The sequence below is a fragment of the Mucilaginibacter aureus genome, from assembly GCF_053514885.1.
In genome coordinates, this window is sequence record NZ_CP170601.1 from 3457547 (window position 1) to 3515217 (window position 57671).

The window sequence follows — 57671 nt, forward strand, 5'->3', positions numbered from 1 at the left end:
GCCAAACCTGTTTAACAATTGTAACGAGTCCTGTTTGTGCCCCTTGTAAAGAAGTTCACCTCGAATTCGAACAATGGCTGCGATGGAATAAAAACTTAAAAATTCAATTGATATTCTACGCAGATATTGAAAATCAAAGTCTAAAATTTAAGGTTGTCAGACATCTCGTTGCCATGGCCCGTGATCAATCTGAAAATGTCTATGAGGCTTTAACATCATGGTTTTCGAATACGAACCAATCTGTTGAAGATTGGAAAGAACGATATCCGACGGAATATATAAAAGATGATTTACTGAAAATCGAGGAACAACAAAAATGGTGTAAAACAAACAAAATTTCTGGGACGCCAACTGTTTTTTTGAATCAAGTTCGACTCCCAAGAATTTATCAATTCAAAGATTTAAAATACCTTTTATATAAATAAAATACTTTGTGCACACAAGTAAAGGAGCATGCACTTTGATAATATATGCCGTTGTATGACCTACGAAAATGGCCACCTTAAATCTATAGAAATATGAAAAATTCTAATTTTGAAAGCCTTACTCGCGATCAATTAAGACAAATTGAAGGAGGAACGGGTGATTACGGATGTTTTAACCAATGTTGGAACGGATGCATAGATGAATGTGATCCTGGTGAATTGCCAGACGGCTCACCTGCCTATGATTGCATCGGTGCTTGCGGAGACGCTTGTTCCGAGGCCTGCGGTTTCTAAATAAAACGGGCCCTTCCGGGCCTGTTTTATTTTAAAACGTTAATTTAATATGGATTTTCTATAAATGTTTAAACTATTTTATCAGCACGATTTAAAAGACTGTGGACCGGCATGCCTAAGAATGGTATCCTACTTTTATGGATTAAAACTTTCGAACATCAAAATCCAGGCCCTGTGTGAAACAACAAAGGGAGGAACTACAATGTTAGATTTGAAAAATGCCGCTGAAAAGTTAGATTTCATTGCGGAAGGTTTTAAACTAAAAATTTCTGATTTAGCAGATGTCAATTTACCATGTGTATTATATACAAATTCTAAGCACTATTCAGTATTGTATAAAATAAAAAAAAACAGGTATTACATCGCTGACCCGGCTAAGGGCCGACTCTGCTTAGATTATCACCATATCAACCATTATTGGTCAGCAAATGCAAAAAGCGACGAAGGGTTCGTATTGGAACTTTATCCGTCCGATAATTTCAAAAAATCCCCATCTCGATCGCAGTCGGGATCGTGGTTAAACATTTTCAAATATTTTTCATCGTATAAACAGCTTGTTCTGCAACTAATTTTAGGATTGGTGCTAGGGAATGTTCTGATGCTGGCGGTACCATTCCTGACCAAATCCGTAGTAGACATTGGTATTCATCAACACAATTTAGATTTTGTAGAATTAATTCTGGCTGGACAACTTTTTTTGATTATTAGCAGAGTTGTTATTGGTTTTATCCGATCCTGGGTGCTACTTCAAATCAGTACAAGAGTTAATTTGTCCATTTTGCGCGATTTTTTGATTAAACTGATGGATCTACCAATGAGCTTTTTTGACGCTAAACACATTGGAGACATCATCCAGCGAATGAACGATCAAAAAAAAATCCAAAGCTTTTTGACTGGATCTGCGCTAAATACCTTCTTCGCGATTTTTACCATTCTATTTTACTCTGTTACACTTTACTTCTACAATAAAAAGATTTTTTTGATCATCATGGTGATCAATATTATATACTTTTTGTGGGTGATACTATTTTTAAAACCGCGCCGCAGGCTAAATATTGAAGGATTTTCATTATCGGCCAGAAATCAAAGTGCTGTTATTCAATTATTGAATGGGATTCAGGAAATTAAATTGAACAACTGCGAACAACAACAACGGCATGAATGGGAAAAAATTCAGCTTTCGTTATTTAATGTAGAAACAAAATCGTTAAAACTTAATCAGTGGCAACAAGCTGGTGTTACATTGCTAAGCCAAGGTAAAGATATTTTGATTATTTACTTTAGCGCGTCCGCGGTTATCAGCGGCAATATGACGTTAGGTGCTATGATTGCGATACAATACATGGTGGCACAATTGAGTAATCCTGTCGAACAAATTTTTGGGTTTTTGCAAACGTTTCAAGATGCAAAAATTAGTTTGGAAAGGATGAGCGAAATACGAGCTCTTGAAGATGAAGTTCCATTTAAGAAACTCAGCTTATCTGTACCGGCCCGAAATGACGTGGTTATTAAGAATCTTAGTTTTAAATATGGTGGCGGTCAAAACAGTTTTGTGTTAAAAAATATCAACTTGAAAATCCCACAAGGCAAAACGACTGCCATAGTTGGCATGAGTGGGAGTGGGAAAACCACTTTAATTAAATTACTTTTGAGATATTATAAGGCGAATGATGGAGAAGTTTATGTAGGTGACTATGATATCAACGCAATCAATTTAACATCATGGCGCGCAAAATGTGGCGTTGTCTTACAGGATGGATTTATCTTTTCAACTTCAATCGAAAGAAATATTGCTTTAGGCGAGAATGAAATAGATAATAATAAGATGATTAAAGCATTGTCCATGGCAAACTTAAACGAATTTGTTGATCAGCTCCCGTTGGGCGTTAAAACAATTATCGGTGCTGAAGGATCGGGGATAAGTCAGGGCCAGCGGCAAAGAATTCTCATCGCCAGGGCAGTTTATAAAGATCCGGAGTTTATCTTTTTTGATGAAGCAACAAACGCACTGGATTCAAATAACGAGTCAATAATAATGGAAAATCTAAAAGAGTTTTTTAAGGGACGAACAGTAATAATCGTAGCGCATAGAATGAGTACCGTTCGAGACGCGGATAATATTGTAGTTTTAAAAAATGGAAATGTGATAGAGCAGGGTAGTCACAATGAATTAATTGATTTAGAAAAAAATTACTACGCTCTCGTCAAAAATCAAATTTAGGCTAAGTTTTAAAGTGGAATTGGGAATGAAAAATCCAGGGTCTATAAGCTCATTGTTAAGTAAAAAAACACATTGGGTTGTTCGATGGGGTATAACGATTTATTTCTTTATCTTTATTATTATCGTTTTTGCTTTAAAATTATTTTATTATCCCTCGTATTTAGTAGCTCAGTTTCAAACCTTCACCGTACCCGGTCAATCTGAAACATTGTACGCAGAAATTAGAATACCTAGTGATCTCGCAAATAAAATATCCAGTAACTTGCCGCTAAATCTAAAATATGATACTGCTCGTTACAAAGAGTATGGCATCTTAAGAGGCAAAATTATCCAGATCTTTAAAAATGATAGAAAGGCTGCAACAATAACTTGCGTGGTTTCTTCTGAAAGGCAAAAAGTGAACGCGCCACCTTTTAAAACTTTCAAGATGTCAGGGACAACTGAATTGATCTTAAAACAAAAAACGTATTTTGATAAATTTGCAGAGATGTTTAAATGATGGCTTGCCTTACTGTTCATCTTTGTATCCATGCTATACGGTTACAGCCGGCATGCTTTAGGATACAAACCAGCAACGACTTCGATGAATCTGTTTAAGGGTGTTTCGCCAAAGTATACTGTCCCCAAAAATCTGTAGTCGCATATCTGGTCAGAAAACTACTAGCCAACCTCGTGTTAATTTCATCAATTTTTTCCTGTGGCATAGCAGCACCGTTGGGCGCACGCGCATTGGATATGGCAGGAACCTGTCCGATGTAATGTGATGGACCGCCGTTTAGTAGCACGTGATAAAAAAATGTTGTCGATGTTAATTTAAGGCGATCAAGTGGTATTGATAACTCGTATATAAATTCTTTCTTACTATCAAACAAGCCAACAGTTTTAATTTGATAGTCATTATAGATGGAGGCGAGACTGTCGATCCCATCGATACCAATTACCTTAATCGTTTTAGCAATGGCGGTAAATTTAGAATTGTTAACAACCATAATCGAGTCATTAAATTTTTCAGGGTCAGTAATTGGAGGGATATTCCCCTGACCCTTCAAATTAAAATTCGGTCTTATAGCACCTTCAAATATAGGATAACTGATACTTACAGTTTCTTTTTCGTTTTTATTATCCGTGTTTTGAATCACCAGAGTCAAACCTCCTGCTATTATTTTATACTTGATAATATCAGGGTCGGTGACTTTGGCTGTGAGATATAGATTCTTACTATCGTTACTGATAGTGTAAAATAAGCCTGTTGCATTATTATAAGCCTGAAATTTTCCGTCCCACTCCGACGTTTTACCATCAATTTTAATTGATGATGGTGCCCAAGCTGACATTTCTTGCTTATTTGGCAGTTTTTGAGCTTTTACCTGCAAGCATGTTGATATCAAAGCTAATAAGATTAAACTGAAGTATTTCATTGTAGATTATTATAAGGTTTTATCAAATATAATGATATTCAAGATAAGATATGATTTTGACAATGTTTTACAACCGCACTTTCAATAATTTTTTATTGGGAGCTCGGGCAACCAGGTAAGTTGGCAAGGGTTTGCTTGCCGGCTGACTTTGATGGATTCTTTCTTAAGAATGACTTTTGCTATTTCATAGTTTTTAATATTAAAAAAATAGATAATTGTGCGACGTGAGATAAATGTTTGTGTCTTTTAGTCAAAAAATTCGATGGCACACAATGCAAGAAAGCATAATGCACTTTGATTACATGAACAACAGTTGCGTATCAATTTTAGTGATTTATAAATATATGGGTTCTGTGATAATTTAAATTCTCCTGATCTAAAATATGGGAAGGATGCAACTGGACCAGGCCTGCCTCGGCTCCCAGAACTTCAAAATCCTGACTAATACTCAAGACACCTTTATCAAACATCACATGGTGATTAGGGCATAAGCATAACAAATTATCCGGTGTGTCTTGACCGTTGTGCGGCTTGCCCAAAGGTTTGATATGTGCGGCTTCTGCATAGCCAATTCCTTTGACACTAATACATATGCCGCATATTTGACAAGTATAATTATAAAGCTCTTTGAGTTCCCTGGAAAGTTTAGTATCACGAACAATGCGTAAGACAGTTGTCGCTTGCCGTTTAGATTCGAGATTACCCGATGGTAATACTGAATGAGTGGGGGCAATGTTCGTGTCCCGATTGATTTTTTGTAATCGGAAACGACAAATTAAAAATCCGTCTTTTCCTTTTTCTTCAAAGTGTTCGGTAACCGAATAAAGCCCTGCATAAACAAAACCTATTTTCGGGCTAAATGGAGAACGATGCTTATAACCCCTGGTGACCCGCACAGGTAAGCCGTGCATTTCACTAACAAGCAAGGCCTTGTTACCAGGACTTTCCCAGCTCTGATCTTTAATTTGCCGCCCGGTATTGGGATCATTACCACCATGACCAGTATAAATGATTTCATCACCAAGATCAAAATCATCCAAATAACCACCGTTGAGCACAATAGAAGCGGCTCCCTGCCGAGGGTTACCATCGATGCCTCCCATTAATACCTTATGTATTCCTGCTACAGTTAGTGCTTTTCGATTATTGAACGCATCTCCCTCTGAAAGTGCAGGTAAATCACCGAAAGTATAAGTCGTCATGATAACTGAAGATAAATAATAAAGGGAATATCCGCTGGCGCAAAAATGAAATCCTTTAATTGTTCACGCTTCACCCATTGGATTTCATCATGCACATTTAACTCGATCTGTCCGTTCAGGTAGTAGCAGTGGAAAGCTTGTAATCGGATCGAAATTTCCTTGTAATGATGAACGTTTTCCATGATAAAATGATTGACTTTGACTTCAATACCTAGTTCCTCCCTTAACTCCCTCACCAAACACTGTTCTGGTGTTTCTCCCACTTCGATTTTGCCTCCAGGAAATTCCCACAAGCCTGCCTGGGACTTATGATGAGCTCTCTTCGCAATGAGAATATCGTCCCCGTTATAAATTATACCTGCAACAACTGGTAGCATCATACACCAATATTAATGATTTAAATCTACGAGCCTTAAAAAAAGAAAAAAACAAATATGGCTTGTTGTTATGGTGTGGGAATGTGCGTAAACCTGAAAGGTTTTCCATATTTCCACGCCTCTTTTACCGTGGCGTAAAATTGTTCGGCGATAAAATGTATGATCATCAGTTACGCAGGCTCCGGTCTTAAGTTAGTGATTGCTACTACCGATAACACGCCTCGCGGGGCCGATATCCAATTTTAACGGCTCGTACTTTGGGCATTTTGACAATGGTGTAGATGTAGTTTTTAGGTCTCTGCATTCATGATGATAGGCGTGAGCAGACTTCCTTTTACAGATAAATACGGCGTCGGGTTTGAACTGAGCCATTAGCAAGCTCCCCTTATTGGCATTGTGTAACCAGATGCTGGCGGAGCATGAGTTGCGGGATATCGTGGCGATGGACATGGACGAGCTTTGCCGTTTCAAGGGTATCGGACCGGCCAAAGCTACTATACTGCTGGCAGCTGCGGAATTTACCCGGCGTCTGCGACCGGGCCATGTACTCCGGACTGAACAGGATCGCTACGAATACCTGAGAACGTTGCTGGATAACCAAAGCCAGCTGCAATATATCCTGCTGCTGATTTCTTCCCGTAAAGAACTGCTGGCTTTCAGTGAGGCAGGCAGCGTTCTGCCGGATATCGCCTGGATCACGCAACTGGCGACCGAAGCAGCTGCTGCTCGCGTCCTGCTTGGCCGGGATGGCTGGCTGGCATTCAGTAATGCCGAAGGCAGGTACCTGGTCGAACTACGTGCTGCCTGCGCCGCGCTAAATGTGGTGTGTGATGGTTTAATGGCCGTCGGGCGAGAGCATTTTAAAATGAGTTGAAATGAGTATCCAAGCCTAAATAAGGCCATATGCCAAGTTGATCAGGGGCCGGTCAGGATTTTATTTGTGCTTGTCCTTTCCATGAGACCAGTGAAAATTCCATGTGAATATTTCCCGCATCCAATTATTTTGCGTGTTCAGAGTGTGAACGGCAGGGCGACACCCGGGACCTAAGACGTATGTTAGCCGAGCAGCCACTGACCGGCCGACTGTGTGTCTATGTTTTGTTGTTGAAAAATGCTCATTTTTATGTGGGTATCACCGACAATTTGAAAAAAAGGATCAGCCAGCATTTCGCTGGTACCCGTGCGGTATGGACGAGAAAATACCATCCAATAAAAGTACTAGAAGTCATTCAAAATGCCTCTTTGCTGATCGAAACGAAATTTACCCGTGATTATATGAACCGTTATGGTAAGGACCGGTGCGTGGCGGGAAGTATTGCGGGTTAAAATATCACTAATTAAGATCTATAATATGTATTGTATACACTTAATTAACTGAATCAATTCAGGAGTATCATTAATTAAGCTGTAAGGCGGCGCAGCTCAGTGATTCTTGATTGATTTGGACTTTTATGCCCCGGTCGCTGTGGGGCGCGTCTTGCGTTTGAACGGAATGTGGTGCAAGTTTGCTGAAGTAGAGCACCTCGTCTTTGTAAAGGCCGCCGTCTGCTTTAATATAGCTGACTTTGACTTTTACGATATCAACAAGGTAATCAGAGTTATTAGTAACGGTGACGCGAAGGTCGGTGATGCCGCCAAACAGGCGGTTGACCATGTAGTTACTGCCCTCTACTTTGACTTGACTGTAAATATTATTACGCGCGGCGGTTAATATCTGCTGTTGTTCCCGTTGAGTCTCCTGCTGTTGCTGGTTGCGGAACCAAATAATACCGATAATGACGATGAAGGCCACGAGAACGATAGTGCGCCATCTTTTGGAAAAGCTGCGTTTAGGCTTCGTCAGTTGGTACCGCGTTGGGCGTAAAACGCGTCGCGGCTTGTTGAAAGCGAGTTTTGGTGATCGTCTGCGGCGCTTTTTCATAGTCGTCGATGAGTTCTTCGGGCAGGCGGATCAGGCCGTTGGAGAGTTTGACGGAGTAATCGAATTCATGCGTGTAGACGCTTTTGACATAGCTGCCCAATATGGGCGCGTAAGGTCGCAATCGGTCGAGGATAGCGACGATGGTCTGCATTTTTTCGTCAGGTTGTGACATGGCAATTGGTGATAATCGGTTGAATAGCTAAATTACATATTTTATAATATAATTTTAACCAAATAACCGACAGGAATGACCTGTCGGTCAAACCTGCCTTTTAACAGGGGTCTTGTCTCCAATGCGCCGGATTTTTCCGGTCCTGTAAGTGACGTTGCCTGGCGACATGCACTGGGCGGTAACCTTTATCGCAGGCGTACTTTTTTGCGTCTGCCTGGGTGGAAAAATTACGGCCGACTTCGGCTTCATCGACGATGACTACATAATGGGAGGTCACTGCATGTTCGCTGGAAGCATGAGGCCTGTGTTCTACATAAGCTGCTGACATGATTAAATTGATTTAAATTTAAGTGAATAATTGTTTAGCGCTTTTCACCCGGTTTGTGAATATGCGGTTTCAGGTCAGGGTGTTTGGGCGCGGTTGGTGGGTCGACACGTCTTCTTCTGTCGTCGTCTCCCTCTTTGGTCTTTGGTTTTGGACCCGGTTTGATTGCTTTGATTTGTTCCATATTTATTTTGATAGTTTATTCTATTGGTACAACTTTTAGTTTTTCGAGACGCGACAAGGCTGTCAACAGTACGTCCGAGTATTTATAGATGTCATCCAGGGAGGCAAGCTCGTAACGGACTTCTTTTTTGTGGTCATCAAGAATGCAGAGATGGTCTTTTGAACCACCGAGGTAGAGGCGGCAGACGGTTTTGCGGTTGTTGTCGTCGAGCAGTATGACGAAATAGGACTGAGTATCGCGGTAACCGATCCTTTTAACATCTACGGTTTGGCGCAGCAGGGATTTGATGATGTAAAAAGCTTCGAGTTCGTCTTCGGTGGTAACGATCTTGGTTGCAGGCTCTGCATTAATGTTTTCTTCGATTTTGCCCGCTTCGGCGACTTCAAGCTGTTTTTCTTGTTTAAGAGCGGATTTGAGGCGTTCATTGATCGCGTCGGTAATGAGCAGGTTGAAAGAGCGTTTGATGATCGGTTCGAACTGTTCTTTGACTTTGGCGGTCAGTACACCGGAATAGATTTGCCGGGTAAAGAAGGAGACGAACTGATCCGATGGGTTGGCAAGTTCGCGGGTTAGCAAAGTTTTGAGTTCGTTGAGGTATTTGAGCTCGCTAGCTGTATTGGTGATACTGTCGACGTCAAAATAGGACTTGTGGAATTTTTTGAGCTCGGCGATCTCGGTTTCCTTGATCTCTGTGATGACGAATTCAAAAAAGGGCGTGCTGTCCATTTTATTCTTTTCAACGAGGTCGGTGTAGAACCGGTAACAAAGACCATTGGTCAGCAGGGCGAATTTAGCTTTGGTCGTATGAAAATAGCGGAATAATTGGGAGTTGTGCGGGTCCAGGTTTTCCAGGTGATGTTTGCATTCTACCAAAATGGCCGGTTCACCTTCTTTCATGATGGCATAGTCGACTTTTTCACCTTTTTTGATACCGATATCGGCGATGAACTCCGGGTTAACTTCGAAAGGATTAAACACATCGTAGCCGAGGTCCTGAATAAAGGGCATGATGAGCGCGTTCTTGGTCGCTTCTTCGGTTTTAAGCTGCGGCAGTAGTTTTTCGACGCGCGCGGCGAGTTGAAGTATTTGATCTTTAAAGTCCATTGGCTTAGGCGTTAAGTTTGAAGTTTTTATCCAGTTCTTCCCGCCAGAATTGGTGACTTTTGTGCTTATGCTCGCTGGTCTGCAAGAATTTTTCAATTCCCAAGAAGATTGATTTCTCCTTCCAGTTATGTTCGGCCATGTATCTGTTAATAAAAGGAACTATTTCATAAGTTTCACTTTTGTTCAGTAAGGTACTGTCAGGTTTACCGGTTACATGCGGATCATCGGAGGGATAAGCGGTTTCTTTATAGCCTGTGTATGCCAGGTCGCTTTTAGTAAAATTTGCCATGGTTTTAATATTTGGATTAATCAAATCTAATGCTGCTTGTTTGTGTTTTTTTACGGGATGCCGTAAGCGGTGATTTGATCGCTATGCGTAGCTTTATGCATGCAAACTGAAAACGATGACTACCGCTATCCCACATTGGATCTTTTGGACGATATGGTTGCAACGGTTCCAGTCGATTCTGATCAATTAGATGCAGCAAAAAATGCGATCGTAACAACCTTAGGCTACAACGGTATCCAGGTATTGCAGATCAGTGCCTCTGTTGGTCCTACACTGACGCTGGTCGAAATCACGCCTGCGCCGGGGAACCGGGTGGTGAAGATTAAAAGCCTGGAAGCGGATCTTGCGCTTTCTCTCGCTGCAGAGGCCCGGGTGATCGGGCCTATTCCGGGCAGGGGAACCATTGGTATCGAAGTACCGCATCATAGCCCCGCAAAAGTTAGCCTGCGTTCGCTGTTAAGCACGAATTTGTTTTTTTCGACCAGCATGGACCTGCCTGTGGCTTTGGGTAAGACGATGGACAATCAGGTCTTAATTGCTGACCTGACCAAGCTTCCGCATTTGCTGATCGCAGGGGCGACTGGGCAGGGTAAGTCGATTTGCCTGCATGCTATCTTGCTTTCACTGCTCTATAAAAAGCATCCGGCAGAATTAAAATTGGTCCTGATCGATATTAGCGGCGCGGAGCTGAGCCTTTTCCGAGGCATCGAACGGCATTTTTTGGCAGTACTGCCTGGCGAAGCCGACGCAGTGATCACCGATACAGCGCAGGCCCTGCGCACCATGAACAGTTTGTGTATCGAATTAGATCGGCGTTATGCATTGCTGACGGACGCCGGCGTACGGCATATCAAAGATTATAACCAAAAACTGATCAATCGGGAGTTATCTCCAGTTGACGGTCATCGTTACCTGCCTTTCCTGGTCATCGTCATCAATGAGTTTGCAGAACTTTTAGGTCCCGGCAAGGAAATTGAAGTTCAGATCAACCGGTTGGCGCAGCTTGGCCGGCCAATCGGGTTACATTTGGTGATTGCCACCCAACGACCATCTGTCAAGGTACTGACCGGTACCATCAAAGCCAACTTTACCTCCAGGCTGGCTTTTCGGGTATTCTCGCAGGCTGATTCTCGGACCGTTCTGGATGTTGGGGGCGCGGAACTGCTCAAGGGCCAGGGGGATATGCTGTTTGCTACCGGTACGAACCTGATCCGATTACAGGGTGCTGATGTGAGTACGGCCGAAGTAAGACGGGTTACGGAATTTATCGGTGCGCAAAGGGTGTACGCAGGCGCTTTTTGTCTGCCGGAACAGCTATTGGAAAGTTTGACACATCAATCTCGGACCTTTAATCCAGATGAACGGGATCCTTTTTTCGAAGAAGCCGCCCGCTTGGTTGTTTTGCATCAGCAAGGTTCCACCTCGCTTATCCAGCGGAAGCTCAAGCTAGGTTATAACCGGGCAGGGCATATCATCGATCAATTGGAAGTTGCGGGCGTTGTTGGCCCATTCGAAGGTGCCAAAGCACGGGAAGTGCTATGCGCGGACGAGTATACACTGGAACTGTTGTTAAAAGAGCTTTGCGGCGCGCCTTCAGCAAACGCTGTAGATCAACCGGCACCAATAATAAGCGAACAACGGGGTTTTTGGAGAAGACTGTTTAAATAAGTGGATGCTTATTTGCAGGTACAGTTGGAGCGGTCAACGTAGGTTTTGTTGTTGTTGGAATTATAATAATAGCAGCCTCCGTCGGGCCCTTTGTATAGCTGCTGCCCGCTTTTATAGGTGCCGCAGGTCGAATCGCCGGGTGTGGTTTCGGAGGTTTTGGAGCAGTTGAATTGCATGGTAGCCAGAAACAACAAGCAAATAAGTATCTTTTTCATATTTAAAAGTAAAAACTGCAGATGAAGATTTTTTACGGCTAACCGTATTGGGCCTGGATGACCAATAATACGTTCATTGTGAAATAACAGAGCAATAGGGTGCAGGCACAGGTCTTGTCGAATTTGACAGCTTTGGAAGGGTGCCCGTTTTCAGCGATTTTGAGGGAGATGACGGAGAGCACCAGGGTGGCTAAAATAAATAGAAAGGTCAGGTCGTGGATTTGGTCGATAAAAGAAAAAGAGATCGTCGACGGGATATTGTTGTCCATGACGTATTTGTTGCCTACGGCGGCGAACAGGCCGCCGATGCTGAGGCCGAAGCGCTGGTCGCGCAAGGGCGGTACGAAGAAGACCAGGAACGCGACAAAAAAAGAGATGTATAGGCCGATCAGCAGCTTGAAAAACAACCCCCAGCTTTTGCGGTGGATCTCGATCTGGTAAGTGATCCGGGAAAAGCTGCTTTTGCCTTTCAGGCATGTTTCGCCAAAATCAGAATCATAATGGGCCAGGCTTTCCCGGGTGCGGATCTGGTAGATATCCCAGCCGGGTAATTTCAGGTCCTTGTAGATTTTAAAGCTTTCGGCCGATGGTTTCAGGATCATTTTGGTGGTATCGAGGCCGGCTTCGAGCTGGATCTCCAGGACCTGTTTATCGAAGGGGTAGTTCTTGAGTTTCCAGTCATGCGTGAGCGTGACTTTGCCGCTTTCGCTGGCTAGCAGCAGCTTTGTTTCGGCGCTGGCATAATAAGGATCGGAAAAAATAGTTTGTTTGGCATTGATGATCTCGACATTCTTGAGCGGGTCGAATGCCGTACGGCGGTAATTGAACCATACCCAGAAATCAGCCGTATAGGCGTATTCCTCGGGCCGAAGGTCGTACATGTTTTTCAGGTATAGTCCGGTATAGCAGGTGTCACGAGGGGCCAGGAGAAGCAGGGCAATCAGGAGCGTTTTCATGAGTTTAGTGATAAAAAGTTAGCGGAACGTTAGGCAGGACCAAACGGAAAACCATATCTAAAACTGGGCTCAAGCAAAATACAAGGCCGATGAAAATAAGCCCCCTGATCAGGAAATAACAGGCGTTGTTCAAATCCATTTCTTCGGCTTCACGGCGCATACCGAGTGTCGTGACGGCCATGGCTTTAGCGACAAAAAACCAGAGCAGGAACCACACGACGCTGAGTCCCATATACAGAGAGGCGGTTTTTGCCAGTTCCCAATAAAGATTTACCGGCATTATTTTATAGAGATTGTCAGCGGCTTCGTCCAAAAAAAGGATGGATTTGGCGCTGACCAGAATGGCTGCAACAGCCAGTGAAGCAAACCAAATCCCGTAAGCCGATTTGATCCTGAAATCGTTTTCCGATTGCGATCTGACCTGGCGCAACAATAATTGGATGGTGCTTAACATCAAGGCGGTCGTGGTGATCGCAGCAAGGGTAAGGGTAATCATTTTGATGGGATTCATGGTGCTGATTTTAAGGATATCCGCCAATAGCTGAGATCAGAAATCTCGTTAGGCAGGATACCGGGTTTAAAGAAGGAAGTGGTTTCCCACAAAGTATATTTCTCGTAACGGGCTCCGTCGTAGGGCAGGTTGATGCCGATCAGGGAATGACTGTAATGTTCGCTGCTCAATAGGGCAATGTCATAACCATAATGCGCGAGCATGGTGTATAACAACAGTGTTCGGGTATCGCAATCGCCTTTTAAGGTGGCCAAAAACTCTACAGGGGTGTTGATCCCGTACTTTTCGTTCCCGTCACATTGGGCATTTGGCGACGCCAAATAGGTGCTGATAAATTGGTCTGTGTACAGGTTGGCGTCACAGGCCTGGGGTAATACGACGGCATAAGGGATGTCTTGTACCATGCTGACCATGGTTTCGGCGAATTGTCGAGGCGACAGTTGATTGCTGGCGTGAATGCTGTCCAATAACTGATAAAGGCCGTTGAGTTTATTTTGATCGTGGAATGACAGGTCATAGAGCATTTCGTCATAAGGGACTGTCAAACTGTTTTTATAATTTTTGGCTTGGACAAATGCGCTTTTACGCATCGTATACTGCCCTTCATAACGATGCCCTTCATAATCCATCCAGTTGCGGTAATAGGTGATGAGTGAATCCGAACGGTAAGGCCGCTGTTCGCGTGCCTGTTCTCTGACCACAGGCTGTGTTGTTGGATGATAATGAAATGCTCCAATCAAAGAGAATATAAATAGTCCAAACAAAAAGATGCCCAATGTTCGGAACAACCAGACCCAACGCTGTGCCGAAATCAGCCAAAATAACCCGGCAATCGCCAGAAAGGGGATGATAAAATAAAGTTTGGCAAAAAAATAGATCAGGAAGAAACCCAGATAAACCCACCGCAGGGTAGCGGCCAGCGATGGGAGACAACCGGCGGGCCGGACTGCGGTATTCCGGCGCGGTGGTGGCGGCACATAGTCGGGGATCCAGTTGCTCCAGTAGGTGTTGCAGTCCTGATGGTAGTATTCCCTGCGCCGGTAAGTCCGGCCGTTTTCGGTCTTTTGTTCTTTCCTGCCGGTTTCACCGTAACACTCGGTCACGATGGTTTCCTGTTCATGCGTGGTCAGGTGTTTGACATAGCCATAAAATTCGGCGTGCAGGCTGCTGAAGCTATCCCCGTCGTCCTTGGTGACGTTATCCACGATCAGCTCACCGAGTGTGAGTTCCAGGATATCCAGTTCGTAATGGCTTTCGCCCGAAGCGGAAACGACAGTGGACCTGATTGGCTGCGGAACAGGGGCGCCTTTATTTCCGCCGGCCATGGCATCGAGGTAGCTTTGCGGGACGACCGCCTCGCGGTAAATATCCCCGGCACGGATGACCGCCCTGGCATCGGTGACCCTGAGGTCATATACCACTTCTTTCATGACATCGCCGGTTGCGTCATCGTTTTGCCTTCCCCGGAATTTGATGAAAAGGGTGCCTCGCATATAGAGCTTTTCCTCTTCGGTGACAGTTGTTTTTTGGGTATAGCTGCGTTGATTCCTGGAATTGGCCTTTGGTTCAGCGGCCGGCGCCGATGCCTGATAATGATCATACACAAACCTGGTATAGTTATTCCCCAGAACTTCGTAGGCCTCGTTGACCAACCTGATCTTTTCCCCATATTCGGCGTTATCAGGATGCAAGTCAGGATGATATTTTTTGGCCAAAATCCGGTATGCCTTCTTGATTTGTTCTGCAGTAGCCTCCCTGGAAATGCCCAAAACCCGGTAATAGTCGTTTTTAAAGTCCATTGTTTACGATCTTGTCGGTCAGGTCAGCGGTTTTCCGGTAGGTTGGCGCTTGCTTTTTGATCCAGTTGAACGGCGGGTCTTCGTGATCCTCGGGGAATTCCACTTCCAGCTGATACCGGGTTTGGAAGATCCGGAGATAGCGGTGCTTGAATTCCTGGTATTGGTCGGAGACCAGCTGATGGTCGCGGTTCCTTTTTTCAGTATAATACCTGCTGTTTTCGGAGATGGAATAGATCAGATAAACGGGCAGGCTGAAAATGGCCATGACGAGCAGGCAGATCAGCCAGGACAGCCGGTATTTACCGGCGATCGTGATGCGTTTGAGAAAAAAATCCGAACGGCTGATGTTATCGCGTGCCCCCTGCCGGTCGGCCTGAATCAGGCTGTCAATGACCAGGACCGTTTGGTGTCGCCGCTCCAGCCGCAGCAAATCGGGTTGATAGAGTTGATCTGTCCGGTTGACGAAGTCCTGGTATAAGCTGTCTTTATAGTTTTCGATATCGTGATCCAGTTCATCACGGAGCAAGACGATCCTCAAGGGCTGGGCCATCAGAAAGCTGATCATCAGCACGAAACAGACCCGCGTGATATTGGAGGTCGTAAAAAAGGACGTTTTATAACCGGCCGGCAGGGTTTCCTTGGAAAAGGTTTGGATGAGCAGCAGGTAGATGTTCAAAAAGGTCAGCGATAGGAAAGTCGCCAGTACGAATTCGGCGTACCAAGTATGGAACATCAGGTTAAGGGCATAAAAGACGGAGAAGAAGCTCAGCGCAAAAATGATCAGCACCAATAGACCGGACAGGTAAAATTTGGCTATATTCTGCTCTCCGGATCTTTTGAGCAGGTGATAGTCGATGCCGATAAAACTGATGATGCGGTTTTCCTGGCGGTTCATATTTCCTCTGAGATGTAATGGCCGGGGTGATCTTTGATATCATCCAGTTTTTGGTGTTTCCAGGCTTCCATCGCCTGATCGCTTAATTCGGCCTGAGTTTCCAATACCTTGATCTTTTCTTTGAGCAATTTGATCACTTCGTGGTTGATCACCTTATCCCGTTCGATCCCTTCGCCGTCCGGGTAGAAATTATGATGGACCTCGATACCATGGTTGGCCTTGAGGAGTTCCTTGATATTCTCCTCCATAAAATCGTAGGGGCCTTTGATCAGCATCAGCTTAAAGAAGATCGGCGTGAGCTCGATGGTCATGAAGAGGAGGGTGACGAAAGTGGAGATCACCCAGCCGGCGATCTCGTGGGCGAGCTTGATGCGTTCCAGCAGACCGTCCAGACCTGCGGCTACCTTTTTGCCTTTTTTTAATTCGACTTCACGCTCTGTTTCTTTTTGGTCTCGTTCTTTTTGAAGTCGTAAATAGTCCGGGCTGTTCTCCGCATCCTTGATCGCTGCGGCGGTCGCATCCATTTGTGCTTTGACCGCGAGCGCGCGCGGGCCCACCGTGATGATCCGGGCCTCTTCGATATAGTTCTTTTCCAGCGCCGCATAGCGTTCCTTTTTTTCGTTAATGTCCGTTTCGTATTTTCCGATCTCTTTATCTTTCTTCCGGATCTCGGCATTGAACAAAGAATCGGTGCGCGCTTTGTATAATTGTTCCTGCTCGATCTGCTTTTCATGCAAAGCGACATCGATCTCCGTCTTGAACATCCGGATCTCCACAGGTTTGGAGATCGTCAGCGCGATGATGGCGCCCATGATCAGTCGGGGCAGGGCGCCGACCAGTTCTTTTTTGGTGATGGCTTCCGTGCCGTCGCCCTTGCCCGTGCTGGTGACAATGAACCGGTCGATGTTGAAGATGATCGCTCCCCAAACCAGGCCAAACAAGGCCGCCTTGATCGCGGTGGCGAGGTCAGTATGGTCATAATTGCCGTTATCCGACACCGCTCTGAAGGAATCCAGCGCGCTGCCTTTGGGTTCGAAGATCGTGTAAAAGGCGTATCCGCCGGCGATCGCCGCCATAACGCCTGTGGCTACGATAATGCCGCCCAGGCAAACGTATTTGATCTGGTCGCCGTAAGTACTTTGCTCGAGGATATAACGGTCGGCGCCGGAGGCCTTCCAGAACAGGCGCATCAGCCGGGTGGATTTTTTGGATTGGTAAAATTCGTTTTGCATATCAGGTCTGGTTTAAGTTTTGGACAGAAAAACGGAACAGGGACAGTCTGGCTTGGGGTATGTTTAGCGATAGCTGGTTATTCCGGAGCGTAAAATCATCAAATTGCTTTACAGGCAGGAAATCCATCTGGCCTGTAACGGCCTCCCTGATCAATCTCACCTGGCGCCGATCGGATCCCCAGCAATTCCTGATCACGATCTCCAGTTGCCCGATCGTGTCCGGCACAGCGATGTAAGCGGAGCCTGCCCTTTTTCGGGTCTGGTAACCGAGCGCCTTAATCGTCAGTTTGTGCGTGTCTGCGACTCGCCAGGAAAGCAGGAAAAAAGCCCTGCCATCGATCACGATAACGGTATAACGCAAGGCCAGAAACCGCGGCTTTCTGAAATTTAAAAAAAGCCTTACCAGGTACTTCATGACACCAAAAATATCCGGCGCGGGACAGGTATTTTTACGGGAAGCCGTAACAGCGGAAGTATTTTTAAATCACGTGCTGGTCTTTGCAGTAGGCGACGAGTTGTTCGTTATTGGTGCAGCCTAAGGCATCGCGGACGAGGTTGAGCCTTTTTTCGACGCTACTCAGGCCGGAGGGGCGGACCCCCATCTTTTGCAGTTCGCCGGGGATATTTTTTTGGAGCACGCCGGCGGCAAGCAAACCCAGGACGGCGATATCGAACTCGGTAAAGGAATGGGCATTGTGTTTAATGGCCTGGCGCAGGTAGGCGGGGTAATATTTGCCGCCGCCGGCGATCTTTTGGATCGCTTCTTTGAGATGCTGGGCGTCGTGCCGGGCTTTTCGAACATAACCGTCGATCCCGAGCTTGCTGAACAAGTCGTCGATCACATGGATCCGGTGTTCAGCCGAGAAGACCAGGACTTTCAGGCTCGGCTGTAAGGCGCGGGCGGCGGCTATAAGGGCCTGTCCATCAGCCAGCCGCTGCGGCTGATGGTCCTCTTCGAAGAACAGGTCGGTGATCAACAGATCGTAGGGTAAGGTCGTTCGCGAGGCGATCTGCAGGGCGGCGAAGGCGTCATCGCAATAGTAAACGAAATGGAATTTGGCGATGGCCAGTTCTTCCAGGGTTTTCCGCAGCGAGATGTTCGCGCTCTCATGGTCTTCAGCTATCAGTACATGTTCTAACATAGTTTCAGGAATTGATCGGTACCGAGAGCTCGATCCTGAGCCCCTTGTTCCCGTTGACTGCAAAACTAAGGCTGCCACCGAGTGCCTGGATACGGGTTTCCGTACTGCTGAGTCCGTTCCCTTTCTGCCAGCCGGCAGGAAGGCCGGTGCCATTGTCTGAATAGTCGATCTGTAAGGTGGCTTCCGTTCTTTTGAAGCGGACGAGTACAGAAGCCGCCCGGCTGTGTTTGTCCATATTGATCATGAGCTCCTGCAGGACGGAACACAGTTCCGAAAAGACCGTCTCGGGCACGCCGCTCCAAAATGCAGGCTCGTTACCCGTCAGCAACACCCGCCTGTTCTCTCTGCCGAAAGTACTGAGCAGTTCGGTAACCTCCCGGTCGAAGGACCCGGCCGGAACTTTCCGTTCGTATGACAGGTCGCGCGACTGGTCGTACAGCAGTTCCATTTTATCAAGCAGCTCTTCCTTGCCCAATTGCTCGTGTTCGATCTCCGACATGACCCGGTAAATGCCGTTGGCCACGACGTCATGTACTTTCTTGTAGGTCCGGAGCTTATTCTCCCGGATAGCATTTTGTGCTTCGATCTGTAAGCGTTTTTTTCTTTTCAGGTACCAGATGAAGCCGCCGATCAAGGCTGCAGCCAGGGCCGCCAGTAACAGGCTCTGGATAAAGACCCGGTACCGGAGACGCAGGCCTTCGGCCTTGCTTTTTTCGGCATCATAGCGGATCAGTGCAAACTGGTTCCGGGCTGCGGCGCGGGCGGTCTGTAAGCTGTCGTTCAGGCGGCCGTAAAGGGCAAAATAGGGCTTCACCTCCTGGACGGGAACCAGGGTAATGAGTTTCTCCAGCGCTTCGAGCCGGTCATCCGGACTTTGAATATGTTCAGCCGTCTGGTAGCGTAGGCGCGCGTAATAGAGGGCCGAATCCGGGTGTGAAAGGGTATAATAATCCGCCAGGTGGAGATAACTGGCGTTCATGCCCCAAAAATCCTGCGCTTTTTGGCGGATCGCCAATGCGCGGAGCAGGTCAGGCGCCGCCCGGTAGGCGGAGTTTTGCAGCCATTGGGTTCTGGCCCGGTTGGACAGGGCGCGGGCATATTCCTTACCCGCTGGCGTACTGCCTGTTAAAATGCTGTTATAGATGGTTAAGGCATGGTCGTAATCACCTTTTTTCTGGTAAGCGTTGGCCTGGTTGTTCAGCACAATCCCACGGGTGCGGGCGTCCTGTACAAAGCGGAGGGCCTCGTTGGCGTACGTGATGGCATCCGGGTAACGCTTCAGGGCGAAGCTGTTCAAACCGAGTTCGTTGTAATCTGCCAAAAAGGTTGAGGCATGTGCAGGCTCGTCTTCCTTCAGGTAACGCAGCGAGGTCAGCAGGCTTTCCTGGCTGCCGAAATAATCCCCGGCATCGGACTGTATCTCAGCCATGCCGTTGTAACCCTTGGCGATCTGCAGGCTGTCTTTAGCGGTTGTCGCTGCCTTATTATAATAATAAAATGCAGAGTCTTTTTGCAAATCAAAAAAATGATCCGCCTTTTGCAGCTCCGGCAACAGGACGACTTTAGCCGGTTCATGCCGGCAGGCGGCCAGGCTCCATAGCGTGATCAATAGTAGGGATCTTTTCACCCCTAAAGCTATTAAATAATATCAAAAAAATAAGGCAAGATCACTCTTGCCTTATTCTTAGCGTCCCTTTATTCAGGGATGGATGTGTCCGTCTTCGCCGCCGCTGTCGGAAGTACTGTCGTTAGACATTGTGGTTACACTCTGGTGCGGATGCGCACTGTGTTTTTTGGCAGGACATACCAGGGCCAGAAAAATGGCCAGAAATATAAAATATGGCATTGTTTTAAGTATTAAATGTTTAAAAAATAGTGGCCCGGCCGCAACCTTATGCGGGCGGCGCCATCAGGTCCCAGCAGCGCTTCCGGGACCGTTTGTTTGGGAAGTGCGGGCATTGGTGGCGGCAACTTTCAACCGCTTCCCAAGCCAGTTTTCAGTTGCCGTTCCCTCTGCACGCCGATCGCTTCGAATCGATCGTTGGGTCAAAGATGTGGGGCGTAATGGCCTTAGGAGCAAGGAATTCCGTGAATTCCCATATTTCCGAAAGCGCGATAGAGAAATTACGGGAAAGCGTAAAATGCTGCGGAAAATTCCTGTAGCTTTAAATAAATTTTAGAAAAATGCGTTCGGAGTTTGCTAAGTATCAGGGTGCTATAATTGAAGACTATCATCAAAAAGTAAAACAGAGCCGAATGGCTCAGAATCTGGTGCATTTGAAAACGACGCAAATCCGGCAGGAATGTCTGGATGTGTTTGATCGGCGCTACCAGGAATCAGAAGAAGATGTTTTAAAGGGGTTTTTCGGGCAACAGAAAGGAAAGGAGGAATATCGGACGGCCATTGAAAAGTTTGATGTGGACCGGTTCCGGCAGATCAGGGCCTTGTTAAAGGATGAAGTGGCTAAGACAGATCAAAGAAATGTGGAATTGGTGGCCTGGCTGATCGATTTTCAGCCCAGACCTTTTACCAAATGGCAACAGGGGAAGAGTGGAGAAGGAGATGGGCCCGGCCCCGGCCCGGGATGGCCGGGTAAAACTGCATGGATTACGATTGCCATATCCATCACCTTTGCAGCGATATTGATTATGACTGTGCTGACCAGACCGGTTGAACCCTTGCTGCCCAAACCTGGGAAAATCATTAAGGCTACCGGCCAATGTATGTATTGGAAGGAAGATCATTACGAGGTAACCGCTTGCGGGCAAAGCCATGGGGATACGTTGACCTTGCCTTTGGACAGTACGCAACTGTTGCACCAGCGTAGGATTCATAATCCTAAGGCCAGTATTACGTATGCGTCCATAGGACACGTCTGGTATCACCGGACGCCCGATTCCCTGGAATATTTTACGGCCGGCGGGGCTTATCCCTTAGATACCAACCGGCGGCTTTTGCCTATCACGCGTTTTATGATCGATCACCATATCCTCCCTAAACATGCACAAACTATTGATCCTATTTCTCCTGATCGCCGCAAGTAACTGTGGCGGCCAGGCTGTCAGCGCACAGACCGTCAACAAGACGGACACGGTCCTCATTTGTAAAAGCAAGGCCGCGCATGCCTATCACCGTTACGAATGCGGTGGGCTGAAACATTGTACGTATCAATTGGCCAGGATGACCGTGGAACAAGCGGTCGCCAAAGGGTACCGGCCGTGTAAGATCTGTTATAGAAAATAAGCGCTTTACGGTCTCCCGTAAAAATTGCGCAGCCTCCAGGCTTAAATTCGTAAAAAGCATACTATCATGAGATGGTCTTATCATAAGTCGTTTGGCAAGGGGCCTTTTCGGGTCAACCTGTCCAAAAGCGGGGTCAGTTTTTCTGCAGGGGTGAAGGGCGCACGCATTCATGTCGGCCCGCGGGGCACCCGCGTCAGTCTCCGTTCGCATGGCGTCGGCTATAACCGGAAAGTCCAATTACCGCAAAAAGCGGGACCGGTCAGATATGCCAAATGGTTCGGTACTTATCCGTTGGTTATTTTTATATTGGTGATGCTGTTCACTTCTTTTGGCAGCAAAGCCATTGTACTGCACCCGGCGAGCGATAGCGTGTTCGTCCGGGTGAATGTGGAGGCGAATATCCGCAGAGCGGCTAATGGGCGGTCCGCGGTAATAAAAACGGCGCAAGCCGGTCAGATCTTTCGTTTATTGGATACCAGCTATAGCAGATGGTTGAAGGTTAGTTTCGCTGATTCGGCCGGTTTTATCAACCGACGCTTCGCATTCGTTGAACCGGTCCATCATGATGCGGTGACGGAAGAACGGGTCTTTTTAGCCGATCCTTACGCGGGTTATATTTTAGTGATCGGTATCGCTGCTTTTACGGTGCTGATCCGCTGGTTAGGAAAGAGAGACCGGGCACGTCTTTTGGCAATTAGTTATTAATCATATATTTTTTTATTGTTTATCATAAAAAATAATTATAAATTGTAGCAACCTAAACTTATCATCTATGAGACGCCTGATCACGCTTTGCATTGCTTTAGTATTGTCCGTTCCTTCTTTTGCCAAAGCTCCCGGGCCCGACTCGGTGAGCGTGCGCGTGATCGATGTGGGTAACGGCCTTTGTACGATCATCCGCCTGCCGGGTCATAAGTATGTGATCTATGATGCGGGCGGCCTGAACTCCGCTGATGGCAGGCAGACCTGGGCGGCGATGAAAAAATTCCTGCCGGAGGGATCGGCGGTCGAACTGATGATCCTGAGCCATATGGATGGCGACCACATCGTGGCTGCCTCACAGGCGATCCGCGGCTATCATATCAAGAAAGTGATCTGGGGCGGCTATGACCGGAAGATCGAGGGGTCGAAGCCGACGGAGACGGGCGCCTTCCAGAGATTGAAAGCGGCCCTGCACGAAAAGGCCAGTGAAACGGAAAGCGTGAATCTGCACGAGCGTGATAGCGTGATCTACCCGGGAGGGGATGTGACTATTTCGGGCGTACATTTTAAATTGCTATGTGGCTTTGGCAAACCCTTGCCGGAATGGCACCTGACCTCTGACGCAGCCGAAAGGCTGAACGGGGTGAGTATCGTGATGAAAATGATTTATGGGACCAATTCTGTATTATTTACCGGAGATGCCCTGGGGCGCCGCAAAAATGACCCGGAGTCGACCTGCATCGCCACGGAAAAATTCCTGGTGGAACATGTTGGTGACGACCTCAAATCAACCATCATGTTTTCCCCGCACCACGGCGCCGAAAACGGCAGCTCGAAGCCTTTCCTGGATAAAGTCAAACCCGAATATATCATCATCCCGGCCGGCCATGTGCCCAATTTCCTGCACCCGAGGAAGACGACCTGCGTACGTTACCTCAACTATGTAACCGCAGACCATATCCTGCGCACCGACCGCGGCGACGACCAGGGCCCGCAGGAATGGGACTACCTGCGCATCCCCGGCTGTCAGGACGGGGCAGGCGACGATGACATCCAGATCGACCTGCGGTCGGACAACAAATACCACGTTTATTACCTGAACCCCATCAACGTTTGTGCACCGCATCCTTAAATAAATTAATTACATTGGCGTTAGGAGATCTTGGTGGGTGAATCACAGTTAATTACCGATATAAACGCTAACTTGCCAACTCACCCTAAATTGATTAAAATGAAAAGTTTAAGACTATTGCTATTGGTGGCTGTCAGCCTGTTTGCTTTCGTGATGACTAGCCGTGCCCAAGTTAATCCTTCACAAGTGTGGGTACCCGGTTACACCAGGTCAGACGGAACTTATGTGAACGGATACTACAAAACCACGCCAAACTCAACGAACCGTGATAATTTCACCACGAAACCAAACGTAAACCCCTATACTGGCCAACCTGGTTATATTCAACCCGACAGCAAACCTGCACCAACAGTTACTTACAGTACGCCGACTACAACCACTACGCCAGTTTATACTCCCGCAACAACAGCAACACCTGCGGTTTACACCGGTCCCCGTGGTGGTCAATATTATATCAACAGTAAGGGGCATAAAGTATATATCAAACCGTAAACTTTAGTTGCTCATTTGAAAATGGTCTATCTTTATCCGTAGACATGGATCAACAAACCTTTAAGCACATTAACCAGATCCTGGCGCGGGATAATAAGTCCTCGACCTATAAGTTCGCGCTGTTGCGAGGAACGATCGAACTAATCGCCGATAATTCTCCTTTTATTATCATCAAAGACAATAGGGCCCACTTTCCGCTCGACCTATTGGTAGAGAAATGGCTATTATATTACTATCCGTTAGTAGGGATCCCTCAAATTAATCAGACCACACAGTTGGCCTTTGCCAGCTTGCTCAAAGAAGTGGTTGATCAGTATGAACTGCGGGGTGGCTATTCGGCTTTTTACCGCGACCTGAAAAATGCCCCGACCGCATTTACAGCGCTCAGAAAGAAGGTAGCGACGACGGTTACGCAAATGCCGATGAAGTATATTGGTACTTCCATCTACGGCAAATATTATGGTATCTATCAGTACGACCGTACCACTTTTTCGATACCGCTGGAATACTATGAAGCTTTTCAAGTGCTGGGTAGTTTTATCAATGGCCAGGATGCCATCCTGTTTAAATGGGCCGAATTTTCCGTGAATGCCTCCGGCCGCACACTCAGCACGACGCAGGTATTGAATGAAGTATTAAAAAGCCCCGTTACCGAACGCGATATATTGGAGTCGAAAAATCTGTATAGAAGTATACTGAAGAGTGACGGAAAAGTCCGCTGCGTCTGGAGCGGCGACACCATCACCCGCTATGACGTCGACCACATCATTCCCTTCACCATCTGGAAAAACAACGACCTCTGGAACCTGCTCCCTGCAAGGCCCGACCTGAACAACCAGAAACGCGATAAGATCCCGAGTCCCGCCCTCATCGAGAACCAACGCGAACTGATCACGCATTACTGGGACTTGCTCCACCAGCACAAAAAACAACGTTTTCGAAAAGAATTGCAAGGAGCATTACTTGGCTACAATACGACCAACGAATGGCAGGGACCGGCTATCGCACAGCTGAAGAACAGTTGTGATTATTTGATTACGACGAGGGGATTTGAAGGGTGGAATGGTTGATCATTGCAGTTTATTGAAATAACAATGGGAAGATGGCCTCGAAAACATGATCATATTGTTGATTTTGTGGTGTGGAGCGGGCTTCAAATGCAGAAATCTTCTTTTTGACAGAGGATACCTTCTCCATTTCTTCGAACAAATTATAGACGTGCAGGGCACGTATAAAAAGTCTTGAAAACTCTGGATAATGTTGAAAGGCATTATTGACCACTTGCACCATGTTAGGGAACCGAGAGGACAAAATACGGCCAAAACGAAACGAAAATAGAATCATTAGTTCTTTGTGTATTTTACCAATAATGGAATAATCCGTAGTGTTCGTCAATTTTGTAAAGACAAAACCGAGCAGTACCGCTTCCAATCGATCAGCTCCTAAACTTTCCTGTTCATCAATCTGTTTAAGTAGAAACTGTTCGTCTTCAACGCATTTGCGATATCCTCGCTTGAAAAGTGATTCTAAAAAAGAAATGATATCATCGGTTTCTGCTATGATTTCAATAAACGCGGTGTTACCCCTTTGGTCTTTTGATTGTAGATCGAAGTGTAGCAAAGTGGTATCCAAGATAGTTTTAATGGTCACATATGACTTAGCCTGCCGACTAACGATCTGATTAATAAAAGGCTTTTGATCAGCGCCAAAAAAACCATTTAAGTAGTCGTCAAGCTCCTGATTTAAGTACTGCTCGGCATCTTTGCCCATTTCATTTAAACGCGTCGCGAGTGGCATCATTTTCGTCGGAGCATCGTCGACACAGAGTTTGACTTGAATGATGAAATCGTCCAACAGGTGTTTATCATTTTCATTTAATTGGAACTGTTTTATCGTTTTTTTAGGAACGAACACGGTGTATTCATTGGCTGGAAGATCTGCCATGATATCCCCTAAAACATAACCTTCATTTCGGGCGATCAGATCAAGAAAGCGATTGGTGATCTGCCAGTCGCTGGGGTTGTTATGGCTGAGCTGTCCCAGCGCCTTTTCTCCACCGATTTGTGTCCATAAATCCATAAAAGTGCCATTATCTTTCTTCTCTAAAATCTGTCCCAAATATTCTTCCCACTCTCTTGGGTTACCATCTTTCAATAACGTTATTAGGATTTGCTCGGTTACCAGCAATCTGCGTTTGCCTAAGTTCTTGATAAGCTGCCATCTTCTGGTGTTATAGTGATTGTTTTCCCATGCCATTAAAAAAGCGGAAATAATGTTGTCTTTACTTACTTTTTGTTGGTTAGCAGAGACGATAAAAAAAGTATGCCAGCTGTTAAATGCCGACGGTGTATAAGTGCTGGTCAACACAGACTTAATATCTTCATCGCTTACAAACTCACCTCGGCCGATCCGCCCACGAAGTTCCGGGAGATACCTTGACAAATAGGCAGATGATTGCGCATAGTGATTGATGATCTGTTCTTCTATTTCAGAATAGTTCGTTTGCGCAATGTGTTTCAAGTTATTAAAGACACTAAAAATGGAGACGATATTGGAATCATAAATGATTCTGATAAAATCGTCGATCAGATCATACTCGCCATAGCGCTCTACTTCATGAATGATAAACAAGGCGGACAGGTATTCAATAAAACGGAGGTACTTGAACCTGAAGTTCTTATTATCTTCAGTGTCATTAGTGATGATCTGTTCGGAAACGAGTTGTAAGAGTAGTTTATCGGAAGATAAGACCAATTCCGAGGACACTGAACTAACGATTTTTCGGAAACCGGTTTTAGAGATTAACGTAGTCTTGGTTTTCAATAACTCGAATGCGACCAGTCCCAATATTCTGTAGAAGGTATCTGCGTTGAATCTATCGATGTAATGCTTATTGATCAGGTCTTCTTTTTTATTGAAAAAGCTGTTTAGTATTTTGCCTTCCCAAATTTCATAAATGTTTATATCACCTTCGAAGTGGTTCGCTTCGGAGAATATTTCTAAATTGATGGGTATAGATAAAATAGCGGCCGCTTGTTGATTGAGGTTATTAAGGATTGTATAATCGTATGCGGCAGAATAGCTGCCAAGCGCTTTTTGGAGTTCGGTCTCTGTGAAATTTGAAATCATCTTTTTCAGTTCAACAACATCTTTTCTTCCTTCAAATGCGGCTTCCCAATCCCGCCAATATTCTTCGCGGACTGTAAACATTAACACGACCGGATAAACCGCCAATTTAAACTTAGCAGCTTCAGCGTTGAGTTCCTCTATGCGTTTAAGCAAAGATTTGATTTCGCGCCTTTTTTGAACCTGATCGTTCAGCGGTGTTTCGTCTAAGGAGTCTACAATAAATAGAATAGGTTTGTTGACTGCAAGCAGCTCGTTGATGGCGAAATGGGGGTAGTTGACTTGATTAAAAAAAGGATCCAGCAGTTCATCGATCGTCGTTAGGTTCGCCGTGCTGGCCAGACAATAAGCAAAATCAGTTAAAGTAGCCAGTTGGGTTGACAAGGTTGTTTTTCCGGAACCTGAGTAATCCCTGATAATGATAATTTGCTTTGGGTCTCGGAGCGGGTTTGCTCTCAATCCTGTGGGATTCAGCACAGAGGTAAAATTTCTGATTTGTTTGTCAATATTACGGTCAATGAAAATCTTGTCATGGTACTTATGTTTGAACCTGCGAAGAAAGGGCGCTGAAAATTTCTTGCAGACGCTGGAAAAACGCTCGTCAATAGTTTGCGTATCATAAACCCATTTTTTGGCATCATTCAGAGAACTAACGGTGGAATGGAATTTGATTTTACAATTGAGCACCAGGAAGTCCAAAAAGCTGGGGAAATAAAGGTTGTCCTGGTACAACTCGTCCCAAATTTTACCAGCTATAAGAATGGTTTGTATACCAGTTTTATTCATTAATTCAGCATGCTCAATCGTTTTCGGGCTGACGTCGTACAAGCTGCAGAATAAGCCAATGATGTTTTGACGCTCTCTTTTTCTAAGTTTCAGCTCAAAATCCTCCCATTCTTTTGACCCTGGGGTAATTGCGCTTTTTACAGCTTTGCACTCGATCAAAAAAGTGGTGCCTTTGTAAACGAATACGCCATCAAGTTGCTCACTGGTGGGGCTCATCACAATAGGCGGCCGGTGGTCCCAAGGCATGATCTCTCTGATCAAAGCTTCGAAAAGCCTGCCGCGTTTGATGTCATCTCTTTCATTTTTCAGGGTAATGATCTGTGTGTAGGTTTGATTGGTCAAGTTGCGATGGAATTATGATAAAATAATCAGGCGTCAGGATCTGGTAATCCGATAATGCAGGAGGCAACTCGGCTCCACATGTTGATGATGAGCGGTGCCTCGTTCAATATCTTTTCAAGAACTTCGTTGCTAAGTTCGACCAACCTATCGTTTCGGAGGTCCAGCAGCGATATCACTTTTTTGTCTTTTTTCTTTTGTTTGCGTTTTTTCTCGGCCAATATGGGCGTGAAGATATCCAGCCATTGTTGAGAGAAATGGTAATAGTCAATGTTATATTCTTCATTAACGATCCGGGGCTCAAACATATCTAGTACTTGCCTGATGAGTTTCTTGCGAAACAGGTCTTTTTCGGCAAGTTTAAGTTGTTTGCCAAGAATTACCTTGGCGACCTCGATCGCTCTCTTACGTTTACTGGGAAGTATGTTAATTTCATTATCAAGCAACAATTTGATATATTGATCTAATTCCTTTTGTACGGAATCCGACCACTTCATTTCCCAATGTTCTGTGCCATTGATATGCAGCCGCAATTGCTGGCAAACTTCGCCGAGTTCAACGGATATCTTTTTGTTGACGTCTACAAAGTACCAGCGCGGCGATATGGCTTTGGCGCCTTTCACTGCCAGGAAGATCCATGGCTGTTCGGAACGGCCGATACTTAGTTTTACTTTTACACTGGCGTCGACGTCTTTCCAAGTTTCGTAAGTTTTCAGGTCGATCAGGGTATCTTCTCCTTCATAAAGGTTATGAATACTGGTGAAAGCGTCCTGCACACCAGCCCATAAATACTCCTGGTCTTGATTTTCCTTGATGGCTTGAATCATTTCCTCTGGGCGGATGATCTCCTCCAAATGCTGATCCATGATCTCATCTGGGATAGTAAAGTTAGAGCCGATGAGGCTTTCGGTATCAAAAGAGGTTTTGATGAGGCGCCGGTCGGAGCGCAAGGCAAATTCCGAACTGTCAAATGGCCAGTAAACCTTGATCTTCGTATGTGGGCTATCAAGCCGGTCGATACGGCCTATGCGCTGCTCTGCAATACGTAATACGCTGGGCATATCCAGGAACATCAAAGCGGACGCCTGTTGGAGGTTAACGCCCTCCGACATTGAATCCGAGCAAAGAGCAAGGAAGTTCTTACTCGTCGAACCCAGATCGAATTTTTTAAGAATACTTGCGATGGTAGTTTTTGCAGATGCCCCGGTAACCACATGATGATCAATACCAATATCCGGATGATTGGTGCGGATGAGCTTACCTAGAAAATCGAGGGTCAGGACCGTACTATCAAAAGCTAGTACTAAAGCGTGTTCCTTAAATAACTTGAGCAGTTCGCCGATCTTTTTCAATTCGCGCGAGAGGCTCAAATCAATCGATAGCTTAGCGATTTGTTCATAAATGCCGATTTCTTCGCGGCATGCTTGCTGATAGGTTGTTAGATCGGTCAGCCAGTTGGGGCAAACCGACTTTAGCTGGTTTTTTGGTAGCGCTTCACTGAGTTTATTAATCGTTCCGATCACATTGCCGGATTTATCCTTAGCGGATTTGAACTTGTATTCCTCCAAGGCCGCATCCGTGCCTTTCAGATGTTCCAATAAGGCAGCTTTGGAAGAGCGCATTTTGGCCTGAATATTATATTTGGACAAGGCCTTGGCTGCCCGTAAGCGCAGATCGATATGGTACTGTTCGTCTTTGACCTCCAGGTCATCGGGTTTGATGATCGTTTGTAAATAGATCAGTCCTTTCAGTTCGCCGGCCAGCCGGTTGATCTCTTGTGCGATCCGCTGGTCTTCCTTGGTTTCCCCGGTCTTATAGATCTGCGGCAAATTTTCGGGGTACCGGCATTGTTTGCCTTGCCGGTTAACATACAGTTCGGGTTCGCGGTCGATCAGCTTATTCAATTGCGTTTTTGTCCGCCGGACAATAAATTTTTCGATATAAGTTTTGAGCGCGGCGAACTCCGGCGAGTTGCTTTTGATATGGCGCTGTTTTTTTAGGGCTTTAAAATCCTCCAGTTCCTGGTCGCCCAGGTTATCTACACCCAACAGTTCGATGAGCCGCATCAGGTCCTTGGGCCGTTTGTTGATCGGGGTCGCGGTCGCCAAAATGATATTGTCGGACGTGTGCTCCGCCACGCTCATGCTCCGGTAAGAATGCAGATTCAAAAAGTTATGGGCCTCATCCACCACCAGAATATTGGCGTTGCGGATCTCTTTCAGGTAGGTCCCGTGACTATGCCCTTTGGTGTAGCTCAAAGCCCCCATAGATATTTGGCCGCTCTGAGAGAAAGCAATATCCACGAATTCCTTGTGCCAGCTATCTTTTACTAAAGGCGGACAGATCGTCACTGCGTAGGATTTATTGCGCCGCCCGGTTTCCCATAACCAGTGGTACAAGACCAATTGAAGCGTACTGATCATTTTGGTTTTACCTGAGCCGGTCGGGTCGGCGATCAGCACACACCCTTGCGTTTGCAGGATATACATCGCCTGGCCCAGGCCCAAACGCTGGGAAGGCCATAGCTTCAAACTGTTCAACTTGTTGGCAAGTTCAGGGATGTCATTCAGCCAGGGTTTATCCAATAACTCAGCGATCGCGCGGGCCAATGCCTCCTGCCAGGTCACCAGCTTCAGCAGATTCTTTAATAAGTCAATAATGGTATCATTATAAGGCTTGCCGAGCTGGTAATAATTTTCGGCGATTTGTTTGATCTGCTCATACTGCGCCTGTTCCACCGGTTTCAGCGGATCATTCGCTATCCTGATATTGGCCTCGTGCTGCAAAGTCAGGCCGTTCTTGCTGAAGTTAGCCGAACCCAGGATCGCATGCAGATCACCCACATAGATCTTGGCATGAAGACCATCCGACAAACGAAAGCAAACCCGCTTATCCAGGATCAGTTCGATGACCTTGATCACGACTCCGCCATTGAGCAACGAATAATGCTGGCCCGCCCAATACTCCTTGACATCTTTATCTAACTCCGCGCTCTTCCACAACTTGCGCTCCCGTAACTCCGGCTCAAAACCCAAGACGATCCGTACGTCCTTTAAGCTACCGAAACTCATCTTACCGCCAAATAACTCAATAATATGCGCCAGCGAAGTAAATCCCGTTACTACCAAATAATGCTCCGTCGCGGCTATATCTTCCAGCACTACTTCCAGTACCGTAGCGCGGCCCCGTTCAACAAAACCCCTAAGATTTAAAGGAAAGGCATGATTATCCGGCCAAACGACCAAAGGTGGTGGCGGATTATCGAAATCCATTACCTGCTGGATTACCGGAATATTGGTCTTAGGTCGTGACACACAATCAAATTAGGAATATTGAAGATAGTGATTTATAATTATTTAATACCTTTTTGATATTATTCCGGGTGACATCAAAACACCCATTATTATATTATCTTTGTGTACCATTCCTGAATAGTGGTTGTTTATAATACATTAATCATTATTCACGCCAGTTATGAACCATCACGAATTGAAAATTAATATCTTAAAAGCTTTCAACGGCGATGCAATTCGTCTTAGTTTTAAGGATGTTCAGGATAAAATCTGGAATATTTTAATTGACGGCGGCCCGTCTGCCGCATATAAAAAAAAAGGAAAGAAACATAAGACAGAGTTTGGTGCATTGTTTGATTTGATTAAGAAAATTAAAGACAGTGGTCAACTTATTGATCTGTTAATTTTAACTCACATCGATGACGATCATATTGATGGATTGCTAAAATGGATCGAAAATGAACCACTGGCTTATAAAATGATTGGCCAAATTTGGTTCAATTCGGGAAAACTTATTGCGGAATACCTGGAACAGGGTGAAAACGACGCATTAAAACTTCCCCTTCATATCCGAAGTTCTTTTGAAACCAGTGTCTCTCAAGCTCTCGACTTTGAGGAATATATCGCGACAAACAAAATTTATGAACGAAAGGTTATAATAGCAGGTACCAAATGTACTTTCGGCGATTTAGCCTTCCAATTTCTATCCCCGAAAAAAAAACAATTAGAGGATCTATTGAAGCTTTACAAAGCTGAGGCATCTTCCAATTATTTTAATACTTCAGGTGGACGAGGTGACTACTCAAAAAGTATCAAAGAACATATTAAAGATGATGTATTTGTGTCGGATAACCGGGTTGCTAACGGAAGTTCTATTGCGTTTATCCTTAGCCATAAAGGAAAAGATTACCTGTTTTTAGGAGATAGCCACCCAGGGCCGATTGTGGAACAACTCAGTTTGTTGGATAAACCGCTCACCGTGGAATTCGTCAAGATTTCCCATCATGGCAGCGCGGGTAACACGAGCCCTGAACTATTAAAATTAATTGATACGGAAAAGTATGTCATCAGTACGCATGGTTTGCAGCATGGTCATCCCGACAAAGTGCTGATCGCCCGCATCATCGCTAAAAACCCGAAGGCGACCATTGCTTTTAATTATCCAGAGCTAATTACTTTTATTTTTTCAGATCAGGACCATCAAGATTTCCCTGACTTTAAAACAGGGGACGCAAACAGAATTCTAAATAGCAATGGCTGATCAATTTAGACCTTATACTGTAATCGTAAACAGCGGAAGCGGATGCTTGATACAACCGTTATCCGAAGATTATAGCTATGTATTAACCGCCAGGCACAACATTGCAAATGCTGGCGGAGCACTAAATATCCTTCAACGGGCAATACTTATTGATCCTAATACTTGGCAGATGGCAGACATTCCGTTTGCAGCACTTGTCCTTGGCACGAACTATTTTCCGCATCCACAGTATGATATTGCCCTCATAAAAATTGGACGACTTCCTGGACTCGATAATATTTATCGTACCGATCAAATTGACCAGCAAGTTTATCATTTAACCGGTTATCCGGACACGAGAAGGTTAGCTAATCCAAATCAATCGCAAGAGTGGTATCGCTGTGATTCAAATTTAACCATTTTTGGTAGTAATAATGGGGCGCGGGAAGCCCAAATACCTGGAAATCCGGATCAAACCGAAGTAGAGGGCCAATCCGGTGGACCGATACTTTTTGAACGTGAAGGAAAAATTCTGCTTGTTGGGATAGAAATTCGAATGGCAGCTGCGGTCGGAGAGCAATTAGGACGGATCATATTCTATCCCGTAGCAGCCTTCGATCAGATCATAATTGAGAATTCTGATCAACTAACCGGCATCGCACCTTCATTTATGCGGTGTTTTTCATTCTTAGCAAATGACGTGTTTAAATTAGAGGCCGGATTTTATGCTCAAAATGTCGTAGGCATTAAAAGCTATTTGTTATATAAAGCTCAGCAAGTTACTCGAGATGAATGTACACCCAACGCAATTCGGAGCTTTTTTAAACAACGCTTATTATTGGATAAACAACCAGAGGAAGTATTGTCGTCCAAAGAAATATGGTGTACCTGGTTGGAATTCCTCACTATTATGAATATTTTGAGGACTACGCCGGTCGACATGGGTAATTTAGAAGATGTGTTTAACTCAGTTAGGCTATTATTTTCTGCTTCTTCAGAAGATTGGAGTACAGAGTTAAATAATATGATTTATTCAGATTACAAAGGGCTGAACGATAACGGAGTCGTGGTTATTGGTATGAGTAAGTCGCCAATAAATAATGAATATGTTATTGATGCACAAAAGATCCCAATGATCGGTCAGGCAAGAAATTCAAGAGATCGAAGTAAAATCTTGATAAATGAAGGTATGAGTTTTCCTTTTGACCATTTTAAATTTGTGCACATTGACTACTTCAAAGGTAGGGCCATTGTTTCAAAACACGCCGAATGGGCGGCTCTTGTAACCGACGAAGAATTTTTACAAAAATTAAAATTGGAGTATGAGCAACTATTCACGGCTTAAAGGTCAAGTATTGGGATACCTGCTGGACATGTTTCCAGATGTCGAAATTCAAATTAGCGAAATTACTTATTGCGGGCAAATTAGCGTTGTTTTTATCAAGTCGCTGACGCAGGGTCGTTTAGCTGAAATATGGAGTGATATTTCTAATGCGGTAGCAATATATTATCAGACTAAATTAGATACAGAATTTGAACGTTGGAACTTGTACCTTTTTTACATTTTGGAATCAGAGGCTGAAAAGGGCTTGAAATATAAAATTGAAAACGATCCGGTATCCAGCCGCAAAATTGTCATTGACAATTACTCGGCCGCGTTGGATGACACAGCTATGGCAACAATAATAAGTCAGCATATCACCAATACAAATCTTAATATTACTGCCCAGCAGCCTGCGGCACTAACATTTACCAAACATGTGATCATAGGGCCTGTAATAGACGCTGCATTGGCATCTGCCGCGAAGATCAAGGGTAAAAGTACCTTAGAAATTAATGATTTATTGACTCAAATTGAAACCCGTTTAAAAAATGAAATTTAAAAAGGTAGAAATCCAAGCTTTTAGGGCTTACAATGAGGTTGCCGACGGAACTTTTGATTTCAACATAGGCAATGGCCAGAATGCTGATTTGGTAGGAATATATGCGCCGAATGGGTTTGGGAAAACCTCCTTTTACGATGCGGTCGAGTGGGGAGTTACCAAAAACATACATCGCCTGTTAAAAAAACACAAATTCAATATTGAGCATGCCAAATCTGAAAGAAACATAAACGGAAAAACAAAACAGTACATTTTAAGGAACCGCTTTGCCAAAGACGAAACGCCTGGCTATGTGCGGTTATTTACCACTAATTTAGTTCAACCTCTAAAACGGGATATCGAATCGCCGCGCAACGGTAGCGTAGATTATAAATTTAAGGACAGTGATACCATTAACCGCTACTTCCAAAAAGTCATTCTTTCCCAGGAATGGATAGACGCTTTTTTAAAAGAAGATGACGCCGCCGCACGGTATGATACCTTCATCGAGTATTTCGGAAACGGGCAACTCGATGCCTACCGAAAAAAATTGGTTGAACTGCTTACTGCAAATGATAAACAGATCGATGACTTGAAAGTAAAGCTAAGCGGGGTTCAAAAAGAATTGAATTTTAACGGGGATCAAAATATTCTTAAAAACGTAAATGACAAGATCATCGCTTTACAGAATATCTACCCAAGGCTGAATATTATCGAAACTGAATTTACGGAACCTGATTTTGTTAACTTTAAAAATCAGCTGACGGAACTATTGCAAGGGTTAAATAATCAGGTTATTGCGCAAAGCAGTCTTTTAGCTAAACAAACGAGGTCGTTAAACGGCGATGGGGAGCTTTTGGGTATAGAGCGTTACGAACAAGTGAAAAAGGAGCTTGGAGCGTTGCAGCAACAAGTCAAACAAATTGAAAACTTGTTAAAGGATTTCGAAACCCAGACTACATTAGATAATAAACTTAAGACTAACATCCAAGATCAGGTCAACCTGTCTGTGAAACAGAAAAATTTGATGGAAATAATTGAGCAATTAGTCGTTTACGCTCGTGTAGTACAAGACAGGATCAACAATAATGATCAAGCCAAAATCAAACAGGAAGAATTGCGGACGAAACAGCAATTACTACAGGAAGCACAATCTCGTCTGAAGGAATTGGAGCTACACCAAAAATCTTTGCTAAAATCTCTAACGGATATTGATCAACAATTGAGAACTGCTTCAGAAAAGCAAGGCGGCCAGGCCGCCTATGAAGCCGAATATCTAAAACTAAGCCAACATTCGGTCGATCAATTGTCAATAGTCAAGTCAATTTCGGCACAAATAACCGGGCAGCAAAATATTGTTGACCGTTTGTTAGTTACTATCAAAGATATTAACCTGGAAAAATTCCCCTCTGCGGAACATGAAGCTTACAAGCGCTACGAACAAGTTTTATTAGTGTTAAATACAGGAAAAAGCGAACAAGAGCGCCTACAAAAAGATCTCGCAGTCTTGAATAAATTGATCAAAGAGCGTGAAACGTTTAACCAGGAGATTCAGCGGTTTGTCACATTGGGCGCTGAAATAGTTGATAAAGATCAATTATCGGTCTGCCCCCTATGTAGCCACAATCATGAAGAATATCAAATCTTAGCTCAGCGCATCGCAGGAAATAGTTTGTTATCCGGTGCCCTGCAAGGATTACTTACGCAAAAAACAACACTGGAAAAGGCCGCAGCAGCTAATGAAACGGCATTTAAGAAAAACAGAGTCGATTTGGTCGATTTGCTGACTAATGAACGTAAACTAGCTGAAATACAATTGAGCGAACTACGACCATTGCAACTCGAAGCGGCTCAAGCTCAAAAGGCTGCGGATGATGCAGTTGAAGAACTCAATAAGATACGTTTACAATTTTCAAGTTTAATAGGCGACTTAACCTACGATGAATATCGCGCTACATTAAATTCCCGGCTAAATGACGCCAATAAAGGGTTGGCAACATTAAAAGTTCAAATAGAAGCTTTACAAAAGGTAATACGCGGCTATTTATTGGATATCGAAACGAACAACGTCGCGCTTGAAGGTCTGTCCGCGCAGTTAAAAGCACTGACTTTAGATGGTGTGTATCGAGAGGTGTCGCAATACTTTGAAAAGAATTATCCAGGTATCACACCAAATAAAGAAACGCTGGATCAGGAATTGTCAAAGATCAAAATGCTGATCGATTCGCTAAAATCTCAAGGAGGCGAACTGGAAAAACAGCAAAAGTCATCAAAGGAAAAGCTTAGCGGTTATCAGAAAGATCAGCTCGAGGGAAACCTCAGACAGTTAAAGATCCAGCTGAAAGTTTTAGAGCAGCAAATTAATACCTTTGAATTTTATGTCAAAAATGATGGCAGTGTAGATCTGGTTACGAAAGAGTCCATTGAGGCAGCAATCCTTAAAGTACAACACGCACTTGTTGAGGACGACCGGATTACGCAAGAAGTTACATTGATACAACAACTGATAGAAAACATTTTGCCCTACCTTCGATTTGAAAAAGCTAAGGTTTCTTTTGATGAATTGAAGATTCGAATACTCTTTTTGGAAAATACTTTAAAGAAAGAATTGGAAAAAGAACGTAAAAAAGTTGGCGAACATCTACATAGTGAAATTAAAGCGTTCTTTTATGAAGACTTGATCAATGAGCTTTATGCAAAAATAGACCCCCATCCGGATTACAAAAAGATCAAGTTCATGTGTGATTTTAAAGAAGATAAACCTAAATTAAATGTTTGCGTATGCACGGAAGGTAAAGACGAACTACTTATTCCAAATCTTTATTTCAGCACTGCCCAACTTAATATTTTAAGCTTAAGTATCTTTTTAGCAAAGGCACTCAATGTTCAGGATGATAACATGATGCCGGTAGATTGTATATTTATTGATGATCCTATCCAGTCAATGGACAGTATAAATATACTTTCGACGATCGACTTGATCCGTAGTTTGGTCGTCAATTATGAAAAGCAAATCATTATTTCAACGCACGACGAAAACTTCTATAATTTGTTACAAAAGAAAATACCGGCGGGCTTATTTAAATCTAAGTTTATAGAACTCGAAACGTTTGGAAAGGTCAAGACCCAGCTCAATTAGTGAATAGACGTGCACAATACTATAATCCGGTCAGGATGCAATAAGATTAACGAAAGTAACGTCAAACCTCCACACTGCCTTATGATCGCATCCGCAACATCAACCAGCGCAGTGAAGGCATCCAACTACAGAAAGATAAAGGGAAAGAACCGATATTGAAACTTCCAGCAAACAACAATGCATTTAAAATAATTTTATAGCGACTGCAGCAAAACAACTTATAGATATTACATGAGAACTAAAACCCAGGAAGACGACTTTAAGATCATTGGCTTGCGTGTCGGTGCCAATTGCGCTGAGCACCTGTCTAAAGTGTTGGTAAGAGGGAATCCATACTATTTCTATCCTGCCTACAAATTAAATCCGGCGGATGACTTTGAAGATTTTCCAAAAGAGAAAAATAACCTCTTTGGTCCTGGGATCAATATTTCTGCCATTGTCGGTCAGAATGGTACAGGTAAGAGTACGCTGGTGGAATTGCTTTTTATGGCCATCAACAACGTTGGCCGGAAATTGGAGATCAAAGATGACCTGGTTCAAGTAAAAGGCCTGGAAGTCAGTGTGTTTTTTAAGGATATTGAGCATTATCGGCTTAACGTGAAAGGCTTGTCGATTTCTCTACAGCAATACGATACAAATGGAAAATTAAAATCAGCTGAACTTTTTGAGGAGAAAAAGAAATTCCTAAACCAGTTCTTTTATACAATCGTCATCAATTATTCGCATTACGCTTACAATTCCAGGGACATCAAAGCTGATGGTCAAAAGGATTGGTTGACGCCACTATTTCATAAAAACGACTCTTACCAAACACCAATTGTCATTAATCCTTATCGTAAAGAAGGCGACATCAAGATCAATACCGAAAATGATTTAGTTCGTCAACGCTTACTGGCGAATCTGCTAAGTAAAGACAGCGACCATCAAGTCAACTTCCGACTTTTAACAGATCATTTACATGCTACGCATTTAGGGTTAAAACTCGGATTTAGTGATCCAGATAAGGTGCTGTTTGAAGAAAAGATTATTGATCAAGATGGCAAAGAACAGACAAAAGAATGGCGATTAGCTGTGATCGATCCCGACTACAATGCTATTTTAAAGAAACTTAATGAGACCATCAAAATCGACTATCAGGAAAATGAACTAGAAAGTTCAACGGATGCCATTCGCGAAGCAGCTTTGGGTTATCTGGTGCAGAAACTGATCACCATGTCCTTGAAGTATCAAGATTATTATGGTTATTTTTTGAAAGATACAAGTGAGTTGGATCTGGGTCAGCTTTCCACCTATGTAGGTTTACTCATGGATGATCCCAGTCATATCGCTTATAAATTCAGGCAAACCATCAATTTTTTGAGGTTTAGGCAATACAGCAATAACGATGTCGCGAAAGCGCTATCAATTGAAATACTTGCCGAAAGCTTAGACAAATTAAAAACTGATAAAATTAGGGTGATAGATTTATTACCTCCGCCCATATTTCAGACCGATATCTTGCTTTCCCCTGATGAAAAAGCTGAAAAACCGAATTTTCAATTTAATAAACTAAGCTCGGGCGAAAAGCAATTGATCTATTCTGTCAGTTCCATTCTGTACCATCTCGCCAATTTAAATTCAGTGGTAAGCTGGGATCGTAAACCGAAACAAAAATATCATATCATTAATATTGTGTTTGAAGAGATCGAACTTTACTTCCATCCGGAATTACAACGGCGGTACATCAAATACCTTCTCGACAGGATTGGTAGTATTGCTTTGGATACTATTTCTGGCATCAACCTGATCTTTGTAACGCACTCTCCGTTCATACTTTCAGATATCCCTTCACAAAACATCTTGTTTTTAAAAATGGAAGATGAACAAGCAGTTCAGGTATATCACGATAAAAAAACATTTGGTGCTAACATTCATAATCTTCTAAGTGATGGATTTTTCATGCGTGCCGGATTGTGCGGGGCATTTGCTCAAGACAAAATAAATAAGATTATTATAGGACTGAATTTAAAAAAAGAGCTTAATGAACTTGAAAAAAAGAAAGGCGATACAAAATATAAAATGCCACAAAATGAAAAAGAAAGGCTAAAAGATCTTTTAAAAAAGGTCATAAAGATTGATTTTAGTACGTTCCCGGAAATTATCGACGTGATTGGGGAAGGCATAATTCGGAATAAATTACGACAGATGTATGACGAAGCCTTTGGACTCGATCAATCTGAATGGATCAAAAAAGAGATTAAACGATTAGAAGCCTTACTACCGAAACACGCCCATGTTCCCAATTAATCCTCAAAGCGAAGTTATTATCAATGCCCGGCAGCAGCATATTATCAATGTGATGTGTCGTTTGGAGCAAAGAGTATTTGGTCGTAAATGCCGCAAAGAGGGATGCTCAGTCTGTCTTGTCGGTAACGAGCAGATCATTGAACCTACGCCTGAATTGCTTCACGCTTTTAGCGATATGACGCTCATTGAACGTATCGTTGGTGGTGAACCTGCCGACCTTGTCATAGATTATGAGCTGTTTTTCAAAAAATTCGATACGACAATTACCTGGGCAGATTATGAAGACTTTGTAAGCATCGATAAAAAAGAAGATTACAAACCGACAGCTCATGAAAAGGAATTAATTGCATTTTTTGCGCCATTAAATGAATGGATAACGCAACTGTTAGACTATGAAACCTGGTTTCAAAACAAGAATAATCAAAAGCGATATGATGCGTATCAATTAGCAGCTAATTTAAATAGGGACACTTGCTGCTATTGTAACAGGATGTATACTGCAACTGTAAAAAGTAACTATGGAAAAAAAGTGATGCGTCCGGTTTTTGATCACTGGTATCCTCAGCATAAATATCCATTGCTAGCGCTGTCTTTTTACAATCTAATCCCCAGCTGCACGATTTGCAATAGTAATATCAAAGGCAAAATACTTCCCGATATTAAAAAGCAAATTCATCCTTACAGCTCAGAAGATGTGCTCAGAAATTTTCGATTCAGCTTCGATTTTGCGCAGGATATGGAACATTTTAAAATTAAAACGATTATAGCCGCGGGCGAAGACGCGCTGGCCGATACGATCAGGCTGCAAAAACTGGAATTGCTTTATCAGGCGCATCCAACCGAATTGTCTGACATGCTGACTTTGGCCAAAGCCTACACGCCGGATTATGTGCAGCAAATCATCAACCTGTTTCCCAACGATAGCCTATCGCATAAGGAAGCCTACCGCCTGGCTTTTGGTACAGAGGTTGATCCGGCAGATTTTTACAAACGTCCGCTGAGTAAATTCAGGGCCGACATATTAACCGAGCTACAGCTCATTAGCTATTCAGACGATAAATAGATTGCTATGTATTTTTTTTATTATCCGTTTAAGATTCCCAACGAACTTTTGAACCATCCAAATCAAGTCAACTTGGTCGTTGGAGAAAATGGAAGCGGTAAGAGCACCTTATTGAGAGAGCTTGCCCGTCATTTTGCTTTTCATACGGGCTGTAAAGTGATCGGTGTGGCCAATACGATCCATGATAAATTTGATATCAGCCATCCTAATTTTGAGGTTTTGAAGGCCTCTCATGGCAAGTCAATTGTGCGGCGAACCATCAAATCTGCATTACAGTCCATGGTTCGTGAAGGCGAGGGCCGTTATTACCAAATAGCAGAAACCCTGCGTTATGTCAATTTTGATGCGGTGATCGGTATTAAGATCGCAGCGCTGAAACCTAACTTTGACCAAGCGTTGCGCTATGGTGACCTTACTGACGACCAGCGTAATGTGATTGCTATTCTACTAGAACGGTATCGCCATACCGCACAGCGAGCGCGTGATGGTATTATCAAAGTAGACCTTTATCGCAACGATTTTTCAGACCTTAAAGATTCCGGCATATTAGAATTACTGGAATTTGAAAGCTTGCTGAAAAAGCTTAAAATGCTAAAGGATATCAATATCTATCTGCAAAAAGATGGGCAATTAATACCAGCCAACCAAAGCAGTTCCGGGGAGTTGACACTGATCTCCTCGTTTGTTTTTATCATGGCAACGATGGCCGTAGGCGCCAGGGTGCTGATCGATGAGCCGGAAAACAGCCTACATCCGAAATGGCAAATCGAATACACTGGAAGACTGTATGATCTGGTCTATCGGTATGAGCCATCAGTATTTATCGCCACACATTCACCGTTGGTGATCAATAGTACGGAGATCGATTTGGGCGAACGAGTGACCATCTATAAAGGAAATGGCAGGTCTTTTGAACAGATAACACCAGGGGGCTACAACGTTGAAGAGGTTTATCAGGAATTATTTGACGTCACCACACCGGAAAATCGATTTTTGTCTCAATTCGTGGTCAAAAAGATGAATCAATTGGCTGATAACCAAATCTCGATTAAAGCGTTCGAGCAGTTGATCAGTGACCTGAATGAAAATGCCTATGATCCCCGTCAAAAACAAGTGCTTGACGGCGTGATCGTGATGGCCAGGGAAATAGAAGAAAGGAAACGGAACCAATGACCTTAGACGATAATGAACGCTCATTGATCGCGACCGCTGTTGCCAAAGGCGGTGATGTCTGGAACGACCCGACACTGGACGGCATTAAACAAAAAATCAAAGATTATTATCTCGGGCCCGACGATGGCCGGTGCTGTTACTGCCGAGAGCGTTTTCGCGCAGTGCATCGCATGGGAGTCGATTTGGAGCATATTTTGCCCAAATCCATTTTTAATGATTTCATGTTCGAAATTTTTAATCTCAATATTTCCTGTAAACGCTGTAACATGTCCATCAAGCGTAATCGTACCGACTTTTTGGTGGACGCTTCAACGATCCGTTTACGCGCTCAACAGAGCGACCAATATCAATTTATCCATCCAAACCTGGATATTTACCGACAACACATGAGTTATGTTGCATTTGCCCTTGATGATCAGGACATGGTCAAATACACGCCGCTAAAGCCTAAAGGACAATATACCTATGATTTTTTCCGGCTTTATGAGAAAGAAGTGAATTCTTTCAATCTGGCTCAAGGTATCAAGGGCGACGAAAGCGAAGTCCTGTTACCTGATCAACCCTTGGACATCCAGCATGCAGCGGAAGCATTGATCGAGCGTTTATGAAAGATCATCTACCTTCGGCTATGGTGCCGGCTTGATTGATAGACCTCAGGATAAGAGCGCGCGGTGGCGCGGTTATTGATTTTTTCTACCTCATCGCTACCAACCGCCCAATTCTGGAATAATTGAAATTTAGTAGCGATAGCTACGGGTGTTGTACAATCGGTCAGCACAACGAGTTGGATATGCATATGCTACTCCCAAAGGTAGTTATCCAAAATCGTCCTTGATCACGGAATATCCGGATAACCAATGATAGATTTTACCTGTGACACGGTAGCAGGGCCAAAAACCGCGATAAAATGTATCGGCCCTGTGGCCGTACCCAACACACCTTTTTTGGTAATTTCGTCCTGGTCGCTTAAAAATGGACGCCCTGTGTACGATCTTGCGTCAGGCTCCGCCATTCGATCGGGTATGGCATGAGCTATTTTTAAAGCATCTTTAAAATTTACATCCTTTTCGGCCAACAAGGACAATTTCTCTTTCATTAGTATGGCGAGTGGCTCATAATTTAATTGTTGCCAGTCTTTAGACACCGCATTATTTGCGGACATCGCGTAAGACAAATTGGAATGCGCGATCCAGGCGGCAAAATGACGACTGATGATATTTTTTATACTTGCCAACAATGTGTTACGGAAACCATCCGGCGTTTGGTCCGCTTTCCTTAATTTCAAAGGATTGTTGAAACGATTAAGCTTGGTATAATAATTTTTGAAAGCAGTGTTTCGGGTTAACGCTTCACCTGTCGCCGCCGAAACCGGCGAGAATTTAGAAATATCGATGATAGCCGCTTTCTTGGATGATGCCTGTAAAGCGGCATCCAATTCCGCATGACAAATGCCGATACCATTGCCGTCCGGACCCCAACCCCCTTCACTGTTATAGAACACAATGACCAGGTCGGCCTCTGCAGCACGCTGCATACAAATGTTATAGCTATCCTCGATGCCGTCGGTCCCAAAAGTTTCGTTGATCTCCACCGACAAGAACTTTTCATCCATAAATAATTCTTCCTCTAATTTCGCCTTAAGGAAGCGGCGGACTTCAGTTAAAGTTTCACCCGGTACGCCATTAATGACCACCTGATCAAGGTTTCGGCTGGAGATAAATACAGAAAATCTTAAAGGTTGTGTAGCCATATTCAAATATTGTATAATAAAAATATTGACGCATGATACTTAATTTACCCATGTGGTGAAGTTTATAAAAATAATATATATAAGTTGGCGGCATGACACCTGACGATATTATCACCAGAAAAGATCTCGAAATGTTTAAACAGGAACTTTTTGCGTTGCTGGGTAAGCCAGTAAACGGGGAGCAGTTCGGGTGGTTGAAGAATGTGGAGGTAAGAAAGTTGTTGGGGGTGTCGAATGGGACGTTGCAGAATTTGAGGGTGAATGGGAGTTTGGCGTTTAGTAAGGTTGGGGGGACGTATTTTTATCGGCGGGATGATATTGAAAAGATGTTGGCTGGGGGTCAAAAAAAAAGCCCGAGGGTGAAGTCGAAGTAAAGACGCTGACGTTTAGTTTGCGGTATTTTTTGAAGCCGGCGAAGAATGAGAGCCGGGATTGGCGCTGGATTTATGCGCGATTGACGGTGTGTGGGGAGCGGCTGGATTTTTCGACGCAGCGGAAGTGTAAGTTGAGCGAATGGGAGGGGCAAAGGGTGAAGGGAAATAGGGAGGAGGCGCGGAGTATCAATCATTGGCTGGATACGCTGCAGTTAAGGGCACATGCGGCGCGGCAGGAGTTGTATGGGAAGGTGTTTGGGCCGAGGCATGTGCGGAAGTTGATGCAGGGGGAGCCTTTGGAGCCGGCACGTATGGTGTCGGAGGCCTGGCAATACCATATGGATTATATCAGTGGTTTGATTGGTAAAGATTACTCCGGAGCGACGCTGCAGAAATATAAGGCAGGGCAGAAGGCGTTTAAAAAGTTCCTGAAACTAAAGTTTCAGAAGGATGACATCGCTTTAAATGAATTAGATCATGCTTTCATTAAAGATTACGAGTTTTATTTAAAGACTGGTCACGGTGTACAAAATAATACGGCGATACAAATCATTAAAAAGCTGAGGACGGTGGTGAAGATCGCGATGGATTTCGGCTGGTTGCAGCGCGACCCGTTTATCGCGCACCGGATGAAGAGCACGGAAGTGCACCGGACCTTTTTGAGTTCTGATGAATTGCAACGCCTCGCTACCAAAAAACTGGATAACAAGCTTGGTATGGTACGCGACTTATTTTTATTTAGCTGTTATACTGGTTTAGCTTTTACCGATACGATCAAACTGGAGGCGAATGATCTGGTCACCGGCGAGGACGGCGAACCCTGGCTGCAAACCCACCGCAGCAAAAACAATAACCGGGTGCGCGTACCATTATTAGCACCCGCCCAAAAACTGCTCGACACCTACAAAGATCACCCCCGCACTCCCGAAGGCCGGCTCATGCCCCGTATCAGCAATCAAAAGGCCAACGCCTACCTCAAACAGATCGCCGAAAAGGCGCATATCAACAAGCATTTAACTTATCATTGCGCCCGCCACACCTTCGCCACGACCGTGACGCTGACCAACGGCGTACCGATTGAAACCGTTGGACAGATGCTGGGCCATAAGAAACTGGCGACGACGCAGCTGTATGCGCGGGTGACGGATACGAAGGTGATGAAGGATATGGTGCAGGTGAAAGCGAAATATGAGCAATGAATTGGTTTTTTGAACTATTGCCGCACCGATATGGCAAATTGGGCGCTTTTCAGTTTTTCCGAAACTTCTTGCGGGGGTAGTCGAACGGAATAAATTTCTTTCTGACGGATACCGAATATGTTTAATATTTAATCAATGATAAAATAATATTATAAATATCATTGTTTTACAATAAGTTATATATATTTGATTAACCTCATCCTTGTGGCAAGAAAAAACCTGATCACTGGCAAGTTTAGCATTTTGGGCTTGTTATTTATTTTGCTGCTGTTTGCGCCTATAGCAGGACAGGGGCAAACGCCGGGTTTTGCACAGGGAGTAGATGTATCGGACAATAATTCAGACCCGGACAAGCCGGTTACCGCCTTTACGGTCGATCAGTGGAAAACGATTAAAAGTCAATGGGGCTTATCTTTTGCTATAGTAAAGGCCACGCAAGGAACAGGTATTAAAAACAAAACTTTTCCGGATAATGCAATAAACGCCGCTGGTGCGAATTTGATTGTCGGAGTATTTCATTACGCCAGTCCCGATAAGGACGCTGACGCCGCAGCGGAAGCCCGGTTCTTTCTGACTACCGCGGGCCAGTATCTCAACGGAAACTATCTGCCTCCGGCTTTAGACATAGAGGTCTCCGGTTCCCTGAGTAAGACGGCATTGACCAACTGGGTGCTGACCTGGCTGTCGACGGTGGAAAGCGAAAGTCCGACTCATGTCGTACCGATGGTGTACACGTACAAAACTTTTCTCAGCGATTATTTAAATGCAGATGACCTTTTAGACAAGTCCACAGGAAAGGCTTATCCTATGTGGATCGCTGATCAGAAAGGAGACTTTGCCAGACCTTGGTTATTCAAACAATTTCAAGGTGATCCGAAGCCGGCGATGCTGACCGGATTTAAAAAAGGATTTGACCGGGACGAGTTTGATGGTTCGGAGTCTGCCTTGCAGACATTTATGGGCCAACGCTCTACTGCTCCTTTAGCGGATCTGACGATCACTGCGGGAACGCAGTCAGCAACGCCGGTGACGGTAACTGTGGGTGCAAATATGGCAGTGAGTTGCTCTGAGGATAATAGCGGCAATGCGGCGGCAGGAGCGAATGACGTCACGGTATGGCTTTCGCCTGATCCGGTTTTGACCTTAGCCGATACTTATTTGGGAAAGATCAGTTTCCCGGCACTGGGCGCAAACGTCAATAGCCTGATCAATGGCAATACGGTACAGATACCGGCGGGGACACCTGCAGGCAGCTATTATTTGTTTTTCTGGGCAGATGGCAACAAAGTGGTGCAGGAAAAAGATGAAGACAATAATTTCGCCAGTGTCATTGTCAACGTGACGGCTGGTGGACCGGTTGCGGCGCTGACGCTGACAGCGGTGCCGCAGTGCAACGGCACGGCCAGCAGTGTCAGCTTGAACTGGAATAGTGTGCCCAATGCGGCTTCCTATGCGGTGTATCGCAATAACACGCTTTATACGTCGGGCATCTCTGGTACACAGTTCACTAATACCAATGTGACCGCCGGTCAGTCGTACAGTTATTATGTGGTTGCGCAAACCAATGCCGGCGATATGAAATCCAATACCGCCAGTACCAGCGCGCCCAATTGCGCTTCCTCGGTCCTGCCGGGCGCTTTTGTGCTCAGCAGTTCAGCAGACTGCAACGGTACGGCCAGCAAAGTACACCTAAGCTGGACGGTATCCGTTAACGCGACCAGTTACGATATCTACCGGGATAATTTGCTGATCAGCAGCGGTATTAGCGGGACGAGTTTTGACAATACGACGGTAACGGCCGGAAATACCTATGCTTATTATGTCACTGCAAGAAATACTTCGGGTACGCTGAATTCGAATACCCAAAGCCAAACCGCGGTTAGCTGTAGCGGTGTGCCGGGCTTGCCGGTGCTGAGCCTGGCGGCTTCCTGTAACGGGAGCAAGGGACAGATCAAACTGGACTGGACCGCGGCCGCCAATGCGACAGCTTATGACATCTACCGCAATAATACTTTTTATACGACTGTTAAGTCCGGCACGACCTATACGGACAATGTGGTGACCGCGGGTTTGGTCTACACCTATTACATCCGGGCGACCAATGGCAGTAACGGCACGAATTCTGCCTACCAGTCGGCAACCGCCTCCAATTGCTCCGGACTTACCCTGCCCGCGCAGCCGGCTCTCGTCGTGCAATCCAGTTGTTCCGGCGGCGTCAGTAAGGTCCTGCTCAACTGGGGAGCCGATGCAAATGCAACTGCCTTTGACGTGTATAAGAATTATCAGTATTACGCAACGGTAACCGGCGCCCAATACATCGACTATACGATCACCCCGGGGACCGATTACTTGTACAATGTACAAGCTAAAAATGACGCTGGGGCGAAGGATTCGCCCATCCAGTCTGCACATGCCCTGGATTGCACGCCCAATTTTCCGAGCGCGCCCGTCATGACTCTGACCCCGTTCTGTGATGGCACTACCGGAGAGGTGACCGTGAACTGGACTACTTCGAACAACGCCGTGGCTTACGATGTCTATCGTGATGGCCAACTGATCTATACCGCTTTTGGCGATCAACGCAGTTATACCGATAATACCTCTGCGCCGGGTTCGAGCCATACTTATTATGTCGCGGCCGGCAACGGGTCCGGATTGACCAATTCCAATAGCGGTTCGCTAACTGTTCCGAATTGCCTGCCGCCGCCGACCATTACGGCCGTCAGCCCGATGAATGGTCAAACGGGCAGCGTGGTCACGATCAGCGGTACACACTTTGACAGCAGTACGTCGGTAACTTTCGGCGGGATACCTGCTCAGACGGTCAGCATTTCATCAGCCACGCAATTACAGGCGACCATTGGTTCCGGAGCAGCAGGGAACATTGTCTTGAGCAATAACGGAGGGACGGCGTCCTACGCCGGTTTTAATTTCTTATTCACGCTGCCTGCGAATAATTTCCAGGTATCCGCGATCAGCGCGACCTGCCGGGGCTCTGCCAGCGGGGCCGTCGCGATCAATGCTGGGCAGGTCTTGGCTTATACCGCAACGCTTACGGGCAATAGTATCAACCGTACGGAATCCTTTACGGCGGCGGACACGCTCGGTAATTTGCCCGCAGGGACCTATCACCTGTGCATTCAGGTCACCGGCCAACCAACCTTTCAGCAATGCTACGACCTGACGGTTAGTGAACCAAAAGACTTGGCTGTCTATTCGACGGTCAGCCCGCAAACCCAAACCTTGCAGTTGCAATTGGCTGGCGGGACGGTTTACCATATCCAGTTGAATGGCGTAAATCGCGATACGACCGGGCAGCAAATCACGTTGCCGCTGCAGAACGGCCTCAACAGGCTGGAGGTTACGACCGATAAACCTTGCCAGGGCACTTATCAGACGGTCATCGATTTACTCGACAAGATTGTTCCGTTCCCGGACCCTTTTGAAAAGGTGTTGAATATCAACCTGGGGAACGATCCGATCAAGCAGGTTCATTTTGAGGTGTACGGGCTTTCTAATGGAAAATCACTTTATCAAAAGGATATGAACGGTGTCTCCGGCGTCATCGGGCTGGACCTGCAGCAACTCGAATCCGGTATCTATATTTTACATATCCGTTTGGACGGGACCGAACGCATATTCAAGATCATCAAAAAATGAAAAAGATTACGGCCTGCTGCCTTATGCTGTTATTAGCCGGGTGTTCCAAACATCATTCGGATGACGGTTCGTCGCAACCCGCTGTACCGGGTAAGGTTACATTGGAACAGCCCGTCCAAAACGCGATCTGCACCAGCGGAACAATCATTTCCGACACCAGAAGCAGTATCACCTTTAGTTGGGACGCTGCGGCCAATGCGTCGAACTACCAACTGGTCATCACCAACCTGCTGACCCATACAGATACCTTGGTCAATGCGCCGCAAACCCAGGCGACCGTCCCCCTGACGCGGAGCACGCCCTATTCCTGGCATGTTATTTCCCAATCCGCCTCGAGTTCTTCCACCGCCCAGAGCGATACCTGGAAATTCTACAATGCCGGACCTGGAACGGCCGCCAGCGCACCTTTCCCGGCAGAATTGGCCGCGCCGGCCTACGGCCAGCAACTCCCTGCCGGGACCACCACCGTCAGTCTGACCTGGCAGAACAGCAGCAGCTCGACCAGCCTGACTTATGATATCTACTTCGGAACTTCCAGTTCGCCGCCAGTTTATAAAAGCGGCATCAATACCTTGTCTTTAAGCAATGTCCCGGTCCAATCTGCAAAAACCTATTACTGGCAGGTGGTGACCAAGGATAGTAATGGCAATAGTTCCTATTCCGGTATTTCACAGTTTAACCTGCCCTGATCTTGGCGCTAAACATCATCTTGTTCAGGGCTGCAAGAGCCATGGGTACCGGGGGGATCAGCACGTAAGAAAATTCACAGCACAAACCGACTGCTTTTTTTACCTACTTCAAAGTGAATCGCTTGTTTTAAAAATAATAAATAATTATATTTTTATTTGAAACTATTTGTAATTCACCAAAATACATATATTTGAATAAACCTTATCCCCATGAAAAAGAATATCATAATAATTATTCTTTTACTTCTAAGTAGTCATCTTCAAGTAAAAGCGCAGTGTTTTATTTCCAGTTTCGGTTCATTAGGTGCTTTGGCAAATTCGACGGGGAACGCGGCCCTTGATAACAAATTCCGGGTGACCAAAAACGAGATCGAATCCTTGTTCAATGTTTCTGCCCGGCTGTATGTTTATGATGACGGGGACAGGCCGAACGCCTACGCCAAACCGAGCGGTGACAATAATTATGACGGCATTGTCGCCTTTGGACAGAATATGCTCCAGCAGCGGCTTTGGAATAGGAATAAGGGAGAGGCTGCGATTGCCGGTATCTTGGCTCACGAATATGGTCATGTTTTACAAATCAAAAAAGGGCTAAGCACGTCCAATTCAAAAAAGAGAGAGTTGCAAGCTGATTTTCTGGCAGGCTATTTTATGGGGAATCATAACTATCCCCAGAGCAGTATACAGGCTTTTGGAGCCGACCTGGCCTCTTTAGGTGATTATGAATTTGGAAGCGAAGACCATCATGGCACGCCGGCGGAGCGGTTGAACGCCATGCTGGCCGGCTATGGGCACGGAAGCGAATCAGCAGACGCGGCCTATAGCGCTGGTTTAAGCTATGTGAATGGCGGAAGCTATAACCCCGGGAAAAAAACTTCAGGAGGCGGGCTTGGTGATGATGTACCGGCCCCGCAACCTGTTCCCCGCAAGCAAATACTGGTCGCCTGTACTCATCTGGCGCATCCGGCAGGTGATCTATACCCTTGTACGCATGCCTTACACCCAAATGGAGACGTATATCCTTGCACACACGCTTGTCAGGGGCCCTATGGGATCGTTGCTTGCCACCCGGCCGGCGACGTCGGTCCCTGTACCCACCGTCTGCACACGAATGATGTCGCACCGTGCCAACACCCACTTCATCCTGGTGGTGACCTGGTTTATCAATAGCGTTTATGGTCGGAGCAGGAATAGGGCTACGTTTTAAACGAAGAGAATGGCCTCTGGTTAGCCGGCTATCGGTGATCTGGTCTTTTTTGTGTTTGCTCATCTCCGGGTGTACCGGTAATCAGAGCGGTCAAAGGACCGCTCTGGTTTCAGGTTACCGGGTCATCTACGCCGGAAAATATAAATGCGTTGCCAATCTGAAAGGGGAAAGCCGCTTTTTGGCGGTAAATCTGAGCCACAAAGGACTTTTGGAAATGGATATCGCTACCGGCAAAAAAAGGATGCTTCCCGGATGTCAGGATTCGGCCATGATCAACTTTACCGAGCTTAACGATAAGTATATTATTTCCGGAACCGCCAAGGGTATCAAAGTATGGGACAAGTATAATCGCCAAATGGCACCACAATTGTTACTTTCCAACAACAACATTGTTTCGGTCGTCAACTCCAAAACTGCGGGAGTTATTTTTATCACTTGCGAGAACCCCTCAGGAAAAACGGCATTATACCGGGTGAATTTGAATGCGGGGCTTCAAAAAATGGTTACCCTCTTGACCGACGATGTTAGTAAATTTCAGGAGAATCAGGACGGCACAGGCATCATCGCCTGGAAATGGGCCGGTACAAAACTGACCTATATTGATCAAAGCACCCTGACGGTATCGGAGAGCAGCGTTTTACCCTATCCAATTATCGAGGTATATCCTTTGATGGGGAAGGCGGCGATCATTCATTTATCCAATGGCTTTTCAAAACGCGGCGGCCTGGAATTCGGTAAGATAGCCACCTATTACTTTACCTCCCGGAAACTGACACAACTATCGGAGGTCAGGTTTCAGCAACTGACGGTTCCCGAGGACAGGGGGAGCATTTGGGCTGTGCCTTTACAATGGGCCTCAAAAGATTTCAAAGGCGTCCACCACTTTCAGAAAGATAGCAATTCTTTTGTATTAGACAGTATTTATTTAAAGAAGGACCTGGTCGATGAGGTACGTATTCCCGGTTCCAATAGCCGGACCTGGGTGGAACCGAACCCTTTCTATTCTACATCCAAAGGGATCCACGCCTTCAGCCGTGCCGGCCGGACAACGAAGGATCATTTGTATTTTAAAGACCAGGAGGTCTACCGGACCGAGTTTAACGCGCGTGGGGATATCGCCTGGATCATTCCCTCCGGCGGCAAAGGTGTCCTCATCGCCAATGACCGGCTGAACAAAGCATTTACCGTACTGGAGGATATCCGCTTTGAATCGACCTTTAATGAAGATGGTTTGGATTTTGTCTGGGGCGCATCGCCGCAAAAAAAAGCAATTTTCCGGGTCGCGGGAGATGGCTCGGCTTTTAACAACGGGCAACCGGTCATTCCCAACATCGATCAGGATATGGAGGACCCTTTTATCGACCTGTTGCGGATCGACCCGGAAGATCTGGCCATTACCTTATGGCGGGAAGATGAAGGACCGTCTGTTTCTGTTAGCATACCGGGCAGGCCGGAAGCCAAAAATTCTTATCAGCAATTATTTATCTACAATGAGCCCAAAAGACTTAACGGGGCCATTCTTAGCTTTGAGCATGCCGTTTTTAAATCGGATAAGAAGATATCCAAAGAAATCCGTACGATGCTTCCCCGAGGGCCGTTTACCGCAAACTATGAACTGCACTTCCCTTTTGACAAGGTCGGGGGATCCATAGAGGTTACCCTGCGGGATAAAAAAGGTAAGCTGGCGGCATCCGGGAGTACCACTACCCGGGATTCGGTTGGCGTCGTAGGTATTCAACCCGTAAACAACGGGCTGAAACTGAACACGGCGTATGATGTTTCGTTTCGGTACCGCGATGCGAACGGCAGCAACCTGCTGATCCAGTGGCCGGAGACGGTATTTACCCAACCCTGGTGGATGGTACCTGCCACCGTCACGGTATTCGCCTGGGCCTTGATCACGATCTTATTTGTCACTTTACTCTACCTTCCCGAGACGTTTGCAGGGCGAAAATGGTACCCGTTAATACCCTATCTGCTTGGCGGTACGGGGCTTAATTTACCCTTCATCGCCGAAAAAATACACCTGGACCAATCCTTGTTTGTATTTCTTTTGGCCTTCGACCTGGTCATGTTTTTACTGCTCGGGATGTTTTCGCCCGCCGTTTTCAGACGGCTATCCAGTTCGGCCGGCATCGGGTGGCTGCTGAAGAACCTGCTTTTACTACCTTATTTCCGCAGGAGGATCTATGCGGATTACCTAACCGCAAGCCAAACGAAGATCCGGCGGGCGAGACAAAGCGCCAATAATGAGGTCTATATCCAGCTCCCGGCCTTGTATGAGGGACCCTCCGACGGTCAGCAAGAACTGAATTCCCCCGTGACCTTCATCGCTGAAAAATTCCGCACCGGGAACGCACCCTTGCTGATGCTGGTCAAAGCACCCGGTGGCAGGGGAAAGAGTGCCTTGCTCCGGGAAATTTATTCGCAGATGCTGGCAGATTACCTGAGCGCCTCGTCCAAATACATCCCTGTTTTTTGTGAGGGGCAGGGGGCCACCATCAAGGAAATCATTGCGCAAAGTATGGGGGAATTCCTCGCCTCAGAGGAATTGCTGGACTGGCACCTGGCTTTAGGCCATTTTATTATTTTATGTGATGGGTTCGGTGGAGCAGAAATGGCAGGTGATGTGCTTCGGAAATTTCAAAATGATACCAGCGGAAGCCAGACCAGTCTTTTGATCAGTTCCAGAACCGGCTCCGATATGGAGGAAGTGATCCGGGCCGCTGCCAACTGGATGGTCGTAGAGCCCAAACGGCTGGATGATACCACGGTCAATCAATTCGAAGAAGGGTACCTTCGCTATGATCAGGAAAGAACACAGGCGCCGGTGTTCAGCTTAAGACCCGAGCTGAAAGCGGTGTGTAAATCTCCGGACGGGACCTTTCTGCCCATTCTGATCAGACTGGCGCTGATTGCGCAGGAAAACGGCCCTGTTTCGATCGATGGCATCTATGAATGGTCGATCCGGCAACGGATCAGGTCGAATTTTCCCGACCGCACCCAGGAGGAAAAGCTGTTCTGGTCAACGGTGGATGTTGGCTATCATAATTATTGGGCCAACCAAAACACCAGAGGAAACCGGGAGATCTTTTTTAACGCCGACAACGCGGAAACGCTGGCCGACCTGCTTAAATGCGGTATCGCGATTCCCGGGGAAGAGCAACAGTCCGGTTTTGACAACCCGGCGCGGAAAGTCCGTTTGTTTCATGACTCGCTTCAAACCTACCTGACAGCCAGGGCGCTGCTCAGCAGGAACGATTGGGATGCTCTGTTTGCAGCGGCCGGTGACCCGGTTTTTAATTCTGACCGATCAGATGTCGTTTTAGGTACGGGATCTGAATTGTTTCAAATGTGCCTATTGGTGTTCCCTGCCGCGGAACTCAGGGCAAGACTGATCAACGATATTAAGCAGCAGGGGAGTCTTTACAGCGCGAATTTGACCATGAGTGAGATTATTTCCACGATTCCCGAGACCATCACTAGTCTGAAAATAAATGACCTCAAGGAATTGTCCGTTCTCAATGCGATCCTTGATGTCCTGGATCGATGTGCCGCGGCTGACCAGTCAATCCAAAGTGTAGCCGCGATGTATTCCAAACTCTCGCAGCTCATTTGGAGTAAGCGCCTTAACTCCATATCTTGAAAGTTGGCCAATTCTACAGCCAAACGTTTCAGTTCGCCGGGCAGGCGAGCATCATTTTGGTTTCTTAACATTGGGTTCACATCCAACATTTTGATTTGCACGGATTATTTCGGTAAATTCGTTTTCTTTCCCCTTTGTTATGGCTGTGCTGGATGCGCTTTCTGATTTGGAGTTGCTGGATCTGTTGAGGTCGGGTAACCAGGCTGCGTATACGGAGATCTATGACCGGTATAAGTTTATTTTGCATCACCACGCCTTTAACAAACTCAGAAGTAAAGAAGAGGCGCAGGATGTGTTGCAGGAAGTGTTTACCCAGCTTTGGCTGAAGCGGGAAACGCTGACCATTTCTACCAATCTTTCGGGCTATTTGTACAGCGCGGTGCGTAATAAAATACTCGATCATTTTTCGCATAGCGAGGTGAAGCTGAAATATCTGAACCAGGTGCAGCCGGATCTGAGCGAGGTGCCGACGGATTATCGGGTCAGGGAAAATCAATTGCGCGAAATTATTGAGCGGGAAATTGAGGCTTTGCCGCCGCGTACGCGGGAGGTGTTTGAGATGAGCCGCAAGCGACATATGACGCACAAGGAGATCGCCGAAGAATTAGGCACTTCCGAGGAAACGGTCAAAAAACAGGTATCGGCAGCGCTCAGAACGCTCCGGGTGAAACTCGGCATCTTTGTTTACCTGTTTGTTTTGTTTCACTATTAAGATGTGGGCTTTGCGGCGTGTTATTAACGACCTTTTGCGCGCATTGGACGCTATTGACGAGGTTCATTACCGCACCGCCCATGTCAAAGTGATCGACGATCAGTTAAATATCTTCGACGATCATTTCACCACCTACGAGAATAATTTCACTGGTAAATTGGAAAGCAGCTACGCGGTACTGACGCATACCAAAGCGATTGACAATCCGCGAAACCTGATCAGGCAATTGCAAATCCCCAAGCGGTATGCCAGTTATGCAACGGCCGATCCGCTGGTGGTGGCTACGGTAGAGCGCCTGAAAGAGCTGACCGGCAGCGATCAGGATAAATGGCGGGAACTGACGACCATTCCGGATTTTTTTATTCATGCCTCCGAGTTTGACCAAAACCGCCTTAACCAGGAATTGATCGTCGAAGTCAAAACCGAGCAGGATTTGAGTTATCCAAGATTTGCCTGGGACTTCTTTAAACTCACGCTATACCTGAATATGTACAATTTTCAGACCGCCGTTTTTCTTTCGGTCAACTCGCCCCAAGCCCTGATTGATCATTACATTGCCCGCTACCTGGATGAGGGGCTTTACCAGGCAGAACGGCCGCAGGATCTTTTTGTGATCGTTAAGGAAGGCTATAGCGCAGCGCCGGTAACAAAAACCTTGCGCCGCTTTTTGGCAAAAATATAAATCTTCTCTTTTAGTGGTCCTTCGACGCTTTCGATGGTGGGCGTTATTTCCACTTTTACCGGCTCATGACGGCGTAACCTCTTAAATAAACTTTATAGCTAAAGACATTGAATATTATAATAATTCAATTTGTATATTTATCTTATCAATTTCCGATCATTGATTGCAGATCATGATTGAATGAATAAACGCCAAAGAAATGATATGACAAAAGTTATTGTTACCACTATTAAGGGAAAACCTTTCCTGATAGAAACTGATGACACCATTGATTTATCCGCCGATTTATTGTCAAAGCACCATACGCTCAAAGAGACCGAAAGTGATTTTAGTGATGTGGTGGATGTTGAAAAAATAAGTAAAGAATTCAGCGGCCTTAAAGAAATTATCGTGGCATGCTGCGATTCTCTGCATGATGCGTTTAAAAGTATTCCTAAGCCCGAAAAGTATACTATCGAATTTGGCATTAAGCTGGCGGGCGAATTAGGAATCCCTATGCTCACTAAGTCGTCTGCAGAGGCTAATTTCAAAATAAATATTGAGTGGAAAGGCTAACCGAATAGCAAATGAATGAAAACATCCCTCGTTATTTTGTTAGAATTACAGGGAAAACTGTAAATGGCGATGTTTTTAACGGCTCCGGATTTATCGTAAGTAAAAAGGGACATATAGCAACTTGTTTCCACGTTGTAAAAAGTAACGCAGATCCGTCTGGTCAGTTGGAAGTATATACACAATTTGAAAATAAACCCTGGATATATACTATTTTAGATCAATTTGAAGCGAATGATGTAGCATTATTAGAGGGCAGAGTACCGCCTTCCATCAATTTAGAGAATAGCATTGGAGTTCTTAATACGAACTGGCATAAGTTAGCTCAAATTGGCCAGGTGATTTGTTCTTATGGACATTCGTCTTCAAAGAATTATACTTTTGGGCAATGTTTTCCGCAAGCTATCTCTGGATTTAGTGAAAAGGATGGTGTTGTCGGCGTAACTGGAGCTATCAATCCAGGCGATAGTGGTGGCCCTGTTCTGGATCGCGATAGCAGAATAATAGGTATTGTAAATCAAAAAGACACCGTTCGTGACGGACAAGGAAGATTTCTGCCTATTAGTTTGCTCATTAGTCTTTTAAATAAAAATGAAATAGAATATGTTACTGCTACTCCTTCGGTGCCTTCGTTTATAGACAGGTCCTTCACCGAAGAAAACAGCAATTTATCTTTTAGCTCGAAAGATCAAATCCCACTTCAAATAAAAAAGCCACCTGCGTTATTTTTGGGTAGGGATAAAGATATTCAAGAAATCAAGCAAGCGCTTGATAAACACCCTGTTGTAATCATCAGAAGCGGACTTGGAGGAATTGGAAAAACCTCATTAGCGACGACGGTGGCCTTGTCATTGAAAGATAAATTTCCTGATGGTATTCTTTGGGGTCGTGCAGATGAAGAAATCGGCTCAATTTTAATCCGTTTTATATCCTCACTAGGTAATTTATACAAAAAAGAAGTAGACTATTTAAT

At 45.2% G+C, this 57671-nt stretch carries 49 protein-coding genes and 1 pseudogene (2 of these 50 running past the window's edge); 29 read left to right on the plus strand and 21 right to left on the minus strand.

Annotation, left to right across the window (positions count from 1 at the left end):
- The 3 genes from ACFGVR_RS14850 to ACFGVR_RS14860 all read left to right on the plus strand — a co-directional run.
- Positions 1–425, plus strand: partial view of a vitamin K epoxide reductase family protein gene (locus tag ACFGVR_RS14850; RefSeq protein WP_448698099.1) — the 3' portion only. 1132 nt of this gene lie to the left of the window's left edge; 425 of the gene's 1557 nt are visible here — the last part of the coding sequence; the start codon falls outside the window, past its left edge; its stop codon occupies positions 423–425.
- Positions 426–783: 358 nt separating this feature from the next.
- Positions 784–2940, plus strand: a complete 2157-nt coding sequence (locus ACFGVR_RS14855; RefSeq protein ID WP_448698100.1) for a peptidase domain-containing ABC transporter — start codon at positions 784–786, stop codon at positions 2938–2940.
- 25 nt (positions 2941–2965) lie between these two features.
- Entirely contained in the window at positions 2966–3439 is a 474-nt protein-coding gene (locus ACFGVR_RS14860) for a hypothetical protein (protein WP_448698101.1), read from the plus strand.
- Positions 3440–3533: 94 nt separating this feature from the next.
- Here ACFGVR_RS14860 and ACFGVR_RS14865 read toward each other — a convergent pair whose 3' ends face one another.
- The 3 genes from ACFGVR_RS14865 to ACFGVR_RS14875 form a co-directional block, all read right to left on the minus strand.
- Entirely contained in the window at positions 3534–4358 is an 825-nt protein-coding gene (locus ACFGVR_RS14865) for a hypothetical protein (protein ID WP_448698102.1), read from the minus strand.
- A 326-nt stretch (positions 4359–4684) separates the two neighbouring features.
- Positions 4685–5560 carry a YDG/SRA domain-containing protein gene (locus ACFGVR_RS14870; protein ID WP_448698103.1) on the minus strand — a complete coding sequence of 292 codons (876 nt, stop codon included), beginning with the start codon at positions 5558–5560 and terminating at the stop codon, positions 4685–4687.
- Complete coding sequence (locus ACFGVR_RS14875; RefSeq protein WP_448698104.1) at positions 5557–5940, minus strand: (deoxy)nucleoside triphosphate pyrophosphohydrolase; 384 nt, start codon at positions 5938–5940, stop codon at positions 5557–5559. Before ACFGVR_RS14875 ends, ACFGVR_RS14870 begins: the two co-directional genes overlap by 4 nt.
- Positions 5941–6343: 403 nt before the next feature.
- Here ACFGVR_RS14875 and ACFGVR_RS14880 point away from each other — a divergent pair, with 403 nt between their 5' ends.
- Positions 6344–6811, plus strand: a complete 468-nt coding sequence (locus ACFGVR_RS14880; RefSeq protein ID WP_448698105.1) for a hypothetical protein — start codon at positions 6344–6346, stop codon at positions 6809–6811.
- Between the two features lie 179 nt (positions 6812–6990).
- The gene (locus tag ACFGVR_RS14885; protein WP_448698106.1) at positions 6991–7263 is read left to right on the plus strand and encodes a GIY-YIG nuclease family protein; all 273 of its coding nucleotides are present in this window, start codon (positions 6991–6993) and stop codon (positions 7261–7263) included.
- Between the two features lie 70 nt (positions 7264–7333).
- Here ACFGVR_RS14885 and ACFGVR_RS14890 read toward each other — a convergent pair whose 3' ends face one another.
- The 4 genes from ACFGVR_RS14890 to ACFGVR_RS14905 all read right to left on the minus strand — a co-directional run bounded on the left by ACFGVR_RS14890 (position 7334) and on the right by ACFGVR_RS14905 (position 9932).
- Positions 7334–7729, minus strand: coding sequence for a hypothetical protein (locus ACFGVR_RS14890; RefSeq protein ID WP_448698107.1), 396 nt, complete (start codon positions 7727–7729; stop codon positions 7334–7336).
- A gap of 37 nt (positions 7730–7766) precedes the next feature.
- The gene (locus ACFGVR_RS14895; protein WP_448698108.1) at positions 7767–8030 is read right to left on the minus strand and encodes a hypothetical protein; all 264 of its coding nucleotides are present in this window, start codon (positions 8028–8030) and stop codon (positions 7767–7769) included.
- 524 nt (positions 8031–8554) lie between these two features.
- On the minus strand, positions 8555–9643 hold the full coding sequence (locus ACFGVR_RS14900; protein ID WP_448698109.1) for a type I restriction endonuclease: 1089 nt from the start codon (positions 9641–9643) through the stop codon (positions 8555–8557).
- A 4-nt stretch (positions 9644–9647) separates the two neighbouring features.
- Complete coding sequence (locus tag ACFGVR_RS14905) at positions 9648–9932, minus strand: hypothetical protein (RefSeq protein WP_448698110.1); 285 nt, start codon at positions 9930–9932, stop codon at positions 9648–9650.
- 120 nt (positions 9933–10052) lie between these two features.
- On the opposite strand from ACFGVR_RS14905, the pseudogene ACFGVR_RS14910 reads away from it, so the two are divergent.
- Positions 10053–11600: pseudogene (locus ACFGVR_RS14910) on the plus strand (DNA translocase FtsK); the annotation flags it as partial.
- A gap of 8 nt (positions 11601–11608) precedes the next feature.
- Here ACFGVR_RS14910 and ACFGVR_RS14915 read toward each other — a convergent pair.
- From ACFGVR_RS14915 to ACFGVR_RS14960, 10 genes are all read right to left on the minus strand, one after another.
- Positions 11609–11815 carry a hypothetical protein gene (locus tag ACFGVR_RS14915; protein WP_448698111.1) on the minus strand — a complete coding sequence of 69 codons (207 nt, stop codon included), beginning with the start codon at positions 11813–11815 and terminating at the stop codon, positions 11609–11611.
- 38 nt (positions 11816–11853) lie between these two features.
- On the minus strand, positions 11854–12771 hold the full coding sequence (locus tag ACFGVR_RS14920; RefSeq protein WP_448698112.1) for a hypothetical protein: 918 nt from the start codon (positions 12769–12771) through the stop codon (positions 11854–11856).
- A 4-nt stretch (positions 12772–12775) separates the two neighbouring features.
- The gene (locus tag ACFGVR_RS14925) at positions 12776–13282 is read right to left on the minus strand and encodes a hypothetical protein (RefSeq protein ID WP_448698113.1); all 507 of its coding nucleotides are present in this window, start codon (positions 13280–13282) and stop codon (positions 12776–12778) included.
- A complete protein-coding gene (locus tag ACFGVR_RS14930) occupies positions 13279–15081 on the minus strand; it encodes a DnaJ domain-containing protein (RefSeq protein ID WP_448698114.1) in 1803 nt (600 codons plus the stop codon). The genes ACFGVR_RS14925 and ACFGVR_RS14930 overlap by 4 nt, the downstream gene beginning before the upstream one ends.
- Positions 15071–15976 (minus strand): DUF4407 domain-containing protein, encoded by a 906-nt coding sequence (locus ACFGVR_RS14935; RefSeq protein WP_448698115.1) that lies wholly within the window; start codon positions 15974–15976, stop codon positions 15071–15073. The genes ACFGVR_RS14930 and ACFGVR_RS14935 overlap by 11 nt, the downstream gene beginning before the upstream one ends.
- Entirely contained in the window at positions 15973–17208 is a 1236-nt protein-coding gene (locus ACFGVR_RS14940) for a DUF4407 domain-containing protein (RefSeq protein WP_448698116.1), read from the minus strand. Before ACFGVR_RS14940 ends, ACFGVR_RS14935 begins: the two co-directional genes overlap by 4 nt.
- 1 nt (position 17209) lies before the next feature.
- Positions 17210–17623: a hypothetical protein gene (locus tag ACFGVR_RS14945; RefSeq protein WP_448698117.1), complete on the minus strand. Its 414-nt coding sequence runs from the start codon at positions 17621–17623 to the stop codon at positions 17210–17212.
- Positions 17624–17687: 64 nt separating this feature from the next.
- Positions 17688–18350 carry a response regulator gene (locus ACFGVR_RS14950; RefSeq protein WP_448698118.1) on the minus strand — a complete coding sequence of 221 codons (663 nt, stop codon included), beginning with the start codon at positions 18348–18350 and terminating at the stop codon, positions 17688–17690.
- 4 nt (positions 18351–18354) lie between these two features.
- The gene (locus ACFGVR_RS14955; protein WP_448698119.1) at positions 18355–19977 is read right to left on the minus strand and encodes a tetratricopeptide repeat-containing sensor histidine kinase; all 1623 of its coding nucleotides are present in this window, start codon (positions 19975–19977) and stop codon (positions 18355–18357) included.
- A gap of 72 nt (positions 19978–20049) precedes the next feature.
- Positions 20050–20196, minus strand: a complete 147-nt coding sequence (locus ACFGVR_RS14960) for a hypothetical protein (protein WP_448698120.1) — start codon at positions 20194–20196, stop codon at positions 20050–20052.
- Between the two features lie 338 nt (positions 20197–20534).
- Here ACFGVR_RS14960 and ACFGVR_RS14965 point away from each other — a divergent pair, with 338 nt between their 5' ends.
- Complete coding sequence (locus tag ACFGVR_RS14965; protein WP_448698121.1) at positions 20535–21395, plus strand: hypothetical protein; 861 nt, start codon at positions 20535–20537, stop codon at positions 21393–21395.
- Here the strand turns inward: ACFGVR_RS14965 and ACFGVR_RS14970 are convergent.
- Positions 21370–21654: a hypothetical protein gene (locus ACFGVR_RS14970; protein WP_448698122.1), complete on the minus strand. Its 285-nt coding sequence runs from the start codon at positions 21652–21654 to the stop codon at positions 21370–21372. The genes ACFGVR_RS14965 and ACFGVR_RS14970 overlap by 26 nt on opposite strands.
- 6 nt (positions 21655–21660) lie before the next feature.
- Here ACFGVR_RS14970 and ACFGVR_RS14975 point away from each other — a divergent pair, with 6 nt between their 5' ends.
- The 4 genes from ACFGVR_RS14975 (at position 21661) to ACFGVR_RS14990 (ending at position 24990) form a co-directional block, all read left to right on the plus strand.
- Positions 21661–22299, plus strand: a complete 639-nt coding sequence (locus tag ACFGVR_RS14975; protein ID WP_448698123.1) for a DUF4236 domain-containing protein — start codon at positions 21661–21663, stop codon at positions 22297–22299.
- A 67-nt stretch (positions 22300–22366) separates the two neighbouring features.
- Entirely contained in the window at positions 22367–23428 is a 1062-nt protein-coding gene (locus ACFGVR_RS14980; protein ID WP_448698124.1) for a ComEC/Rec2 family competence protein, read from the plus strand.
- Positions 23429–23527: 99 nt separating this feature from the next.
- The gene (locus ACFGVR_RS14985) at positions 23528–23920 is read left to right on the plus strand and encodes a hypothetical protein (protein WP_448698125.1); all 393 of its coding nucleotides are present in this window, start codon (positions 23528–23530) and stop codon (positions 23918–23920) included.
- A 44-nt stretch (positions 23921–23964) separates the two neighbouring features.
- A complete protein-coding gene (locus ACFGVR_RS14990) occupies positions 23965–24990 on the plus strand; it encodes an HNH endonuclease domain-containing protein (RefSeq protein WP_448698126.1) in 1026 nt (341 codons plus the stop codon).
- Between the two features lie 10 nt (positions 24991–25000).
- Here the strand turns inward: ACFGVR_RS14990 and ACFGVR_RS14995 are convergent, their stop codons facing one another.
- Positions 25001–28174 carry a DUF7829 domain-containing protein gene (locus tag ACFGVR_RS14995; protein WP_448698127.1) on the minus strand — a complete coding sequence of 1058 codons (3174 nt, stop codon included), beginning with the start codon at positions 28172–28174 and terminating at the stop codon, positions 25001–25003.
- Between the two features lie 26 nt (positions 28175–28200).
- Positions 28201–31443: an SNF2-related protein gene (locus ACFGVR_RS15000; RefSeq protein WP_448698128.1), complete on the minus strand. Its 3243-nt coding sequence runs from the start codon at positions 31441–31443 to the stop codon at positions 28201–28203.
- Between the two features lie 202 nt (positions 31444–31645).
- Here ACFGVR_RS15000 and ACFGVR_RS15005 point away from each other — a divergent pair, with 202 nt between their 5' ends.
- From ACFGVR_RS15005 to ACFGVR_RS15040, 8 genes are all read left to right on the plus strand, one after another.
- Positions 31646–32725, plus strand: a complete 1080-nt coding sequence (locus tag ACFGVR_RS15005) for a ComEC/Rec2 family competence protein (protein ID WP_448698129.1) — start codon at positions 31646–31648, stop codon at positions 32723–32725.
- Positions 32718–34049 (plus strand): ABC-three component system protein, encoded by a 1332-nt coding sequence (locus ACFGVR_RS15010; protein WP_448698130.1) that lies wholly within the window; start codon positions 32718–32720, stop codon positions 34047–34049. The genes ACFGVR_RS15005 and ACFGVR_RS15010 overlap by 8 nt, the downstream gene beginning before the upstream one ends.
- Positions 34027–34587: an ABC-three component system middle component 1 gene (locus ACFGVR_RS15015; RefSeq protein WP_448698131.1), complete on the plus strand. Its 561-nt coding sequence runs from the start codon at positions 34027–34029 to the stop codon at positions 34585–34587. Before ACFGVR_RS15010 ends, ACFGVR_RS15015 begins: the two co-directional genes overlap by 23 nt.
- On the plus strand, positions 34577–37705 hold the full coding sequence (locus ACFGVR_RS15020) for a hypothetical protein (protein ID WP_448698132.1): 3129 nt from the start codon (positions 34577–34579) through the stop codon (positions 37703–37705). Before ACFGVR_RS15015 ends, ACFGVR_RS15020 begins: the two co-directional genes overlap by 11 nt.
- Before the next feature lie 231 nt (positions 37706–37936).
- Complete coding sequence (locus ACFGVR_RS15025) at positions 37937–39991, plus strand: AAA family ATPase (RefSeq protein WP_448698133.1); 2055 nt, start codon at positions 37937–37939, stop codon at positions 39989–39991.
- Entirely contained in the window at positions 39978–41054 is a 1077-nt protein-coding gene (locus ACFGVR_RS15030; protein ID WP_448698134.1) for a hypothetical protein, read from the plus strand. Before ACFGVR_RS15025 ends, ACFGVR_RS15030 begins: the two co-directional genes overlap by 14 nt.
- Positions 41055–41060: 6 nt before the next feature.
- The gene (locus ACFGVR_RS15035; RefSeq protein ID WP_448698135.1) at positions 41061–42227 is read left to right on the plus strand and encodes an AAA family ATPase; all 1167 of its coding nucleotides are present in this window, start codon (positions 41061–41063) and stop codon (positions 42225–42227) included.
- A complete protein-coding gene (locus ACFGVR_RS15040; RefSeq protein ID WP_448698136.1) occupies positions 42224–42835 on the plus strand; it encodes an HNH endonuclease in 612 nt (203 codons plus the stop codon). The genes ACFGVR_RS15035 and ACFGVR_RS15040 overlap by 4 nt, the downstream gene beginning before the upstream one ends.
- 227 nt (positions 42836–43062) lie before the next feature.
- On the opposite strand, the gene ACFGVR_RS15045 is transcribed toward ACFGVR_RS15040, so the two are convergent.
- Positions 43063–43977, minus strand: a complete 915-nt coding sequence (locus ACFGVR_RS15045; protein WP_448698137.1) for a hypothetical protein — start codon at positions 43975–43977, stop codon at positions 43063–43065.
- A gap of 92 nt (positions 43978–44069) precedes the next feature.
- On the opposite strand from ACFGVR_RS15045, the gene ACFGVR_RS15050 reads away from it, so the two are divergent.
- The 10 genes from ACFGVR_RS15050 to ACFGVR_RS15095 all read left to right on the plus strand — a co-directional run.
- Complete coding sequence (locus ACFGVR_RS15050; protein ID WP_448698138.1) at positions 44070–44351, plus strand: helix-turn-helix domain-containing protein; 282 nt, start codon at positions 44070–44072, stop codon at positions 44349–44351.
- A 29-nt stretch (positions 44352–44380) separates the two neighbouring features.
- Positions 44381–45550: a site-specific integrase gene (locus ACFGVR_RS15055; protein ID WP_448698139.1), complete on the plus strand. Its 1170-nt coding sequence runs from the start codon at positions 44381–44383 to the stop codon at positions 45548–45550.
- A gap of 204 nt (positions 45551–45754) precedes the next feature.
- The gene (locus ACFGVR_RS15060; protein ID WP_448698140.1) at positions 45755–49210 is read left to right on the plus strand and encodes a GH25 family lysozyme; all 3456 of its coding nucleotides are present in this window, start codon (positions 45755–45757) and stop codon (positions 49208–49210) included.
- Positions 49207–49899 (plus strand): hypothetical protein, encoded by a 693-nt coding sequence (locus ACFGVR_RS15065; RefSeq protein ID WP_448698141.1) that lies wholly within the window; start codon positions 49207–49209, stop codon positions 49897–49899. Before ACFGVR_RS15060 ends, ACFGVR_RS15065 begins: the two co-directional genes overlap by 4 nt.
- A gap of 210 nt (positions 49900–50109) precedes the next feature.
- Positions 50110–51069 (plus strand): hypothetical protein, encoded by a 960-nt coding sequence (locus ACFGVR_RS15070; protein WP_448698142.1) that lies wholly within the window; start codon positions 50110–50112, stop codon positions 51067–51069.
- Positions 51070–51074: 5 nt separating this feature from the next.
- On the plus strand, positions 51075–54752 hold the full coding sequence (locus tag ACFGVR_RS15075) for a hypothetical protein (RefSeq protein ID WP_448698143.1): 3678 nt from the start codon (positions 51075–51077) through the stop codon (positions 54750–54752).
- A gap of 139 nt (positions 54753–54891) precedes the next feature.
- Complete coding sequence (locus ACFGVR_RS15080) at positions 54892–55464, plus strand: RNA polymerase sigma-70 factor (RefSeq protein WP_448698144.1); 573 nt, start codon at positions 54892–54894, stop codon at positions 55462–55464.
- A 34-nt stretch (positions 55465–55498) separates the two neighbouring features.
- Positions 55499–56146, plus strand: coding sequence for a hypothetical protein (locus ACFGVR_RS15085; protein WP_448698145.1), 648 nt, complete (start codon positions 55499–55501; stop codon positions 56144–56146).
- 204 nt (positions 56147–56350) lie between these two features.
- The gene (locus tag ACFGVR_RS15090) at positions 56351–56701 is read left to right on the plus strand and encodes a CU044_2847 family protein (RefSeq protein WP_448698146.1); all 351 of its coding nucleotides are present in this window, start codon (positions 56351–56353) and stop codon (positions 56699–56701) included.
- 11 nt (positions 56702–56712) lie between these two features.
- On the plus strand, positions 56713–57671 hold the 5' portion of the coding sequence (locus tag ACFGVR_RS15095) for a trypsin-like peptidase domain-containing protein (RefSeq protein ID WP_448698147.1). 1939 nt of this gene lie beyond the right edge of the window; the window shows 959 of its 2898 coding nt (coding positions 1–959); it begins with the start codon at positions 56713–56715; its stop codon lies beyond the right edge, outside the window.

Excerpts from the sequence above, each read along its gene's own strand:
- ACFGVR_RS14855 (WP_448698100.1), top strand. The coding sequence starts at position 784 with ATGTTTAAACTATTTTATCAGCACGATTTAAAAGACTGTGGACCGGCA.
- ACFGVR_RS14860 (WP_448698101.1), top strand. The coding sequence starts at position 2,966 with ATGAAAAATCCAGGGTCTATAAGCTCATTGTTAAGTAAAAAAACACAT.
- ACFGVR_RS14865 (WP_448698102.1), bottom strand. The coding sequence starts at position 4,358 with ATGAAATACTTCAGTTTAATCTTATTAGCTTTGATATCAACATGCTTG.
- ACFGVR_RS14870 (WP_448698103.1), bottom strand. The coding sequence starts at position 5,560 with ATGACGACTTATACTTTCGGTGATTTACCTGCACTTTCAGAGGGAGAT.
- ACFGVR_RS14875 (WP_448698104.1), bottom strand. The coding sequence starts at position 5,940 with ATGATGCTACCAGTTGTTGCAGGTATAATTTATAACGGGGACGATATT.
- ACFGVR_RS14880 (WP_448698105.1), top strand. The coding sequence starts at position 6,344 with ATGCTGGCGGAGCATGAGTTGCGGGATATCGTGGCGATGGACATGGAC.
- ACFGVR_RS14885 (WP_448698106.1), top strand. The coding sequence starts at position 6,991 with ATGTTAGCCGAGCAGCCACTGACCGGCCGACTGTGTGTCTATGTTTTG.
- ACFGVR_RS14895 (WP_448698108.1), bottom strand. The coding sequence starts at position 8,030 with ATGTCACAACCTGACGAAAAAATGCAGACCATCGTCGCTATCCTCGAC.
- ACFGVR_RS14900 (WP_448698109.1), bottom strand. The coding sequence starts at position 9,643 with ATGGACTTTAAAGATCAAATACTTCAACTCGCCGCGCGCGTCGAAAAA.
- ACFGVR_RS14905 (WP_448698110.1), bottom strand. The coding sequence starts at position 9,932 with ATGGCAAATTTTACTAAAAGCGACCTGGCATACACAGGCTATAAAGAA.
- ACFGVR_RS14915 (WP_448698111.1), bottom strand. The coding sequence starts at position 11,815 with ATGAAAAAGATACTTATTTGCTTGTTGTTTCTGGCTACCATGCAATTC.
- ACFGVR_RS14920 (WP_448698112.1), bottom strand. The coding sequence starts at position 12,771 with ATGAAAACGCTCCTGATTGCCCTGCTTCTCCTGGCCCCTCGTGACACC.
- ACFGVR_RS14925 (WP_448698113.1), bottom strand. The coding sequence starts at position 13,282 with ATGAATCCCATCAAAATGATTACCCTTACCCTTGCTGCGATCACCACG.
- ACFGVR_RS14930 (WP_448698114.1), bottom strand. The coding sequence starts at position 15,081 with ATGGACTTTAAAAACGACTATTACCGGGTTTTGGGCATTTCCAGGGAG.
- ACFGVR_RS14935 (WP_448698115.1), bottom strand. The coding sequence starts at position 15,976 with ATGAACCGCCAGGAAAACCGCATCATCAGTTTTATCGGCATCGACTAT.
- ACFGVR_RS14940 (WP_448698116.1), bottom strand. The coding sequence starts at position 17,208 with ATGCAAAACGAATTTTACCAATCCAAAAAATCCACCCGGCTGATGCGC.
- ACFGVR_RS14945 (WP_448698117.1), bottom strand. The coding sequence starts at position 17,623 with ATGAAGTACCTGGTAAGGCTTTTTTTAAATTTCAGAAAGCCGCGGTTT.
- ACFGVR_RS14950 (WP_448698118.1), bottom strand. The coding sequence starts at position 18,350 with ATGTTAGAACATGTACTGATAGCTGAAGACCATGAGAGCGCGAACATC.
- ACFGVR_RS14960 (WP_448698120.1), bottom strand. The coding sequence starts at position 20,196 with ATGCCATATTTTATATTTCTGGCCATTTTTCTGGCCCTGGTATGTCCT.
- ACFGVR_RS14965 (WP_448698121.1), top strand. The coding sequence starts at position 20,535 with ATGCGTTCGGAGTTTGCTAAGTATCAGGGTGCTATAATTGAAGACTAT.
- ACFGVR_RS14970 (WP_448698122.1), bottom strand. The coding sequence starts at position 21,654 with ATGCTTTTTACGAATTTAAGCCTGGAGGCTGCGCAATTTTTACGGGAG.
- ACFGVR_RS14975 (WP_448698123.1), top strand. The coding sequence starts at position 21,661 with ATGAGATGGTCTTATCATAAGTCGTTTGGCAAGGGGCCTTTTCGGGTC.
- ACFGVR_RS14980 (WP_448698124.1), top strand. The coding sequence starts at position 22,367 with ATGAGACGCCTGATCACGCTTTGCATTGCTTTAGTATTGTCCGTTCCT.
- ACFGVR_RS14985 (WP_448698125.1), top strand. The coding sequence starts at position 23,528 with ATGAAAAGTTTAAGACTATTGCTATTGGTGGCTGTCAGCCTGTTTGCT.
- ACFGVR_RS14990 (WP_448698126.1), top strand. The coding sequence starts at position 23,965 with ATGGATCAACAAACCTTTAAGCACATTAACCAGATCCTGGCGCGGGAT.
- ACFGVR_RS15000 (WP_448698128.1), bottom strand. The coding sequence starts at position 31,443 with ATGGATTTCGATAATCCGCCACCACCTTTGGTCGTTTGGCCGGATAAT.
- ACFGVR_RS15005 (WP_448698129.1), top strand. The coding sequence starts at position 31,646 with ATGAACCATCACGAATTGAAAATTAATATCTTAAAAGCTTTCAACGGC.
- ACFGVR_RS15010 (WP_448698130.1), top strand. The coding sequence starts at position 32,718 with ATGGCTGATCAATTTAGACCTTATACTGTAATCGTAAACAGCGGAAGC.
- ACFGVR_RS15015 (WP_448698131.1), top strand. The coding sequence starts at position 34,027 with ATGAGCAACTATTCACGGCTTAAAGGTCAAGTATTGGGATACCTGCTG.
- ACFGVR_RS15020 (WP_448698132.1), top strand. The coding sequence starts at position 34,577 with ATGAAATTTAAAAAGGTAGAAATCCAAGCTTTTAGGGCTTACAATGAG.
- ACFGVR_RS15025 (WP_448698133.1), top strand. The coding sequence starts at position 37,937 with ATGAGAACTAAAACCCAGGAAGACGACTTTAAGATCATTGGCTTGCGT.
- ACFGVR_RS15030 (WP_448698134.1), top strand. The coding sequence starts at position 39,978 with ATGTTCCCAATTAATCCTCAAAGCGAAGTTATTATCAATGCCCGGCAG.
- ACFGVR_RS15035 (WP_448698135.1), top strand. The coding sequence starts at position 41,061 with ATGTATTTTTTTTATTATCCGTTTAAGATTCCCAACGAACTTTTGAAC.
- ACFGVR_RS15040 (WP_448698136.1), top strand. The coding sequence starts at position 42,224 with ATGACCTTAGACGATAATGAACGCTCATTGATCGCGACCGCTGTTGCC.
- ACFGVR_RS15045 (WP_448698137.1), bottom strand. The coding sequence starts at position 43,977 with ATGGCTACACAACCTTTAAGATTTTCTGTATTTATCTCCAGCCGAAAC.
- ACFGVR_RS15050 (WP_448698138.1), top strand. The coding sequence starts at position 44,070 with ATGACACCTGACGATATTATCACCAGAAAAGATCTCGAAATGTTTAAA.
- ACFGVR_RS15065 (WP_448698141.1), top strand. The coding sequence starts at position 49,207 with ATGAAAAAGATTACGGCCTGCTGCCTTATGCTGTTATTAGCCGGGTGT.
- ACFGVR_RS15070 (WP_448698142.1), top strand. The coding sequence starts at position 50,110 with ATGAAAAAGAATATCATAATAATTATTCTTTTACTTCTAAGTAGTCAT.
- ACFGVR_RS15075 (WP_448698143.1), top strand. The coding sequence starts at position 51,075 with ATGGTCGGAGCAGGAATAGGGCTACGTTTTAAACGAAGAGAATGGCCT.
- ACFGVR_RS15080 (WP_448698144.1), top strand. The coding sequence starts at position 54,892 with ATGGCTGTGCTGGATGCGCTTTCTGATTTGGAGTTGCTGGATCTGTTG.
- ACFGVR_RS15090 (WP_448698146.1), top strand. The coding sequence starts at position 56,351 with ATGACAAAAGTTATTGTTACCACTATTAAGGGAAAACCTTTCCTGATA.